Annotated in this window: 50 protein-coding genes and 1 other annotated feature (1 of these 51 running past the window's edge); of the genes, 34 read left to right on the top strand and 16 right to left on the bottom strand. The window is 42.7% G+C overall.

Going from position 1 to position 57671, the window contains the following annotated elements; translation table 11 throughout:
- The 9 genes from rimM to CXF82_RS10900 form a co-directional block, all read left to right on the top strand.
- On the top strand, positions 1 to 526 hold the 3' portion of the coding sequence (gene rimM, locus CXF82_RS10940) for a ribosome maturation factor RimM (protein WP_101090471.1). Its footprint begins 5 nt before the window's first position; only the last 526 of its 531 coding nucleotides appear in the window; the start codon falls outside the window, past its left edge; the stop codon is at positions 524 to 526.
- Between the two features lie 15 nt (positions 527 to 541).
- Positions 542 to 1288, top strand: coding sequence for a tRNA (guanosine(37)-N1)-methyltransferase TrmD (gene trmD, locus CXF82_RS10935; RefSeq protein WP_101090470.1), 747 nt, complete (start codon positions 542 to 544; stop codon positions 1286 to 1288).
- Positions 1289 to 1324: 36 nt separating this feature from the next.
- Positions 1325 to 1678: a 50S ribosomal protein L19 gene (gene rplS, locus CXF82_RS10930; RefSeq protein WP_101090469.1), complete on the top strand. Its 354-nt coding sequence runs from the start codon at positions 1325 to 1327 to the stop codon at positions 1676 to 1678.
- Positions 1679 to 2068: 390 nt separating this feature from the next.
- Positions 2069 to 3160, top strand: coding sequence for a 3-deoxy-7-phosphoheptulonate synthase (locus tag CXF82_RS10925; protein ID WP_101090468.1), 1092 nt, complete (start codon positions 2069 to 2071; stop codon positions 3158 to 3160).
- Positions 3161 to 3174: 14 nt separating this feature from the next.
- The gene (gene tyrA / locus CXF82_RS10920; RefSeq protein ID WP_101090467.1) at positions 3175 to 4314 is read left to right on the top strand and encodes a bifunctional chorismate mutase/prephenate dehydrogenase; all 1140 of its coding nucleotides are present in this window, start codon (positions 3175 to 3177) and stop codon (positions 4312 to 4314) included.
- Between the two features lie 293 nt (positions 4315 to 4607).
- Positions 4608 to 6272, top strand: coding sequence for a hydroxylamine reductase (gene hcp / locus CXF82_RS10915; protein ID WP_101090466.1), 1665 nt, complete (start codon positions 4608 to 4610; stop codon positions 6270 to 6272).
- 95 nt (positions 6273 to 6367) lie between these two features.
- Entirely contained in the window at positions 6368 to 7465 is a 1098-nt protein-coding gene (locus CXF82_RS10910; protein ID WP_101090465.1) for an FAD-binding oxidoreductase, read from the top strand.
- Between the two features lie 137 nt (positions 7466 to 7602).
- On the top strand, positions 7603 to 7941 hold the full coding sequence (locus CXF82_RS10905) for a hypothetical protein (RefSeq protein WP_101090464.1): 339 nt from the start codon (positions 7603 to 7605) through the stop codon (positions 7939 to 7941).
- 44 nt (positions 7942 to 7985) lie between these two features.
- Complete coding sequence (locus CXF82_RS10900; RefSeq protein ID WP_101090463.1) at positions 7986 to 9272, top strand: cation:proton antiporter; 1287 nt, start codon at positions 7986 to 7988, stop codon at positions 9270 to 9272.
- Positions 9273 to 9353: 81 nt separating this feature from the next.
- Here CXF82_RS10900 and pheA read toward each other — a convergent pair whose 3' ends face one another.
- Positions 9354 to 11330 carry a prephenate dehydratase gene (gene pheA, locus CXF82_RS10895; RefSeq protein ID WP_101090462.1) on the bottom strand — a complete coding sequence of 659 codons (1977 nt, stop codon included), beginning with the start codon at positions 11328 to 11330 and terminating at the stop codon, positions 9354 to 9356.
- A 33-nt stretch (positions 11331 to 11363) separates the two neighbouring features.
- Positions 11364 to 11484: a sequence feature (Phe leader region), on the bottom strand.
- A gap of 117 nt (positions 11485 to 11601) precedes the next feature.
- A complete protein-coding gene (gene hpf, locus CXF82_RS10885; protein WP_101090461.1) occupies positions 11602 to 11964 on the bottom strand; it encodes a ribosome hibernation-promoting factor, HPF/YfiA family in 363 nt (120 codons plus the stop codon).
- Positions 11965 to 12272: 308 nt separating this feature from the next.
- Between hpf and CXF82_RS10880 the strand changes: the two genes are divergently transcribed.
- Complete coding sequence (locus tag CXF82_RS10880; RefSeq protein WP_102044193.1) at positions 12273 to 12950, top strand: cytochrome b/b6 domain-containing protein; 678 nt, start codon at positions 12273 to 12275, stop codon at positions 12948 to 12950.
- Between the two features lie 71 nt (positions 12951 to 13021).
- Here the strand turns inward: CXF82_RS10880 and CXF82_RS10875 are convergent, their stop codons facing one another.
- Positions 13022 to 13465 carry a c-type cytochrome gene (locus CXF82_RS10875; protein ID WP_101090544.1) on the bottom strand — a complete coding sequence of 148 codons (444 nt, stop codon included), beginning with the start codon at positions 13463 to 13465 and terminating at the stop codon, positions 13022 to 13024.
- A gap of 233 nt (positions 13466 to 13698) precedes the next feature.
- Between CXF82_RS10875 and trpR the strand changes: the two genes are divergently transcribed.
- A complete protein-coding gene (gene trpR, locus CXF82_RS10870; RefSeq protein ID WP_101090459.1) occupies positions 13699 to 13974 on the top strand; it encodes a trp operon repressor in 276 nt (91 codons plus the stop codon).
- A gap of 292 nt (positions 13975 to 14266) precedes the next feature.
- Here trpR and slyD read toward each other — a convergent pair whose 3' ends face one another.
- Complete coding sequence (slyD, locus tag CXF82_RS10865; RefSeq protein ID WP_101090458.1) at positions 14267 to 14887, bottom strand: peptidylprolyl isomerase; 621 nt, start codon at positions 14885 to 14887, stop codon at positions 14267 to 14269.
- 712 nt (positions 14888 to 15599) lie between these two features.
- Here slyD and thrA point away from each other — a divergent pair.
- The 4 genes from thrA (at position 15600) to CXF82_RS10840 (ending at position 20907) form a co-directional block, all read left to right on the top strand.
- Positions 15600 to 18065 (top strand): bifunctional aspartate kinase/homoserine dehydrogenase I, encoded by a 2466-nt coding sequence (thrA, locus tag CXF82_RS10855; RefSeq protein ID WP_102044192.1) that lies wholly within the window; start codon positions 15600 to 15602, stop codon positions 18063 to 18065.
- The gene (thrB, locus tag CXF82_RS10850; RefSeq protein ID WP_102044191.1) at positions 18062 to 18994 is read left to right on the top strand and encodes a homoserine kinase; all 933 of its coding nucleotides are present in this window, start codon (positions 18062 to 18064) and stop codon (positions 18992 to 18994) included. The genes thrA and thrB overlap by 4 nt, the downstream gene beginning before the upstream one ends.
- Positions 18995 to 19072: 78 nt before the next feature.
- Complete coding sequence (gene thrC / locus CXF82_RS10845) at positions 19073 to 20359, top strand: threonine synthase (RefSeq protein ID WP_101090454.1); 1287 nt, start codon at positions 19073 to 19075, stop codon at positions 20357 to 20359.
- Positions 20360 to 20616: 257 nt separating this feature from the next.
- The gene (locus tag CXF82_RS10840) at positions 20617 to 20907 is read left to right on the top strand and encodes a hypothetical protein (protein WP_101090453.1); all 291 of its coding nucleotides are present in this window, start codon (positions 20617 to 20619) and stop codon (positions 20905 to 20907) included.
- Between the two features lie 21 nt (positions 20908 to 20928).
- Here the strand turns inward: CXF82_RS10840 and nfo are convergent, their stop codons facing one another.
- Positions 20929 to 21786 (bottom strand): deoxyribonuclease IV, encoded by an 858-nt coding sequence (nfo, locus tag CXF82_RS10835; protein WP_102044190.1) that lies wholly within the window; start codon positions 21784 to 21786, stop codon positions 20929 to 20931.
- Between the two features lie 221 nt (positions 21787 to 22007).
- Between nfo and CXF82_RS10830 the strand changes: the two genes are divergently transcribed.
- Positions 22008 to 22547, top strand: a complete 540-nt coding sequence (locus CXF82_RS10830; protein WP_180960998.1) for a hemerythrin domain-containing protein — start codon at positions 22008 to 22010, stop codon at positions 22545 to 22547.
- A 54-nt stretch (positions 22548 to 22601) separates the two neighbouring features.
- Here the strand turns inward: CXF82_RS10830 and CXF82_RS10825 are convergent, their stop codons facing one another.
- From CXF82_RS10825 to CXF82_RS10805, 5 genes are all read right to left on the bottom strand, one after another.
- Positions 22602 to 22790, bottom strand: coding sequence for a DUF3545 family protein (locus CXF82_RS10825; RefSeq protein WP_101090450.1), 189 nt, complete (start codon positions 22788 to 22790; stop codon positions 22602 to 22604).
- A gap of 234 nt (positions 22791 to 23024) precedes the next feature.
- Positions 23025 to 24662 (bottom strand): glucose-6-phosphate isomerase, encoded by a 1638-nt coding sequence (gene pgi / locus CXF82_RS10820; RefSeq protein WP_102044189.1) that lies wholly within the window; start codon positions 24660 to 24662, stop codon positions 23025 to 23027.
- Between the two features lie 18 nt (positions 24663 to 24680).
- A complete protein-coding gene (gene tal / locus CXF82_RS10815) occupies positions 24681 to 25637 on the bottom strand; it encodes a transaldolase (RefSeq protein ID WP_101090448.1) in 957 nt (318 codons plus the stop codon).
- 371 nt (positions 25638 to 26008) lie between these two features.
- Positions 26009 to 27106, bottom strand: a complete 1098-nt coding sequence (locus CXF82_RS10810; protein WP_102038305.1) for an OmpA family protein — start codon at positions 27104 to 27106, stop codon at positions 26009 to 26011.
- Positions 27107 to 27340: 234 nt separating this feature from the next.
- Positions 27341 to 29707 (bottom strand): phosphoketolase family protein, encoded by a 2367-nt coding sequence (locus CXF82_RS10805; protein WP_101090446.1) that lies wholly within the window; start codon positions 29705 to 29707, stop codon positions 27341 to 27343.
- A 425-nt stretch (positions 29708 to 30132) separates the two neighbouring features.
- Here CXF82_RS10805 and CXF82_RS10800 point away from each other — a divergent pair, with 425 nt between their 5' ends.
- Entirely contained in the window at positions 30133 to 31575 is a 1443-nt protein-coding gene (locus tag CXF82_RS10800) for an alanine/glycine:cation symporter family protein (RefSeq protein ID WP_101090445.1), read from the top strand.
- Between the two features lie 133 nt (positions 31576 to 31708).
- Positions 31709 to 32482: a peroxide stress protein YaaA gene (gene yaaA / locus CXF82_RS10795; protein WP_101090444.1), complete on the top strand. Its 774-nt coding sequence runs from the start codon at positions 31709 to 31711 to the stop codon at positions 32480 to 32482.
- 67 nt (positions 32483 to 32549) lie between these two features.
- Here yaaA and CXF82_RS10790 read toward each other — a convergent pair whose 3' ends face one another.
- Positions 32550 to 33950: a M28 family metallopeptidase gene (locus CXF82_RS10790; RefSeq protein WP_101090443.1), complete on the bottom strand. Its 1401-nt coding sequence runs from the start codon at positions 33948 to 33950 to the stop codon at positions 32550 to 32552.
- 135 nt (positions 33951 to 34085) lie between these two features.
- Here CXF82_RS10790 and CXF82_RS10785 point away from each other — a divergent pair, with 135 nt between their 5' ends.
- Positions 34086 to 34400: an ArsR/SmtB family transcription factor gene (locus CXF82_RS10785; RefSeq protein WP_101090442.1), complete on the top strand. Its 315-nt coding sequence runs from the start codon at positions 34086 to 34088 to the stop codon at positions 34398 to 34400.
- A 648-nt stretch (positions 34401 to 35048) separates the two neighbouring features.
- Here CXF82_RS10785 and rpsT read toward each other — a convergent pair.
- Complete coding sequence (gene rpsT, locus CXF82_RS10780) at positions 35049 to 35315, bottom strand: 30S ribosomal protein S20 (protein WP_101090441.1); 267 nt, start codon at positions 35313 to 35315, stop codon at positions 35049 to 35051.
- 257 nt (positions 35316 to 35572) lie between these two features.
- On the opposite strand from rpsT, the gene murJ reads away from it, so the two are divergent.
- The 12 genes from murJ to CXF82_RS10720 all read left to right on the top strand — a co-directional run bounded on the left by murJ (position 35573) and on the right by CXF82_RS10720 (position 49344).
- Positions 35573 to 37132, top strand: a complete 1560-nt coding sequence (gene murJ, locus CXF82_RS10775; protein ID WP_102038304.1) for a murein biosynthesis integral membrane protein MurJ — start codon at positions 35573 to 35575, stop codon at positions 37130 to 37132.
- Between the two features lie 65 nt (positions 37133 to 37197).
- Complete coding sequence (ribF, locus tag CXF82_RS10770) at positions 37198 to 38133, top strand: bifunctional riboflavin kinase/FAD synthetase (protein WP_101090439.1); 936 nt, start codon at positions 37198 to 37200, stop codon at positions 38131 to 38133.
- A gap of 30 nt (positions 38134 to 38163) precedes the next feature.
- The gene (gene ileS / locus CXF82_RS10765; RefSeq protein WP_101090438.1) at positions 38164 to 40986 is read left to right on the top strand and encodes an isoleucine--tRNA ligase; all 2823 of its coding nucleotides are present in this window, start codon (positions 38164 to 38166) and stop codon (positions 40984 to 40986) included.
- Positions 40987 to 40999: 13 nt separating this feature from the next.
- Positions 41000 to 41512, top strand: coding sequence for a signal peptidase II (gene lspA, locus CXF82_RS10760; protein WP_101090437.1), 513 nt, complete (start codon positions 41000 to 41002; stop codon positions 41510 to 41512).
- A gap of 14 nt (positions 41513 to 41526) precedes the next feature.
- Positions 41527 to 41940 carry an FKBP-type peptidyl-prolyl cis-trans isomerase gene (fkpB, locus tag CXF82_RS10755; protein ID WP_374702369.1) on the top strand — a complete coding sequence of 138 codons (414 nt, stop codon included), beginning with the start codon at positions 41527 to 41529 and terminating at the stop codon, positions 41938 to 41940.
- A gap of 2 nt (positions 41941 to 41942) precedes the next feature.
- Positions 41943 to 42872, top strand: coding sequence for a 4-hydroxy-3-methylbut-2-enyl diphosphate reductase (gene ispH / locus CXF82_RS10750; RefSeq protein WP_101090435.1), 930 nt, complete (start codon positions 41943 to 41945; stop codon positions 42870 to 42872).
- 229 nt (positions 42873 to 43101) lie between these two features.
- A complete protein-coding gene (gene pilV, locus CXF82_RS10745; RefSeq protein ID WP_102044188.1) occupies positions 43102 to 43623 on the top strand; it encodes a type IV pilus modification protein PilV in 522 nt (173 codons plus the stop codon).
- 10 nt (positions 43624 to 43633) lie between these two features.
- Complete coding sequence (locus CXF82_RS10740; protein ID WP_101090433.1) at positions 43634 to 44590, top strand: PilW family protein; 957 nt, start codon at positions 43634 to 43636, stop codon at positions 44588 to 44590.
- Between the two features lie 12 nt (positions 44591 to 44602).
- On the top strand, positions 44603 to 45037 hold the full coding sequence (locus CXF82_RS10735) for a PilX N-terminal domain-containing pilus assembly protein (RefSeq protein WP_101090543.1): 435 nt from the start codon (positions 44603 to 44605) through the stop codon (positions 45035 to 45037).
- A 71-nt stretch (positions 45038 to 45108) separates the two neighbouring features.
- On the top strand, positions 45109 to 48624 hold the full coding sequence (locus CXF82_RS10730) for a pilus assembly protein (protein WP_102044187.1): 3516 nt from the start codon (positions 45109 to 45111) through the stop codon (positions 48622 to 48624).
- Positions 48625 to 48628: 4 nt separating this feature from the next.
- Positions 48629 to 49042 (top strand): type IV pilin protein, encoded by a 414-nt coding sequence (locus tag CXF82_RS10725; protein WP_101090431.1) that lies wholly within the window; start codon positions 48629 to 48631, stop codon positions 49040 to 49042.
- Positions 49039 to 49344, top strand: a complete 306-nt coding sequence (locus tag CXF82_RS10720; RefSeq protein WP_101090430.1) for a TapY2 family type IVa secretion system protein — start codon at positions 49039 to 49041, stop codon at positions 49342 to 49344. The genes CXF82_RS10725 and CXF82_RS10720 overlap by 4 nt, the downstream gene beginning before the upstream one ends.
- Positions 49345 to 49351: 7 nt before the next feature.
- Here the strand turns inward: CXF82_RS10720 and CXF82_RS10715 are convergent, their stop codons facing one another.
- Positions 49352 to 49828 (bottom strand): GspH/FimT family pseudopilin, encoded by a 477-nt coding sequence (locus CXF82_RS10715; RefSeq protein WP_101090429.1) that lies wholly within the window; start codon positions 49826 to 49828, stop codon positions 49352 to 49354.
- A 130-nt stretch (positions 49829 to 49958) separates the two neighbouring features.
- Entirely contained in the window at positions 49959 to 50474 is a 516-nt protein-coding gene (locus CXF82_RS10710; RefSeq protein ID WP_101090428.1) for a GspH/FimT family pseudopilin, read from the bottom strand.
- Between the two features lie 245 nt (positions 50475 to 50719).
- Here CXF82_RS10710 and CXF82_RS10705 point away from each other — a divergent pair, with 245 nt between their 5' ends.
- Positions 50720 to 51058 (top strand): P-II family nitrogen regulator, encoded by a 339-nt coding sequence (locus tag CXF82_RS10705; RefSeq protein WP_101090427.1) that lies wholly within the window; start codon positions 50720 to 50722, stop codon positions 51056 to 51058.
- 56 nt (positions 51059 to 51114) lie between these two features.
- On the opposite strand, the gene CXF82_RS10700 is transcribed toward CXF82_RS10705, so the two are convergent.
- Positions 51115 to 52131, bottom strand: coding sequence for a LacI family DNA-binding transcriptional regulator (locus tag CXF82_RS10700; protein ID WP_102044186.1), 1017 nt, complete (start codon positions 52129 to 52131; stop codon positions 51115 to 51117).
- Between the two features lie 423 nt (positions 52132 to 52554).
- Here CXF82_RS10700 and CXF82_RS10695 point away from each other — a divergent pair, with 423 nt between their 5' ends.
- Both CXF82_RS10695 and CXF82_RS10690 read left to right on the top strand, forming a co-directional pair.
- The gene (locus CXF82_RS10695) at positions 52555 to 55179 is read left to right on the top strand and encodes a TonB-dependent receptor (protein ID WP_102038294.1); all 2625 of its coding nucleotides are present in this window, start codon (positions 52555 to 52557) and stop codon (positions 55177 to 55179) included.
- A gap of 162 nt (positions 55180 to 55341) precedes the next feature.
- Complete coding sequence (locus CXF82_RS10690; protein WP_102044185.1) at positions 55342 to 56868, top strand: tryptophan halogenase family protein; 1527 nt, start codon at positions 55342 to 55344, stop codon at positions 56866 to 56868.
- Positions 56869 to 56930: 62 nt separating this feature from the next.
- Here the strand turns inward: CXF82_RS10690 and CXF82_RS10685 are convergent, their stop codons facing one another.
- A complete protein-coding gene (locus CXF82_RS10685; protein WP_102038292.1) occupies positions 56931 to 57653 on the bottom strand; it encodes a SapC family protein in 723 nt (240 codons plus the stop codon).
- Between the last annotated feature and the right edge of the window lie 18 nt (positions 57654 to 57671).

Raw genomic sequence — 57671 nt, 5'->3', positions numbered from 1 at the left:
CAGTAAACAAGAACCCGTCGTACTTGGTAAATTAGGTTCAAGTCATGGCATTAAAGGTTGGTTGAAGATCACTACCTATACCGATTCTGTTGAAGGTATTTTTGATTATTCTCCTTGGTTGTTAAAAGAGCAAGGTGAATGGCGCGAGGTTAAAGTCCTCCAGTGGCGCATGCAAGGTAAAGCGGTTGTCGCTTGTCTTGAAGGCGTAGAAACACGGGATCAGGCTCAGGCACTTACAAATTGTGAGATTGCCGTACCCGCTGAACAGATGAACGTTTTGCCAGAAGATGAATTCTACTGGCGAGATCTTATCGGATGTGAAGTGGTTAATACCAAAGGCTATAACATGGGTAAAGTGCAGGAGATCGTGGAAACAGGATCAAATGACGTACTTCTTGTTAAGGCTAACGCGAAAGATGGCTTTGGCAAAGCGGAACGAATGGTTCCCTTTGTTACCGAACAGTTCATCCTAAAGGTGGATTTGACGGCAAAACAGATTTTAGTGGATTGGGATCCGGACTTTTAAGTCGAGGTACAGCAGATGTGGTTAGGGGTAGTAACCCTGTTTCCGGAGATGTTTCGTGCCGTAACAGACTTTGGCGTAACGGGTCGTGCAGTTAGCAAGGGTTTGCTAGAGATGCAAACGTGGAATCCTCGTGATTTCACCCATGATAAACATAATACAGTGGATGACCGCCCATACGGTGGTGGCCCTGGCATGTTAATGATGGTGCAACCTCTACGCGATGCCATCCATGCAGCAAAAGCTGCAGCTGGAAAAGAGGCAAAGGTGATCTACCTTTCTCCTCAAGGCCGTAAGCTTACACAGCAAGGCGTTGAAGAGTTAGCAAAGTCATCCAGTTTGATTTTAGTGTGTGGACGATACGAAGGTGTCGATGAACGCATTATTCAAACTGAAGTGGATGAAGAGTGGTCGATTGGAGATTACGTGCTTTCGGGCGGTGAAATACCAGCGATGACTTTGATTGATTCAGTATCGAGGCTGGTTCCTGGCGTGCTAGGAAAAAAGGCTTCGGCAGAGCAGGATTCCTTCTCTGACGGTTTACTGGATTGTCCCCACTATACGCGTCCTGAAAGTATGGATGGTCTGGATGTTCCAGCCGTATTGTTAAGTGGAAACCACGAACATATTAGACGCTGGCGTCTGCAACAAAGTCTCAGTAGAACTTTGTTAAGACGACCAGAATTACTTGAAAATCTAGCTCTGACTGGCGAACAAAAGCAGCTTTTAGCTGAATTTGTAGACAGCATCAAACAAGATGATTAGTCGAAGCGCAGTTATTACTAGAATGGAGTTTATTTAATGAATAACATCATCAAAATGCTCAACGAAGAGCAAATGAAAACCGACGTACCAGAATTTGGTGCCGGTGATACAGTAGTTGTTAAAGTACGTGTTGTAGAAGGCGGTAAAGAGCGTCTACAGGCGTTCGAAGGCGTTGTAATCGCTAAGCGTAATCGCGGCGTTCACTCTGCATTCACAGTACGTAAAATCTCTAATGGTGAAGGTGTTGAGCGTGCGTTCCAGACTCACAGCCCAATCATCTCTAGCATCGAAGTTAAGCGTCGCGGCCGTGTTCGTCGTGCTAAGCTTTACTATCTACGTGAACGTTCAGGTAAGTCTGCACGTATCCGTGAGAAGCTCGGAACTAAGTAATTTAGTCCCTAGTTATAAAAAAGATGCAGTGTTCGCACGAGAGACCGCCTATATGGCGGTTTTTTGTGAGCTGCGATTCAGTAAAAAGTCACTTTAGTTTACCTATTACACTTCATCTCCTACTCGCAAAAATCTCTCTTCATATACTTGCACCTAGATTCCTCAGCTAATCTGTTTAATTAATTGAGCTTAGTAAAACCGGCTGTAAGCACAAAATTATTCATTTACTGCACTTGCTACTTGATCTTAATCAGACGGACAGGCATAGTGCTCTCAAGGTGTAATGGTGTAGCATTACGCAATTACGTATAATTTAGTAAGATTAACTGTTAATTGAGGCGACAATGCCGCAAATTATTAGCCAGTTAACACTTAAATCAGGTGATAAGCATGCAGCAAGATACGATAAATAATATCCATATTAGTTCAGAGAAAGTGTTGGTGACTCCAGAGGAGTTAAAGCGCGATCTCCCCTTGTCTGCTCATGCTAGCCAATATGTCCTTAAGGCCCGTAAAACGGTATCTGACATCGTGCATAAGCGAGATAATCGAGTCTTGGTGATCTCCGGACCTTGCTCTATTCACGATATCGATGCTGCCAAAGAGTACGCACTTAAGCTGAAAAAGCTACATGATGCGTTAGGCGACCAATTCTATGTGTTGATGCGCGTTTACTTCGAAAAGCCGCGTACTACCGTGGGCTGGAAAGGCATGATTAACGACCCTGATATGAATGAGTCGTTTAACGTTGATAAAGGATTACGTAAGGCACGCGAATTGATGATTTGGCTGGCTGAGCTTGGACTTCCTGTCGCCACTGAAGCGCTTGATCCCATTAGTCCACAGTACATGTCGGAACTGATCACTTGGTCAGCGATTGGAGCTCGTACCACTGAATCGCAGACTCACCGCGAGATGGCATCAGGACTCTCTATGCCTGTCGGCTTTAAAAATGGTACTGACGGAAAACTTGGAGTAGCAATCAATGCGCTTGAATCTGCTGCGAGTAGCCATCGTTTTATGGGGATTAACCAAAAAGGTCAAGTTGCCTTACTGCAAACGGCTGGCAATCCAGACGGTCATGTGATTTTACGCGGGGGTAAAGCGCCAAATTACGATGCGGATAGCGTCGCTGAGTGTGAGAAGCAACTGCATGCCGCTAAATTGAACGCGCGCCTAATTGTGGATTGCAGTCATGGTAATTCATCAAAAGATCACAACAAGCAAGTTCCTGTGTGTGAAGATGTGTTCCGCCAAATCGTTAATGGTAACCAGTCTATTATTGGGGTGATGCTAGAGAGTCACCTTAATGCGGGTAAGCAAAGCAGCAACTTACCGTTAAACGAATTAGCTTATGGTGTCTCGGTGACAGATGCTTGTATCGATTGGCAATCAACAGAAGCATTATTACGCACTGGCGCTGCAGACTTAGCTTCAGTATTACCAACAAGGTTTGATATGCTGAACGTTGCGAACGGCTGATGGAAGAGAGAGTGATGAACGAGAAGACCACTGCAGAGCTTGAAAACCTGCGAGACTTAATTGATGGCGTTGACCAACAATTACTCCACCTGCTGAGAAAACGGTTAGATCTAGTGGCACAAGTGGGTGCTGTTAAGCACGGTGCTGGCCTCCCGATTTATGCTCCTCAACGTGAAGCGTCAATGCTGGCAAAGCGTCGCGGCGAAGCAAAAGCGATAAATGTAGAGCCACAGTTAATTGAAGATATTTTAAGGCGTCTAATGCGCGAGTCTTATCTTAACGAGAAGGACGTTGGATTTAAGCAGGTTAATCCTGATCTCGGCCATGTGGTGATTGTTGGCGGTGAAGGCAAGCTGGGCGGCTTATTTTCGCAAATGCTGACCCTGTCAGGATATGAAGTTAAATCTTTAGATAAAGATGATTGGGTTAATAGTCAGACGATTTTTGACGGAGCAGGGCTGGTTATTGTGACTGTGCCGATTAACATCACTTGTGAGTTGATTGCCAGCAAACTAACGCAATTACCAAGCCACTGTATTCTTGCTGACTTAACCTCGATTAAAACCGCACCTGTTGAAGCCATGTTAGCAGCGCACTCAGGCCCTGTTTTAGGCTTGCACCCGATGTTTGGGCCTGATGTGGGCAGTTTAGCAAAGCAGGTGGTCGTGGTGTGTCATGGCCGTGACCAATCTCAATACCAATGGTTGATCGAGCAGATTGAGATCTGGGGTGCGCGTATCGTTGAAGCCGAACCAGAGAAGCATGATAAAGCGATGCAACTCGTGCAGGCAATGCGACACTTCTCCTCTTTTGTTTACGGGCTTAACCTCTATAAAGAGGAGGCTGATATTGAATCTCTGCTGCAGTTTAGCTCACCAATATACCGTCTAGAGCTGGCTATGGTAGGGCGTTTATTTGCCCAGAGTCCTGAATTATATGCAGATATTATTTTTGCTCAAGAGGACAGTTTGGTGGCGATTAGCGATTACCTCGAAAACTACTCTCAAGCCTTGTCGGTATTAAAGTCAGGTAACCGAGAAGCGTTTGTTAAACAGTTCGAACAAGTGGCGCAGTGGTTTGGTGATTTTGCACCACAGTTCCAAAGAGAAAGTAGAGCGATGTTGCAATCGGTCAATGATATGAAAACCGATTAGTGTGATTTGAGCGGATGTCATATCAATATTAAAGGAGCTTAGGCTCCTTTTTTATGGTCAAAACCACCCCAAAAGCCAATGAGAATAAATAGCATTATCAGTGCGATTTTTAGCCCGTATCAATATCCTGCACATTTTGACCAATTAGTTAAAATTAGCGACAGCTTAAGGTGATCTCATTCATAGTTTTAACCATTAACCATAGAAAGTACTTTTGCAATTTCTTAATCGGCGTACACTAATTTCAAAAGATGCAATCTAAATGCATGTATTAGGTATTAGGAGTAAACGTCGTGTTTTGTATTCAATGTGAGCAAACAATTAGAACGCCTGCGGGCAATGGCTGTAGTTACACTCAAGGTATGTGTGGCAAGTCGTCAGATACATCTGATCTACAAGATCTTCTAATCTACATTCTTCAAGGCGTGTCAGCATATGCTGTACGTGCTCGTGAAGTCGGTGTTATCGATCACGAAATCGATACGTTTGTACCTAAGGCGTTTTTTGCAACGCTAACTAACGTTAACTTCGATGATGACCGTATTATTGGATACACCACGCAAGCAAACGCTTTCCGTAGCCGTTTACAAACAGCTTATGAAACTAAATGTGCTGAACTGAATATTGAAGCTAAAGCGCCAACGGCAACGATGCAGCTAGTATTAGGTGCTACTAAGCCAGAGATGCTATCTCAAGCTTCACAAGCTGCGCCTAACCGTGGAAAAGACGAAGTTCATGAAGACATCATGGGACTACGTTTACTTTGTTTATATGGCCTTAAAGGCGCTGCTGCATATATGGAGCATGCTCGAGTACTTGACCAAACCAACGATGAAGTTGCTGGTGAGTTCCACGAGATTATGGCATTCCTAGGTGAAGATTCTGTTGATGGTGACAAGCTGTTTGACACTGCAATGCAGATTGGTCAACTTAACTATCGCGTAATGGCGATGTTAGATGAAGGCGAAACTCACTCATTTGGTCATCCAGAGCCAACTCAAGTGAACACCAAATCTATAAAAGGTAAGGCTATCTTAGTGTCGGGTCATGACATGAAAGATCTAGAGCTTATCTTGCAACAAACTGAAGGTAAAGGCATTAACGTATTCACACACGGTGAAATGTTGCCTGCACTTGCTTACCCAGAACTTAAGAAATTCCCACACCTTGTCGGTAACTACGGCAGTGCATGGCAGAACCAGCAAAAAGAATTTTCAAACTTCCCTGGTGCTGTCGTAATGACGTCTAACTGCATAATCGATCCTAATGTGGGCGATTATTCAGACCGAATCTTCACCCGTAGCATTGTGGGTTGGCCTGGTGTTAGTCATATTGTTGGTGACGATTTTAGTGCTGTTATTGCTAAAGCTGAGTCTTTAGAAGGCTTCGCCTATGATGAGATCCCCCATCTAATCACTATAGGTTTCGCTCGTAACGCACTTATGGCTGCAGCGCCTACAGTGATTGAGAATGTTAAGAGTGGTGCTATTAAGCATTTCTTCTTAGTCGGCGGTTGTGACGGCGACAAAGAAGAGCGTGGATACTTTACTGATATCGCGACTCAAGCGCCGGCTGATTCAGTCATCCTGACGCTAGGTTGTGGTAAGTATAAGTTCAACAAACTTGAGTTTGGTGACATCAACGGTATCCCACGTCTATTGGACGTTGGCCAGTGTAACGATGCTTACTCGGCTATCCAACTTGCGATTGCGTTGTCTGAAGCATTTGAATGCGATATCAATGAATTGCCATTGACGCTAGTACTGTCTTGGTTTGAGCAAAAAGCGATTGTAGTGCTGCTTACTCTACTCTCACTGGGTGTAAAGGACATTTTGACTGGCCCTACAGCGCCAGCGTTCCTAACCGCAAACTTGGCTAATGTATTAGAAGAGAAGTTTGGACTGCGTACAACGACAACAGTTGAAGCGGATCTTAATCGCATTCTAAACGTAGCTTAAACGCCTGTTTAGTTGGTGATGAGTAAGTAATAATGGCCACTCATATGTGGCCATTTTTATGTCAGAAATATTTTTAACATCTAGGTTAGAGTGATATGGCTAATAATATAAATGTGCCGGCGACAGAGCAGTTTGAAGCTAAGCAGTGGCAAGCAGGCGAGCATCAGTTAGTGTGTGTTGAAAAGTGGAACGAGACTCACGATGTCGTTAGTTTTCGCTTTCAAGGTATCAAGCCGGTAAAGTTCCACTTTAAACCAGGACAATTTTTAACATTATTATTAGAGATTGATGGCGAGAAAATTGGTCGTAGCTATACGATAAGCTCATCACCTTCACGTCCATTTTCTGTGGTGCTGACGATCAAGCAGATCGATGGCGGCAAAGTGTCCAATTACTTGGCTAATAATTTAGACATTGGCCATGTTGTGCGTGCACTTGGGCCTGATGGCGCATTTAATCTTATTGATATCGAAGCTGAAAACTACCTGTTTTTAAGCGCAGGCTGCGGCATTACGCCGATGTACTCGATGTCTCGATGGTTAGCCGATACTCAAATTAGCCCTGATGTTTGTTTTTTACACAGCGCAAAATCAACTCAAGACCTTATTTTTAAAGATTCACTTGAGCAGATTGCCGAGCGCAGTCGTCAATTTAAGCTCAACTATATTTTAGAAAATGTTGACGCTGAGCCTTGTGCCCATGTTGACGCGCTGGCCGGCCGATTATCAGCCGATAACTTGCAACGCTTAGTGCCAGATTTTCAATCTAGAACCGTGTTTGTTTGTGGACCAGAGCAATACATGGCGGCGGTAAAAGCCTTGCTTGAATCACTTAATTTTAATATGGCGCAATTTCATCAAGAAAGTTTTGGTTCATTCAAAGGCGACTTAGGCGAGCTAGCAGCAGCAAAAGAGAGCACCTCGAGCGACGATGCGAGTGGCTTTATGCTGCGAGTTGGCGATAGAACACGCTCACTTACCAGCGGACAAACAATACTTGATGGCGTTGAAGCTGAGGGACTGCCTATCATTGCGGCTTGTCGCTCTGGTGTTTGCGGTGCTTGTAAATGTAAGGTCGTAGAAGGTGAAACTGAATCTTCTAGCCAAATGTCATTGACGTCAGATGAAATAGCACAAGGTTATGTTCTGGCTTGTTCAACGAAGTTGAAGTCAAATGTGACATTAGAGCTGTAGCTTTAGAGGCTATATTTTTTGTTAATAAATTTGAAATAAATCAGCGTGAAAGTTGCGTAACTCACCATGAGAAAGTAAGGTTAATGACAGGACGTGATGGAATTTGCGCCTGTCTTTTCTTTCTTGGCGGAGTGGCTATGACATCAACAACGCATTCTGAAGCTTTACCTCTAGAAGATAAAAGCCTTGCTCATATGCTGTATGGGCTTATGGCCTGCTTTCCTATTCTGTTACTCCCAGCTGCATTGAGTTTGTTTATTAACTTAAATCAGCGTCAAAACACCCTAAGTTCAGTCCTTGTGTCACATCTTAGATGGCAACGTTGGTCGATTATCTGCATGCTGCTGTTTATGTTAGTCGGCTACTTAAGCAATCAACCTTGGTTAAGTGCCACACTTTATGTCGCTGGTGCGGTTTGGTTTAGTGGTCGTATTTTTAAAGGCTGGCTAAGTTTAATCGAAGGTCGTTGTATTTAGTCCCCTCTTGAACCATTTTTCCGCTTACATTGACGAGTACTGCCGTGACTAGTTACGAAATCCTTTGCCTTTTATCTGCATTGTCATTAGTGGTATCGCTGATCTCTTCACGCTTACACCGCTGGCAAGATACCATCACTATTACAGCACTTGCGCTGCTTCTTAGCCTCCTAATATTGGCCGCAGGTAAGATTTTTGGAGTCTCTGTTTATTCGAGTTTAGTGACAGATCTTGAACAGTTGGACTTTAAAGCATTACTGTTAAACGGAATGTTAGGTTTTTTACTTTTTGCAGGCGCCTTACAAATTAAATTGAATGTGCTCAAACAGCAGAAATGGGAAATATTCATTCTGGCATTTATTGGTACCTTAATATCGACAGTGGTCATTGGCGGCGTGCTGTACATAGTCGCAGGCTTATTAGGTTTACCCCTTGCATTGAGTTATTGCTTATTATTTGGCGCGCTTATTTCTCCAACAGATCCAATCGCGGTATTAGCCATTATTAAGCAACTCGGCGCTCCAGAAGATATTGCTACCCAAGTTGAAGGTGAGTCATTATTTAATGATGGTATCGGTTTGGTTATCTTTGTTGCTATTTCACAAGTTGCCTTTTCTACTGAACCCTTAACGATGGCGGGTATTACAGGACTGTTTTTGCAGGAAGCGGTTGGTGGGGTACTGTATGGGACTTTGCTGGCGGGCGGATTACATTTAATGTTGAGCTTTGCGGAAGATCGCACGCAGTATTTATTGATGACACTGCTGATCCCTACTGCAGGGTATGTGGTTGCGGATATGATTGGTGTCTCAGGGCCTCTAGCGATGGTAACGGCTGGGATCATCGCGGGCAATATCAGCATACCTAAATTACTAAAAGAGTCCGAATGTGCAACGTTAGGGAGCTTTTGGGGGCTGATTGAATCTTTCTTCAACTCGCTATTATTCTTACTGTTGGGTCTGTTATTGCTGCTGATCAATTTTGACGCCGAACTTTGGTGGTTTATGTTGCTCTCAGTACCTATCGTATTATTAGGGCGTGCAGTCAGTATCTACTTACCCTATTTTGGCTTTCGTCATTTTAAGCGCTACAACTCTTATGCGGAGCGAGTTCTTATTTGGGGAGGGCTGCGGGGCGGTCTAGCCTTAGCGATGGCGATGAGCTTACCGACAGGGATAATGTTAGCCGATGGAAACGCTATCGATTTACGAGACTTATTAATGGTAATGACTTACGCGGTAGTGGTTTTTTCTATCTTGGTACAGGGAACGACAATCCCGAGCTTAATTGATAAGTGTAATGCTGAAGAGGCTGAGAAGGGGGCTGATTAATTAAAATAGCGTTTAATATAGAGTTTGATAACGACCGCCAATTGTTGCTGGCGGCCGCTCTATTAGGCTAATCGCTATAGATTATCGATATAAGTTGTTAAGGAGGTCATTAAGCAATGTTTGTTGCTCTTTACTCGTACCAACTTGTTCTATATTGGCAATATTAACGACGATACCATCACCACCCAATTGCTTAATGGCTTTGGTAAAACTGGGTAATTGTAGCGTATCAACTGCATAGCAAGGGTTGACTAACACTGGTAAATGACTGGCATTTTTTAGCTCAACCAAGGCGGCTAAATCGAGAGACGGCTTACCTGAATTGTTTAGTGTGCTGACACCCGACTCACACAATACCAGCTGCTGATTCCCTTGACTTAATACCACTTCTGCAGCATTAAGGAAGTCATCGACACTTGCCATGGTGTTACGCTCCAATATCACAGGCAGTAACAGTGAACCCAGTTGAGTTAATATGGCTTGGTTGTACATTTGTGTACCTGACAACATAATCACATCACCCAGCTGTGCAGCAATGGCTAAGTCAGTTTCATGTTCAACCATTAAGATACACACCAGCCCAAACTGATCCAATGTATGTTTGAACTTGTTGAGTGAGGTTAGTAAATCACTTTGCTGGCTCAATCCCTGGATCACAACGGCTTGAAAGCCAGATTCTTTGAGTGCTTTAGCACGCTGCTCAAATTGGCTGATTTCAAACGGCAATTGCAGTTGAGCAATCGCACCGGACTGATCATTGCCGATGCTAAGTTGACCGCAGATTATTTCGGTCGCCGTTGTTTTATAAGCTTTACTGTAACGCTTCTGTTTACTGCTTGCAGAGCTTGGTGTCGTGATTGATTTAGAGGTGATTGGTTCAATCATCAACTGGCTATTGCTTAACTGCGTTGGATTGACCGTTTCGCATGGATAGCAACCTAGCACTTTGATAAATCTTGTGGTTCTTTCTAACTCTTTCAATGCAGCTTGCATAGGTTCACTAGAAAGATTGGCGTCGATATCAAGGTAGAACATCTCCTCCCAAGGAGTACCTGGGATAGGGCGAGATTCAAGCTTACTCATATTCAGATTTCTGGCTTTTAAAACGAGTAGCGCTTCAACCAAGGCACCAGGCTTTTGCCCTGTGGCCATAATGAGTGTGCATTTTGCGGGTAGCTGTTCGGGCACATCAACTGCTTTTCGTGCGACCACAATAAAACGGCTTTGGTTAATTTTTTGATTGGCTAAACCGGTATCGATAGCTTCGAGTTGGTATAACGCGCCGCCTTCACTGCTGCCAATCGCCGCAACACTATTACTCTCTGCGTTGCACACCATCTGCATCGCTTCGGCACTGCTTGAGCAATACTCTAACTTGAAGTCACCATGTTGGCTTAGATATCGACTGCACTGGCTGATCGGTTGTGGGTGAGCATAAACCGTTTTAATATCATTGATATTACTGCCGCTATTAGCCAATAAACAGTGACCCACTTCGATTGTGGTTTCACCGACAATCGCGAGGCTTGTATGTTGCAGTACATCATAAACTTCGTTGATTGAGCCTGATGAGGTGTTTTCAATCGGTAAGAAACCATAATCAGCATGGCCTGATTCAACAGCTTGAACAATCTCATCAAAGCTTTGGCAACCCAAGTCTTGCATTTCGACCTGGCGTCTGTCGCAATAACGGCTGGCGGCTAGGTATGAATAAGAGCCCCGGGCGCCAAGGTAGGCGACACAATACTGCTGTTGCTGTGTTTCAGGGTTCGCACGGCCATGGAGGTAGGCTTGTTGGTTAAGTACAGAGTCTTCAATAATGCTTTGATATAACGAAATCACATAGTGTGCATCTAACCCCTGTTCTCTGCCTTGTTTAACGAGGCGTGCGAGCAGTTCTTTTTCACGGGTGGTATCACGTATAGGCCTTACATCCACTTCTTTACTGCGAGCAACATCTAAACTTAACTCTCGGCGTTTTGCCAATAAAGCCAAAAGGTCATTGTCGAGAGTCGTGATTTGCTCTCGAGTGTGGTTTAAAGGTTGTGGTTTGCTCATTTGGGCCTCTACATCTTATTTAGCGCGCTTAGAATTAAAAAAGCCTCCCATGTGGGAGGCTTTGGAATTTTTACTTTCGTTTTTACACCGAAATTCCGCCTCCGAGGGTGGGGGGCATAAAAAAGAAAGTAAAAAAGGCAGTCTGGATTTTTTTCATAGAATTAAACTAAAGCGGAGTCGGTTTTCTGTCAATCAAAACTTAGTCAATTTGAAAATTTTGTAATAAAAAGCGCACTCGAGGTGCGCTTTTGGACAAAAATTAATAATAATATCAAGCTGCGTATTCCTCCTCATGGCTGTAGTCAAAGCCGTCATCGATCGCATCATCTTCTCTTTTAAGTGTGGCGTGACGTTGGCTTTCTGGTTTATGTGTTAGGCGATTGAGCTGTTTCTCCAGCTTTTGTCCCATTGCAGTGATTGCTGCGTATAGGTCTTCATGTTTCGCCTGGGCAAATAACTTGGCATTTGGAATGCCGACGGTAGCTTCAATCTTAAAACCTTGTTTCTCCTGTATTATGATGACGTGTGGATTAATAAGCTGCACATCATGTCGTGCTAATTTCTCTAGTCTTGCCTCAATACGTTCGCGGATAGATTCAGTAACTTCAAAGTGCTTGCTAGTAATCTTTATCATATTTCGAACCTTTTGTTGTTTCCTTGAATTCAGACTAACAATCTGGCTAATGAAAGTTGTGATCTGAATCACGTTTTGTAGGGTCTCTGAATCTGTTCGCTTTTTATTTGATCACTTAGATAAATATAGTCAATAACTGCTAATATTTCCTTGAAAATACCAAAAAACAAGTTCATATTTGAATGGATAAGGGGCGACTGAATAGGCCCTTTTGTAAAAATCTTAGCGTTAATAACCCCATAGCTCTATCCACATTCCCAATATATAATGCTCACAAAAGACCAATTAATTAGTGAGAGTTATCATTCATGGCGCAAAACATTGTCAAAGTAAAAATATGGGACATTCCAACACGACTCTTTCATTGGGGAATGTTGTGTTTGCTTGGCGGTTTATGGTGGACGGCGGAATCGGGAGAAATGGAGTGGCATCAACTTCTGGCTTACTGCTTAATGATCTTGCTTGGAATGCGATTACTCTGGGGATTTATCGGTAGTGATACCGCTAAGTTTAGCCATTTTGTACACTCTCCTAAAACAGTCTTTAGCTATTTGAAGAAAACTAAGCAGCATGGCATATCAGCTTCAATAGGGCATAACCCCATCGGAGGCTATATGGTTGTGGCGCTAATATCTCTAATGTGTCTTCAGTTATTCACTGGATTGTTTGCGACGGATGAAATATTTACAGAGGGTCCTTTGTACTCAACTGTGAGTGGTGATACTAGTTTATGGCTGACGTGGTTACATAAGAAGAATTTTGATTTGATATTAGTCTTGGCTGCTATTCATGTGTTGGCTGTTGGGGTGCATATGTTGAAAGGTGACAAGATCCTTGCAGCGATGTTTAGTGGCTATAAGCGTTTACCAGGAGAGCAAGAGCAGACATTAGCGTTTGCTTCTGTGCTCAAGGCATTTGCTATCGTAATAGTCATTGGCGCGCTAGTGGTTAACTATTTGATGCTACCAATTATCCAGATGCTGTAAACGTCACTGATGGACGAAAGCTTGATGTAGAATAAAAGAGCCAGCGGCTATTAGCGCTGGCTCATTATTAACTAATCTTTTTTGTAAACGTCATGACAACCTTTACAGCTTTTCCCTGTATTCATAAAGGCTTTCTTTATCTCCTGCTTATCGCCTTTCTGTGCGACTAAAGCGAGCACTGCTGCATTTTCTTGGAAAGTCTTCATCTTGGCATCAAAATCTGCTTTGTCGCTCCAGACTTTTGCTAGGGCTTCAGTATCACCTTTGTCTGAACCAGCAATGAAACCTTCAAGAGGTAGCATAGAGAGTGCAGCAACATTGGTTGCTCGCGTCGCGAATACGCTAGCATCGTAATCTTTCTTGCCCTTTAGCATTGCGCCCATGTCACCAAAGTTATAGGCAATCATCCCAAAAGCAGATTGACGATAGTGAATAGCATCGTCAGCGTCTTCAAAATTATTAGCTTGCACGCTGGTTGCGATAGTAGCAGTCGCAGCTAGTGCGATTAGACTCATCTTTAATGATTTTTTCATGGTTATTCTCACGTTTTTATTATGTTATGCGACTAGATTCACGCTATTGTACCTACTTTTGGCTAGTGGACTCCATTCGTTTTTGGCCAAAATTACGCTTAGTTACAAATCAATTGATTTAACAGTGCTGTTTGCTCGTATCTAAAGTACGTGACTGGAAATGGTTTCCTGATAGACTGACTGTAATGATGCACTAGTACACCATTGAGGCTGAAATGCGAGCAGAGTGGGATTTAGTTTTAGATAAAGTGATGGCTCAAAACGATCATAGCGCTTTAGTGACGTTATTTGAATTACTGCTAACGGAGGAGGAACGCAGTGCAGTGGCAGGCCGATTAAAGGTTTTTCAAACTTTATTACGTAAAGAGATGAGCCAACGACAAATTGCACAAGAGTATCAAATTAGTATCGCGACAATAACGCGCTGCTCAAATTATCTAAAGCATATGTCAGTAGAGCAAAGAGAGCAGGTAAAGTTGCTAACGTTATAGCGTCTATATGCCGTAGGATTCATGTATCTTGCGTTTACCATAACCTATCCACTCACAATCGCCCCGGCTGCAAAGGATTATCCTGAATACGGGAACGACTTTTGTGTTTTGTTGGTATATACGTTAATGAAGCACAATGATGGGACATGTTGATATCGATAGCAGGCTCGGAAGCCTTTCATATCATATTTTTAAACGCCATATATCGATAGGCTGATTTAGCGCATAAAAAAACGCGTTTCATTTTAGTAAATGAAACGCGCTTTATTTCAGTCAAAAGAGTTAGATGAGCTTAGTGCTTACAACCACAGCCACCGTTGCCATCGCAACCTTCTTTTACTTCTTTCGTTTCATCGTCACTGCAGCATCCGCCTTCATGACTGTGCTCATGATCGCCACCACCACAGCATCCACCTTCATGTGAATGTTCGCCACCGCCACAGCTTCCGCCTGCATGGATATGACCGTGGGCAATCTCTTCTTCGGTTGCTGCACGAACTTCAAGCACTTCAACATTAAAGCTCAGTGTTTGACCGGCTAGTGGGTGATTACCGTCAACAATAACAACGTCATCTTTCACTTCAGTCACTTGAACAGGACGTTGTCCCATTTCAGTTTCAGCAATAAATCGCATACCAGGAACGATATCTTCGATATCGCCAAAAGATGCTATTGGCACTTCTTGGCACAAGCCATCATGATATGCGCCATAAGCTTGCTCAGCATCAACGGTGACGTCAAGAACGTTACCTTGCTCTTTACCTTCAAGAGCTGCTTCAAGGCCTGGGATCATATTTTCTGCGCCGTGCAAATACAGCATCGGCTTGCCTTCAAAAGAGCTTTCAACAAGCTGACCTTTTGCATCTGATAATCGGTAATGGATGCTTACAGCACATTTTTCGGTGATTTTCATATTGGCTCCAATCGGTAATTTGCGCGCATTCTAGCTTGCTTTTTGTCAATTTGCGACAGGTTGGATTCACTTATGTTACCTACACCACATCTTTATTTGAGCTGAGATAAATTCAACAAAGCTGACTTGGTTTTGCTTATAGCTAAACATCATAAGCAGTGCTTTTTTATTTGGTTTGTCGTTATAGCCAAGTTTAAAAGCCTAAACTCAGGTGTAAATTGTAAAGTTAGCCGTTGGGGTATACTGGCTAGCCAATCTATTGTTTGTCACTTTATCATCATAGTAAGAGATGGGGCTTAACAATTAATTGTTTATTAACAATTGGTTAGTTGTTAATTCTATATATGTTTACGTAAGAGTAACCTTTGGTGGTAGTCGCATTTACAGAGAGGTCTTCTCCTAAACCATGATTTATACCGCTTTTTGGCTGATTATTTAAGATGATGGTTATTAATGACAATAAACCCAATTTAGGGGTTGACACATCTTGGTTAAAAAGCAATTCTGTTAGCACACAAATTAATCCAATTGGATGAAACCTAATTTATATGTTTAGCCACGTTTTAATGATCACCACGATTATTACAACCACCACGATTACCATCGTGGGGGCGGGCTAAGCACAATCTGATATAAGTTAAATATCAAGCCCGCTCCCCACAAAGGAGCGGGCTTTTTTGTTTCTTTAGTGGCGCGGTACAAGGAGTTTTCGATGAAAGTAATGAAATTTGGTGGTACCTCGCTTGCAAATTGGCAGCGATTTAGAGCAGCGGCAGATATTGTTATCCAGTCGGCAAAGACAGAAAGTACAGCTGTTGTGCTGTCCGCACCCGCAACGGTCACCAATGGCTTAATTGAAATGGTTGAGGTTGCTGTTAATGGCGGTGACTATAAAGCCGTGTTAGCCAAAGTAGAGCAAGTGTTTAATGCTTTGTACGGTGACGCTGCTAGCACACTAACAGATGAACAAAATAAAAGACTCAGTGAACGTTTGCTGCAGCAAATGAAGTTTTGGGGCGATAAGCTGGCCGGAATGAGTTTGCTTAATGAGTGCCCTGAGAGTGTCGAAGCAGCGGTGTTAGTGGGGGGCGAAAAATTGTCTTCTGCATTGATGGTTGAGGTGATGAAAGCTGCTGATTACCCATCGGCAATATTGGACCCTGAATCATTGTTGGTGGGTTATGGCCCACGTTTAGAGTCAGCCGTTGATATTGAAGCGAGTAAGTTACGCTTTAACGCATTAAACTTAACAGATGCTCATGTTTGGGTGATGCCTGGTTTTACCGCAGGAGACAGTGAAGGAAAAATTGTTACATTAGGGCGCAATGGCTCCGACTATTCTGCGGCGGTGCTCTCAGCTTGCTTACAAGCGAGTTGCTGCGAGATCTGGACTGATGTTGATGGCGTTTATAATACCGACCCACGTGTGGTTGCTGACGCTAAACTGCTACCTCAAATGAGTTATCAAGAGGCTATGGAAGTTTCTTACTTTGGTGCAAAGGTGCTGCACCCAAAGACTGTGGCTCCTATCGCGCAATACCATATTCCTTGTTATATCCGTAATACGCTCAACCCTAAAGCTGTCGGGACGCTAGTATCCAACGCACCTGATGAAACAGGGCTGAATGTTAAAGCGATCTCCAACCTTGATGATCAAACGATGTTTGATGTTTCGGGGCCTGGAATGAAAGGCATGGTGGGCATGGCCAGTCGTACATTAGGCGCGATATCACGCTCGGGAGTTTCCGTTTCACTGATTACGCAAAGCTCGTCTGAATACAGTATTAGTTTCTGTGTCTCCACCGAAGACGCAGCTAAAGCCAAATATGCGCTAGAGCAAGAGTTTGAGCTCGAACTTAAAAGCGACCTGTTAGAGCCGATAGAGATGCGCCATCAGTTGGCGATAGTGTCACTGATTGGTGATGGCATGCGCACCCATAAAGGGGTTGCGGCAAAGTTTTTCCAAGCCCTTGCACAAGCAACCGTTAATATTGTCGCCATTGCCCAGGGCTCTTCAGAGCGTTCAATCTCTGCCGTTATTGAGCAGCGAAAAACCAAACATGCTATTTCGGCATGCCATCAATCTTTCTTTGATGTTCAGCACTATCTTGATGTTTTCCTTGTGGGCTGCGGCAATGTTGGCGCGGGGCTACTTGAACAGATAAAACAGCAACGCCAAATGCTTAAAGAGCAGCATATCGCCGTAAGGGTTTGCGGTATTGCGAATTCAAAGCAGATGTTACTCGATGCTCAAGGTATCGATTTATCGAGCTGGCAAAAGCTGTTAGCAGAGTCAAATCAAGCCGCGAGTATCGATGAGATGCTGGTATGGGCTAAAGAGCAGCAGTTACTAAACCCTGTGCTCGTTGACTGTACTTCGAGTGAATTTGTGTCTGATCAGTATTTAGCAGTGATGAATTCTGGCTTGCACGTGGTAACGCCAAATAAAAAGGCCAATACTCGTGATATGGATTACTACAAGGCATTGCGTCAAACAGCGCTAAAACAGCGTCGTCAGTTCTTGTATGAAACCACTGTTGGAGCGGGATTACCTGTTATTGATAACCTTAAAAAGTTGTTATTCGCGGGTGATAAACTGCTGCGTTTTAACGGTGTATTATCTGGCAGTCTTTCGTACATTTTTGGCATGTTAGATGAGGGGATGACTCTGTCTCAAGCCACCAGTATTGCAAGAGAAAAGTGTTTCACAGAGCCGGATCCTCGTGAGGACTTAAGCGGTATGGATGTTGCTCGTAAAGTGCTTATTTTGGCCCGAGAAGTCGGTATGGAGCTAGAGCTGTCGGATATCAATGTTGAGTCAGTGTTGCCTGAGTCATTTGATGCATCGGGTGACGTAGAAGCGTTTATGGCAAATTTGCCCTCAGCAGATAAAGCAATAGCACAGCGTGTTGAAACGGCTAAGGCTGAAGGCAAAGTACTGCGTTACGTCGGGCAAATTGATGACCAAGGCTGTAAAGTTAAGATTGCAGAGGTGGATGCAAATGATCCGCTATACAGTGTAAAAGGCGGAGAGAACGCATTAGCATTTTATAGTCGCTACTATCAGCCAATACCATTCGTGCTTAGGGGGTATGGCGCAGGAACCGATGTGACTGCAGCAGGAGCGTTCGCCGATATTTTAAGAACCCTTAATTGGACTCGTGAGGTTGGAATATGAGCGTAACCATTTATGCGCCCGCTTCAATGGGCAATGTGGGTGTCGGTTTTGACTTGCTCGGTGGGGCATTAGCCCCAATAGATGGTAGTTTACTTGGCGATAGAGTGACGGTTGAATCGGCTGAGCAGGGACTAACATTGAGCGTAATAGGGCATTGGGCCAACAAGCTACCCGCTAATCAGAGCGAGAATATTGTTTATCAGTGTGCAACGTTTTTCCTTGAGCATTTAGGCAAAGATGTCGGGCTTAAGCTCACGCTAGAGAAGAACTTACCCGTTGGCAGTGGTTTAGGCTCTAGTGCCAGTTCCGTTGTGGCAGCGCTAGTAGCACTCAATGAATATTTTGATAATCCTTTTTCTGAGCAGGAAGTGCTTCGGCTAATGGGAGATTTTGAAGGCAAAATTAGTGGTTCGGTACATTACGATAATGTCGCGCCATGCTTTCTTGGCGGTATGCAATTAATGCTTGATACGCCGCAGGTTATTTGTGAGCCGATACCCACGTTTAAACAGTGGTATTGGGTGGTAGCCTATCCTGGGATCTCGTTATCGACGGCACGAATGCGCCAGTTGATGCCAGAGCAGTATTCAAAGCAAACCACAATTGATTTTGGCCGTTACCTCAGTGCTTTTGTGCACGCTTGCTATAAGCAAGACGACGCATTGGCTATCTCGGTACTCAAAGATGTGCTTGCTGAGCCTTATCGCGCAACAGAGATCCCTCATTACCAACAAGCTAAGTCTGCCCTTGCGGAGATAGGTATGCTAACAACGGGGATATCTGGCAGTGGGCCTACCTTGTTCACTATTACTGATGATATAGAAACAGCAAGAGTTGCTAAGCAGTGGTTAGATGAAAATTATATTGATCAAGCATTAGGCTTTTCACATATTTGCCAAATTGATGATTTAGGGGCTCGTCGAGCCTAATTTATAAAGAACAAATGTGAAGTAAATAACGTGTAATAAAAACTATCAATACAGCATTGAGAATCAAAGGACGTCATCATGGAATTATATAATCTGAAGCACCCATCCCAGGTGGTAAGCTTTACCCAAGCGGTTAAACTTGGACTTGGAAAAGACCGTGGGCTTTTCTTTCCAAAAAATATTCCTACATTAGATGATATTGATGGCTTACTGGCACTGCCGTTTGTGGAGCGCAGTAAGAAGGTCATCGGCGCTTGGCTAGCTGAAGAGTTGGGCCAAGATACCGTTGACCGTTTAGTTGAGCGAGCCTTTAATTTTGAGCTGCCGCTGGTACAAGCAGACAAGGATTTGTATAGCTTAGAGTTATTCCATGGTCCGACGTTGGCCTTTAAAGATTTTGGCGCACGCTTTATGGCGCAGTGCTTAAATGCGTTGGCAAAAGACGAAAAAATCAATATTTTAACCGCGACTTCTGGCGATACTGGCGCTGCGGTAGCGGATGCATTTTACGGGCTGGATAATATCAACGTCGTCGTGCTCTATCCTAAAGGTAAGATCAGTGTACTGCAGGAAAAGATGTTTACGACGCTAGGTGACAATATTCACACTGTGGCTGTCAGTGCTGATTTTGATGCATGCCAAACCTTAGTGAAACAATCATTTGAAGACAGCGATATTCGTGATGGCTTACATCTAAACTCTGCTAACTCAATTAACATCAGCCGCTTATTGGCGCAGATTTGTTACTACTTTGAAGCCGTCGCGCAGTTTAAGAAAACGAATAACTCAGATCCTGTTATCGCAGTGCCAAGCGGTAACTTTGGTAATCTGACAGCAGGTCTATTTGCTAAAGCGATGGGATTGCCGATTAAGCGCTTTATTGCTGCAACCAATAGCAATGATACCGTGCCACGTTATCTCGACAAGGGGGAATGGTCCCCACAGCTGACCGTTGCGACTATGTCGAACGCGATGGATGTTGCTGAACCAAGCAACTGGCCTCGAGTTGAAGCCATTGTTAAGGCGATGAACTGGTCATTAGCCGATATTAAAGGTATTGGCGTGTCAGAGGCGGATACCGCCGATTCAGTTAAAGGGCTTCATGCAGTGGGTTATCTCTCTGAGCCACATGCCGGTATTGCGGCGTTTGCTTTAAAGCAAACGATGGTGACAGGTGAAAAAGGTATCTTCTTAGGGACTGCCCACCCCGCAAAATTTAACGAAGTGGTTGAGCAGATTTTGGACATTGAGTTGCCGCTGCCGCCCGCACTTGCGAATGTGGTACCTAAAACTATTTTGTCAGCCCATTTACCAGCAGACTTTGACGCATTAAAGCGGCACTTATTTAGTATCTTAGTAAAATAGCCGGAATTATAACGACTCACCATTAAAAAGAGCAGCTGTTATAGCTTCTCTTTTTTTGTGGTGAAAGTGTGGCTTATGTGCTTTTTTATCGACTTTGGAGTGAGGTTGCTGCTGCAATGTCATTGAGCTTCGTTGTGGCTGTTAACAAATGGGGCGGAATGTATTAGTTAGATCTACTTTAGCGTGACTTAGATCCCATTGTTTACTCAAGATATTTTATATTGTGCGGCGCAGTTTTTATAAAAGGTGTCGTATCTGTGTTACGTTTTGTCGTCAGTATATTGTTACTCAGTTTGTTAAGTGGTTGTGCCAGTGAAGAATTTCAGCTGTACCACAGGATAAATGAAGCATACGATTTTGAAGTCACCCACTGCGATAGCTTTGCAATGGTTAGAGGCATAGGACACGGAGAAAATGCGCTCGAAGATGCCAAACTAAGTGCTATAAAGCAGGGTGAAGAGCTCGAAGGAACACACATCGTTTGGTTACAAATCGACTTAGGCGAGCCAACTAAAGTGGTTGCGGTTATCTATAAATGCCTAATGTAATCATCTGTATTAGCCTCGTATTCATGGTGCTTTAGTTAAACTGCGTAGCCAATTAATCTCTTCAGGCCACAGCTCAGCACTGGTTGTTTCTAGAATGAGCGGAATACCCTTAACAGCGTCAAGTGTCATTAGCGTCGCAAACGCTTCTGCCCCTATTTCCCCCTTACCCAGAGATTCATGACGATCAACGCGGCTGTTAAGTCCTGTTTTACTGTCGTTTAAATGCATGGCTTTGAGATATTGATTACCAACAATTTCATCAAATTCATCGAAAACGGCCTTACAGCTTATCTGACTGCGAATATCATACCCTGCAGCAAACATATGGCAGGTGTCGATACAAACTCCGACGCGTGACTTGTCTTCAACGCCGTCAATTATCTGAGCGAGTTGCTCAAAACTATGACCCAGGTTTGAGCCTTGGCCTGCAGTATTTTCGATCACCGCAGTCACGGTACTTGAACGCGTCAGTGCTAAGTTTATCGACTCGCTTATTCGCGTGAGGCATTTATCGGTGTCAATTTGTCTTAGGTGGCTACCGGGGTGAAAATTAAGCAGGGTTAAACCTATTTGTTCACATCTGGCGATTTCATCATAAAAAGCTTCACGTGATTTAGTGAGTAGCTCATCATCTGGGTGCCCTAAGTTAATCAGATAGCTGTCATGGGGTAAAATAGCATCCATTGAAATGTTAGCTTTGTGACAGTTTTCTTTAAATAGCGTTATTTGCTTTTCATCTAGCGCCTTACTTGCCCAGCGGCGCTGATTTTTAGTAAATAACGCAAAAGCGTTAGCGCCGATAGCGGCAGCATTTGTGGGAGCATTTGCTATGCCGCCAGAGGCACTAACATGTGCGCCTATAAAGTAGTTCGGTTGCATTGTTTCTTCCTGTATTTTTGTTGATTAATTCAGCTGACGGCCTGACAACATTAGTTTCAACGGTACTAGTCTCTATATTGGGTAAATAAGTGGTTGTAAATTAGTCTGATTTTGTTGATCTCTGTCACGATGATACACATTCTCTTTTTGTTATAGTTGGCCGTTATTCGTACTGTTTACTAATATTGTATCTAGTGGGGCGAATTTGGGTGGAGAAAACTATGCTAGCCAGACTGATGCACGATCACAAGCATATTGGTATTTTGCTTAAGATTTTAAAGACAAAACACATTAAGCTAGCGGCAGGTGAGGGGATTAACTATAACTTAGTCCGCGATATTGTTGAATATATGCAAAGCTATGCTGAGCACAGCCATCACCCATTAGAGGAGGTGATCTCAGAGTTTTATTGGAACAAGTTAGGCAGAGCCCATATTAATGAAACATTAACTGCGGAGCATAGAAAGTTGGTTGATTCGTCGGCATCTTTAATGGCGACACTCAATTTAATTCTAAGTGATGTGGTGGTGTCTAAAGAGCAGCTCGTCAGCGACTTAGAAGGTTACGTTGAACTGCAGCTGTCGCATATGGAGTTTGAGGAGTCGACGGTATTTCCAAAATGGTCTGATGTGATTACTGAGGAGGACTGGAAAACGGTGGTGAAGATGTGTGATGCAAGGCTGATTGATGATCCGTTATTTAGTGAAAGTGACAATGTGCTGTTTGAGGAACTAAAAGAGTATATTGAAATAGCCGATTAACGATGTTGCTAGGATCAAAAAGAGCGCTATATGCGCTCTTTTTAGTTTACTTGTTTACATTAGGAGGCTGTCTAATTCACCGTCAAAGCCGTTGTCCATATCTTGCAGCTCTTTAAGCAAACGATATTTTTCTTTTAGCGCTTCAATTTCGCGCCACTTACGCTTTTTATTGGAGCTTTTTGAGCGGCTTGTAGGCTTCTCAACGATACTATCTAGCGCACTACCATAATCAAGTCTATTCATGGCAACCTCCTATAGTTTATTTTGTCTTCAAATAAATAGCATATTTTTCAAGCATAGTGCAACATAAATGTTTCATTTATGTTAACTGGAGGTGAAGTTTTAATGTTGGTTGAAATGATATATGGCTGATAAACATGAATCAAAATCATGTTTTTTGGTGTAGCTAGCTGTGAAAACTAAAAAAGCCAGTCGAAACTGGCTTTTATAAAGGAATGGTAATCGTGTACTGTTTGCTTATATTTTGTGCTGTTTGAATATATTAATTAACGCATTGCTCGATGTATCTAAATCGGTGGCGTCGGTATTGGCGGTTAGCCTGTCGAGAACATCGTTCCCCAATTGCTTACCTAGTTCAACTCCCCATTGATCAAAAGAGTTAATCTGCCATATCGCACCCTGAACAAAGGTTCTGTGCTCATATAACGCAATAAGGGCGCCTAATGTCGAAGGTGTTAGCTTATCCATTAACAAGGTATTGCTTGGCTTATTACCTGGCATCACTTTATGCTGAGCAATAAGTTGCTTGTCACTGTCTGATAGTGAACTACTGTTAAGTTCAGCTAATGCTTCATCAAAGGTTCTACCTTGCATTAATGCTTGGGTTTGCCCAAAACAGTTAGAGGCAAGTTGCACATGATGCTCACCGAGTGGATTATGACTGTTAAGTGGCATAATGAAATCGGCAGGGATAAGTGCGGTACCTTGATGTAAAAGCTGGTGGTAAGCATGTTGTCCATTGGTCCCTTCACCGCCCCAAATTACAGGTCCAGTGCTGTAGTCCACGTCAGTACCGTTGAGCGTGACTGATTTACCGTTACTCTCCATATCAAGCTGCTGGAAGTAAGCGGGTAACCCTCGCAAATAGTGATCATAGGTGAGCACAACATGAGATTGAGCATTAAAGAAGTTGCCGTACCATAAGGAGAATAGCCCCATAATGACGGGCATATTGTTCTCTAACGGTGTTTGCATAAAATGATTGTCCATTTCATGTGCACCGGCTAATAACTCACGGAAGTGGTCCATTCCGACTAATAGCGCGATAGGTAATCCAATCGCCGACCAAAGTGAGTAACGTCCGCCAACCCAATCCCACATCGGGAAGATATTACTTGCATCGATACCAAACTCAGTGGCTTTAGCAACATTAGAGCTAACAGCAACAAAGTGTTTAGCAACATCCGCTTGCGTTGCTCCTTGGGTCAAAAACCATTCTTTTGCACTAAGGGTGTTGGTCAACGTCTCTTGAGTGCTAAAAGACTTAGATGACATAACAAACAGCGTTGTCTGAGGATCTAGTCCCTTAAGCTTTTCAGTAATTGAGGTGCCATCAACATTTGCAACAAAATGACAATTTAACTGACCTGTCCAATAAGGACGCAGGGCTTGAGAGATTATCTTAGGACCTAAAAATGACCCACCAATTCCAATACTCACAACATCAGTAATAGTCTTGCCGGTGTAGCCTTTCCATTCACCAGTCGTTACCGAGCGAACAAAGCGTTCCATTTTGTCTAAGGTTTGCTGAACTTCAGCCACAATATTGACACCGTCAACATGAATAACCTTATCTTTTGGCGCTCGCAATGCGGTATGAAGCACCGCTCGTTGCTCGGTATTATTAATGATGTTGCCAGCAAACATTGCTTTGATTTTTTCTTCAAGCTTAGATTCTTTTGCCAATGCAAACAGCAGTGACAGAGTTTCTGTTGAAGCTCTATTTTTAGAGTAATCTAAAAGCAGTCCACATGCCTTGGTCGACATATCGTCAAATCGCTGTGGTTGTTGCTGGAACAGCTCTCGCATATGCGGCACTGTTGTACTGTGTTTTGCTAGCGCTTGCCAACTAGCAAGCTGAGTCAGTTCGGTCATTTTAGTAGTCCTACTTCATTAAGACGTTAGTTCTGCTTTTAGCATGACTTCGAGTTTACCTTGGTCAATTGCAAAGTTACGGATCCCTTCAGCTAGCTTCTCTACAGCCATAGGTTCTTCATTAAACGCCCAGCGGAATTGTGCTTCAGACATTGCTGGCTCTGCTGCAACCATTTCTGTTGCTGGAAGTAGTTTTTGAACAATCGGTGTATTGCTATTAGATAACTCTTCTAATAATGCAGGGCCAATGGTTAATCTATCACAGCCTGCTAGTTCAATGATTTCACCAGTGTTACGGAAGCTTGCACCCATAACGACGGTATTAAAACCATGACGTTTGTAGTAGTTGTAAATGTTAGTGACAGAAACAACACCCGGATCTTCACTTGCTGAATACTCAAGACCAGTATCTTTTTTGTACCAATCTAGAATGCGGCCAACAAAGGGCGAAATGAGATAAACACCCGCTTCAGCACATGCACGCGCTTGAGCAAAGCAAAAAAGTAGCGTTAGATTACAGTTGATGCCTTCTTGTTCGAGTTCTTTCGCTGCGCAAATACCTTCCCATGTAGAAGCTAACTTAATCAAAATACGTGATTTATCAATACCTGCTTCTTGATAAAGTTTGATGAGTTTATGGGCTTTTGCGATTGAGGCAGTTTTGTCAAAAGAGAGACGAGCGTCAACTTCTGTTGAAATACGACCCGGAACAATTTTTAGGATCTCTAGACCGATATTGACGGCTAGCTTGTCACCGGCATCTTCAATCTGTTGCGCAACATCATTGCTTTGGCTTTTTGCCCAAGCAATAGCATTTTCAATTAGGCTACTATATTCAGGAATTTGCGATGCTTTTAGGATTAAAGATGGGTTTGTAGTGGCATCTTCTGGCTGGTAACGTTTTATGGCTTCAATATCACCAGTATCCGCAACTATGGTTGTGATGGGTTTAAGTTGTTCTAAAGTGTTGGCCATGTGAATTACATCCTTCTCAATGAGCAGCATAAGTTTGATGGTTAATTAGCAGGTATTAAAAGCCATTTTTATGATCATTCCAACTAAATATGAAAAAAAATTACAGAAAAGTTGTAAAAAATCAGTAAATGCGCATTTTTTGGTAATATAGCTACTAATTCTAGCGTCTAATTCTTGCTGTTTTATTAAACATTAGCTTTAGACGTGAGTAATTGGCATAAATATTAAGTCATCGCCTTAAACATTAGTAGGCGGCTATAGTGACGGTCGCTGGTATTTGAACAAAAAAATGCTCACAACAGTAACCGTTGTGAGCAAAATTTGGCAATTTACTCAATAACTGACGTAAATAGCTACATAATGATATCGACTTATTTCAATACAGGAACCTTTTCGGTACCTGTAACATGCGCGTCAATACGGCGGTTAGCTTGATTGGCTTCTACAGAGCTGCCTTCAATTAAAGGTCGAGTAATGCCATAACCTTTAGATGACACTTTACCGGGGGCAACACCATACTCGTTGATCAACACATCAGCGACGGCAATAGCGCGGCGTTCAGACAAGTCCATATTGTAGTCAGCCTTCCCCATATTCGAGGCATGACCTGCAATGGTAACCTCGGCATTTGGATGCTTACTCATATACTCGGCTAAATCTTTAATATCCCCGTAAGATGCTTCTTTTACGGTCGCTGAATTATTATCGAATTTAGCTTCAATTTCGAATTTGTCTTCAGCTTCTTGGTAGATTGTACATCCGTTAGCATCAACCTTATGAGTAGATGGTGTATCGGGGCACTGATCCATATCGTCATTTACACCGTCATTATCTGAGTCGGCAATGATAACGGCAGCTACAGGAGCGATAGGTTTTGTTTTGCTACCAAAGCGATAACTGAGTTCAAGTCCCCAGTAGTTACTTTCCATCTCCAGTGTTTTCCACTTATCTTCGTCAAGGTTTTCATAACGACGATATTTAGCTTGGACTTTTAAATTATCAGTAATGTTATAACCAATACCCGCGCCAACGTATGGGGCGACGCCGCTGTCACTATAATACTCGCTACCGTAGTTCTTATTGTTAGACATAAGGTAGTTTAGGGCACCTGCTTCCGCTGATAAACTCCAGCGATTGGCGAAAGGCCAGAATGCTACGAGACCTAAATTCATTCCTTTAGCACCAACATCATTGAGTTTGTCTGAATAGTCGACCCATTCAGCACGGCCGAGATCGCGGTAACCCAACTCGACACCGAAGTAATCATTAAAAAGAAAACCTGCAAAAACATCCCAGGCATACGGATCATCTTTACCACAGGTTTTCATGGTTTTTTGATCGCAATTAGGCTCGTAGTTGTTAATACCGACACCGCCACCGACATACCATGGGCTCATGCCGTCTGCGGCGTTAGCGGCAAAAGGTAGCATTGAGGTGAGTAGAACTGCTTGTAAAGTTTTGTTCATCATTCGGAAATCCTTATGTTTTAATTATAAAACTCCCCGTCTACTCATTACTTAAGCAGTGCTAGCACTTATTACGGAGATCCTTTGGTTTTATAGCTAGCTATCACTATTATCAACCGCAAATGTGACATTTTCCACTTTATTGTTAATATAAATACTTAAGTTAAAAGAAAAAAGGGTGCTTTCGTTGGAAAGCACCCTTTTATTTAGTCTAAATACACTAACCTGATTAAGGTCTTATCGTGTCCACACCCAGTTTTCAATGCTTATAGGGTCTACACCGTTAGCCTTGATATAGTTTCTGTGGTCAACCAGACGTTGCAGCATATCTGTGGTTATAGCGATATGTTGGCTTTCGTCAATAACGCTTTGCTGGAACAGTTTGTACGCCATGTCGATAACGAGGTGGTAACGCGATGTACCATTACGAACACCCATATCAAATGGAGTCGTCGTTGAACCTTCCTCTTCATAGCCTTTAATTCTAAAGCGGTCACTACCTTTGTAATCGAATACAAGTTTCTTAATGGTATTCGGGTATCCGTGGTAGTTAAAGACAACACCTTTATCAGCAGTGAACACTTCGTCCATTAACCATGGCTTGCTTTGGAATTTTAAGCTACCCAAACCGCTGCTGGTTAGCTCGGTAACGCTGACGAAACGGATGCGTACACGAGGTAATAGTTCGCGGATCAGTACCAGTGAAGCCATTGCTTCTTGAGTAACGTAATCACCACAACCAACAAGCACCACATCTGGGTTCTCGTCTGAAGCAAAGTCCCACACCATGACACCGTCTTTAGCCTGACTGCGAGCTTCATCTAGTGTTAACCATTGTGGTAGATCTTTCTTACCAGCAACGATGATGTTGAGCTTGTCACGATCGGCATAAGCACGTTCGGTGTAAACCAAAGTACTGTTACCGTCAGCTGGTAAGTAAGCAGAGATGATCTTAGGATGCTTCTCCAACATTGCGCCCAAGAAAGATGGGTTCTGATGCGAGTAGCCATTATGATCTTGACGCTCTAGCAGCGAAGACAATACTACGTTACATGCCGGCACTGGTTTACGGAAATGTACACCTTGGCTTGCATAAACGTACTTACAATATTGGTCAGCCATTGATGAAATAACTTGCGAGAACGCTTCATAGGTTGGGAACATCGCGTGACGACCCGTTACCGTATAACCGTGGAGCATGCCGAAGAGTAAGTTTTCAGATAGCAACTCAATGACACGACCGTCGCGAGACATATCTTCGTCCCAGCTTTCGATAGGCCACTGCCATGCACGATCAGTTTCTTCAAACACTGCTTGCAGTTGGTTTGAATAGGTCTCATCAGGACAGAAAATACGCAGGTTACGTTGGTCACGGTTGAGTTTAAATGCATCACGCATCCATTCACCCATCTTGAACATTGACAGCCCGCGTTGACCACGTGGTGTTTCAGCGCCATAAGCGAGTTTTTCAAGATCTGGATTGGTTAAAGCGCGAACCACTTCACCACCGTAGCTTAAGTGTTGACGACCACAAGCTAACGCTTTTGGTGGCATTAATGACAGAATATCTTTGTCAAAAATCAGTTCGCCTTTTTCGTTGATGCTGTATAGCTCATCGAACTTATAGCTGCCTAACCAAGTGTTAAGCGCGTCAAGGTGGCCCTTATCTGTAGCACACTTGTTGACGATAACTTGGTGAGATTCACAGTTACCTTCTAATTTTTTACCGCCATATTCAGCAGTACCAGTCCAGCCTTTAGCGGTACGCATTAAAATGACAGGCCAGCGAGGCTTAACAACATCTTCGCCAGATCTTGCGCGAGTTTGAATGTCATTAATCATTTTATATGACAAGTCCATCGCTGCTAGCATCTGCTCGTAAACGTCTTCTTCAAGCTGATCATCAACAATAATCGGGTGGTAACCAAGACCACGGAACTCAAGGTCTAGTTCTTCATGGTCCATTCTTCCCATACGGGTAGGGCCAGAAATTTTATAGCCATTAATATGAACAATAGGTAAAACAGCACCATTGTTCTTTGGTGATACGAGACGGTTTGCATACCAAGATGCAGCAAGAGGACCTGTTTCTGATTCACCATCACCAATGAGGCAAGCTGCAATCAAATCTGGATTATCAAGCACTGCGCCCCAAGCGACGGACAGAGAATAGCCAAGTTCGCCACCTTCAAGAATTTGTCCCGGAGCTTCTGGGTTTGCGTGAGAAGGATAACCATATGCCGCAGAGAACTTTTGACAAATGTCCGTGATACCTTCCTCATTATAAGGAATAGTTTCAGGATAGAAGTGGCTTAACGAACCTTCCATAAACAGGTTAGCTTGTACTGCAGGAAAACCATGACCTGGACCAACAAGGTAAACGAATGAACGATTGTGCTTAGCAATTAATCTATTAACGTTAGCATAGACAAAGTTAATACCAGGGCAAGTTCCCCAGTGACCAAGTAATCTTGGTTTTATGTCTGTGTGCGCTAAAGCACGTTTATGTAGTACGTTTTGCTTTAGGTAAATTTGTGATGTCGCTAGAAAGTTTGTTGCTCTAACAAATTTCTTTAAGGAAACGATCTCTTGTTGATGTGACATAAACAACCCCGTTTGGTAATCATAAAGTTAAACAAATTCTATATGACATACTATATTTGTAACTTTATTACAAAAATGTGCCCTGTATCGTATTTATAGAAAGTTTTTTGCACTAATTAATGTAGTAAAGTTAGATGTGATTGCCATGTTAATTTAGTTAATTATATTGAGTATGCTTGGCGTTTTGTGTGATTCGGTTGTCAGCTAAATGATGAAATGTGACCTGTATCACTCAGGGTTGAACCAATGCTATGCTATTTTGCAGCGCGGAATGCGGCAGGCGTGGTGGTAATTTAATCACGTATAGGATAATTCGAAAAGAAAATCTGTTGTCATTTAAATACTTTAGGAAGGAAAAATACAAGCCAAACCTAATCCAGAGTGAAAGCGCTTGATTATGTTTGTCATGGGGATAAAGAATAATTATGTTTGAACCGTTAATTAATGCAGTTGAATCTGCCGTCAATGCTGTCAATGGCCTACTGTGGGGAAGCTTACTAATTTATGTATTAGTGGCAGCGGGTGTGCTATTTACTTTTCGTCTAGGTTTTATTCAGTTCAGATTATTTGGCCACGGTGTCAAATTAGTGATTAAAGGCCGTGAAAAAGTGAATGGTATCTCCTCTTTTCAGGTTTTTTGTACATCGATGGCTGCAAGAGTAGGCACCGGTAACATGGCGGGAGTCGCCGTTGCGATAACTGTTGGTGGTGCGGGTGCGATTTTTTGGATGTGGCTGATTGCGCTGCTCGGTATGGCGACTGCATTTATTGAGTCAACATTAGCACAAGTTTATAAAGTAAAAGACGATGAAGGTCAGTATCGTGGTGGACCTGCGTATTATATGGAGAAAGGCCTAGGTAAGAGATGGATGGGAACCTTGTTTTCTATTCTACTTATTATCGCTTTCGGTTTTGCCTTCAATGCCGCACAAGCTAATACCATGACCGACGCGCTGAACAACGCATTCGGTTTGGATAAAACCATTGTTGGTTTAGTGATTGTGATGGCATCTGCATATATTATTTGCGGTGGCTTGAAAAAAGTCGCTCGCGCATCTGAATTGATTGTGCCGGTAATGGCTGTTGCTTATTTAGCAGTAGCAATTGCGGTATTGGTATTGAATATCGAGCAGGTTCCAGCAGCGCTAACACTGATTGTTAAAAGTGCCTTTGGTTGGGAGGAAGCTGCTGGTGGCGCGATGGGCGCGATGATGGCCGGTGTTGCACGTGGCTTGTTCTCTAACGAAGCGGGTATGGGAAGCGCGGCAAATATTGCTGCATCAGCTACACCAAACCCTAATCACCCAGCATCACAGGGTTTTGTGCAAATGATCGGTGTATTTGTCGATACCATCGTCATCTGTACTGCTTCTGCTGCGATTATTTTGTTGTCAGGTGTGTTAGACAATCCTGGTGAGCACAAGGGGATTGGTCTATTGCAATTGGCACTAAGTAACGAGCTTGGTGGTTGGTCTGCTTACTTCATTGCATTCGCAATTATACTGTTTTGTTTCTCGTCAATTATTGCTAACTATAGCTATGCCGAAAACAACATTATGTTCCTGACTAAAAGTAAAAAGGTGCTGTATGTTTTCCGTGTCCTAGTATTGGCGATGGTGATGACAGGTTCAGTGGCCTCTTTGCAACTGGTGTGGAACTTTGCCGATGTATCAATGGGGTTAATGGCGCTGGTAAATATTTCTGCGATAGTGTTGCTTTCTAAGGTTGCCTTTGCGGTAGTGAAAGATTACGAACGTCAAATAAAAGCAGGTGTTTCTCCAACGTTTGATGCTAGTCAATTCCCAGAAATAAAGGGGATTGAAACGGGTGAATGGACTAATGATGAGCCTATTGCAAACAAATCTTAATATAGGATTAACCGCTCGGTGCGGTAAATTGAATTAACACAATCTAAAAAACCACGCTTTATAAGCGTGGTTTTTTTGTTTTTGATCAGTATGATTGTCTCAGTTTAAGAATATCTCTGTATAGGACATCATAATGTTAATCTTGGTTTCACCTGCAAAAACGTTAGATTTCGAAAACCCAGCGGGTACTGAACGTTATTCAATGCCGACGTTGTTGAGGCAAAGTGAATTGCTGATTGATGTCTGCCGTGAATTAACCCCGAGCGATATTGCATCGTTAATGAAGGTTAGCGATAAAATAGCAGGCTTAAATGTTGCTCGATTTGGTAGTTGGCAGCCTAATTTTACCCCGGAGAATGCTAAGCAAGCCATATTTGCTTTTCGTGGTGATGTTTATACCGGGCTTGATGCCGATACATTATCTGAGGCGAGTCTTCAAAAAGCGCAGCAACAGCTGCGGATCCTATCGGGTCTTTATGGCCTGTTGAAACCACTCGATTTGATGCAAGCCTATCGATTAGAGATGGGAACTCGTTTGGGTAACAGTAGAGGCACTAACTTGTATCAGTTTTGGGGAGATATCATCACCGATGAGCTCAACCAGACGACAGACGCCCAAAATGATGAGTTCATTATTAACTTAGCGTCAAATGAGTACTTTAAAGCCGTTAAGCATAAACAGTTAACTGCAACGCTTATAACTCCTGTTTTTAAAGATAAAAAGAATGGCCAATACAAGGTTATTAGCTTTTTTGCTAAGAAAGCCAGAGGTATGATGGTGCGTTACCTATTAGATAACAAAGTCGATACGTTAGATGCACTGATAAAATTTGATAGCGCTGGCTATTGTTACAGTGAAGCAGATTCAACAGTAAGTGCCCCGGTATTCTTGCGAGAAGAGCAGTAGTTGGCGGTAGTATATAGCCGATAAAAAAAGCAGCCTAATGGCTGCTTTTTTGTTGGGTTAATCGCGATTATTTGACAGTAATGGGGCGTAAAGTAATTTTTGACTGCGCCATTAAGTACGCGAACTGCGCATATGCGGCAACATTTTGCTGAAGCGCAGCGGGCTCAATTTTGTCTAAAGTATCGTTTGGAGTGTGATGATAGTCGAAGTAATCGCTCCCATCTTGCCTTAATGAGGCTACTGGCACCCCTTGTGAAGGTAACATCGAGACATCAGGGCCTCCTGATGCTCTGTTATTGCCTAAGGCAACACCATTATTAGTCATAGGTGTCGTAAGGGCTAATAACTCGGTATAAGCGGTTTCACTGGCTCTATAATCGATCTGATAGATCCTACCAGCACCAAAGTCTGACTCGGCGGCAATGTAGTGCTTATCTAACTCGGCCTTATGGGCTTTGGCATAAGCTTTGCCGCCAACTAAACCGAGTTCTTCAGCTGCATATAAAACGACTCTAATGGTCCGAGCAGGTTTTGTTGGTAAGTCTTGAATTAGCTTGCCCGCGGCCGTGACAATAGCCACACCAGCACCATCATCAATCGCGCCAGTACCTTCGTCCCAAGAATCTAAGTGAGCGCCAATAAGTACTATCTCGTCGGGCTTGCTAGAACCGGTGACTTCAGCAATGACATTGTATGAAGTGGCAAAACCTTGGTTTTGTGCCGTCAACATCAGGTTGATTGTGATATTTGCATCACGCTTAAGCATTGCATTAATAAGATCGGCATCAGGGTTCGACATTGCTGCAGCTGGAATTTTGGCAACGCCATCTTTATATTTCATCATGCCAGTATGTGCCATGCGGTCGTGATCCGTTCCAATAGAGCGGATCATAATGGCTAAAGCGCCTTTCTCTGCTGCTGCAATCGCGCCTTTTGAGCGTCCGCCGACACTTTTACCATAACCCTTACCAGTAATATGGCGCTCGGTGATCTGGTCGATAAATACAATCTTACCTGCGACATCGTTAGTTGAGGCGGCTTGCAGTGCGGCTAAACTATCAAAGCGGATGATATTGGCTTCAATGCCATTTTTTGGAGTTGATATACTACCGCCCAAAGCGGTGATGACTAATGGCTGAGGGAAAGGCGCTACAATCGATGCTTTTGCTTCGCCACGGTGCCATACCGGTACTTGTACTGGTTCTTTATAGACTTTATCAAAGCCAAGCGTCTTAAGTTTAGATTCAGCCCACTGCACCGCAATGAGGTCTTTTTCGCTACCGGCGAGTCGCGGTCCGACTTCGACGGTCAGTGATTCAACCAAATCGTAAGCAAGATCTGAGCTCAGTGCTCGTTGCTGAAGTTGCATTACAATGTGTTCGTCAGGGCTATTTATTTTGTTATTTTGACAACCAATTAAACTGGCCAAAAAGACCCCAGCCGTGAGTCTTAGATAGATGCTTTTCATGAGTTTCCTTTGTTTTTATTACACATGTCCCATTTTTGAAAACAATCTAGCAAAAAGTGTGCTTTATGTCCCGACTATATCTGCAGGGCAGCGCTATATTAGGCGGTCGGTTTGTTTTAGGAGAAATAGTTCGTAATGAATATGGAACTAATACAGCAACGAGCAGACCATGCCGTTGTGTTATTGAAGGCAATGGCGAATGAGCGCCGCCTATTTATCTTGTGCTATCTTCTTAACGAAGGGGAAATGTGCGTTGGCGAAATGAACAAGAAATTGGGATTAAGCCAATCTGCTCTTTCGCAGCACCTTGCGTGGTTACGTAAAGATAATTTGGTTGAAACGCGTAAAGAAGCTCAAACGGTATATTACTCGTTAAAGAGTGAAGAAGTTGCAGAGATCATTAAGCTACTTAATAATATTTATAGCGATAGCTTACAAACGGTAGCGTAATAGCACTAGGCTACAAGCAAGTGCTAATCTCATTTTCGCCGCTACAGTTTCAATCGTTGTTACAAATGGAGAGGCATGCCTCTCTATTTTTTTATCTAAAAATTGTGAATCCAGCCATTATACCCGTTGCATTAAAAGTTTGACCATTCAGCGTGAATTCAAAGCCCTGTAAGCGAGATGGGGATTGAAGCTAATAGTGATTCTCGGCTCTGGCATCCTCGGTAATTGCTCCATGCATGACTCTCGATAATTGCTCCTGCATTATTCTACCTTCGTCCATTCTTGGGCTCGTACCTCCTGCACTTGACCTCCATGAAGGAAGGCAATGGCATATTTTGTATGGGACAAAACAGACCATTTAGTCGTATATCTAAAGCTCACAACGAAGCTTAAAGGGCTTTGCCATTTGCTTTAAACGTTGTCCGCACTCGTTAAGCGACTCAGATTTCCCACTTCCGCTTTGCAGTGGCTTAAAAGGGATCAACCCTTTTCACCAATGCGCCTTGAATTGAAAAGTATGAGGTGCTCTGAATGGGTCAAATACTTAATGCAATTGGTATTAGAAGCATGGCTCCGGCATTAAACTCAAATTTTAGACATAAAAAAACCGGCCGAAGCCGGTTTTTACTTTTGCTTTAAAACTAAAACTTAAGCAGCAAGTGCTTTAATTTTAGTGTTTAAGCGTGACTTATAACGAGCAGCCTTATTCTTGTGAATAAGACCTTTAGTCGCCATACGGTCAACAAGTGGTTGTGCTGTTACGAAAGCGGCAGTAGCTGCTTCGTGGTCGCCTGCATTAATTGCAGCAATTACTTTTTTTACGTAAGTACGTAGCATTGAGCCACGGCTTGCGTTGTGCTGGCGACGCTTCTCAGACTGAAGTGCGCGCTTCTTTGCAGACTTGCTATTAGCCAAGGTGCAACTCCTAAAACTGTGTTTGGTATTTTTGAGGTCGAGGAATATGCCCTATTTATGTCATTTTGTCAATGACAATAGTCAAATCAGTTTGATTAACTCAAAATAATCTAACCAGCTTGGCTTTCTTCAACCTAACTCGTGTAATATAGTGCGCAATTCTAGCAGGTATTGCTACGAGACAATAGGGGGAGCGCTAATTAGTGCGTGGTATCGCCCAATTTTTTTAGCTCTATACACATGGGGCAGGGGGCGTTTTGAGTAGAAAGCTATTTAGGTCAGGCATGATAGTCAGTGCTATGACACTAATTTCACGTGTTTTAGGGTTAGTGAGAGACGTTGTTATCGCTAATATTATGGGCGCAGGCAGTAGCGCCGATGTTTTTTTCTTTGCTAATAAAATTCCTAATTTTTTAAGGCGTCTGTTTGCTGAAGGTGCTTTTGCACAGGCATTCGTCCCAGTTTTAACCGAATATCAAGAAAAAAACAGCGATGAAGAGATAAGAGACCTACTGGGTAAGGTCGCTGGTACGCTCGGTGTGTTAGTTAGCGTTGTAACCTTGGTAGGCGTCATAGCGTCACCCGTGTTGGCAGCATTGTTCGGTGGTGGTTGGTTTCTTGCTTGGTTGAATGATGCTCCAGGCGGAGAAAAATTTGAACTAGCCGCGTTAATGTTGAAGATAACCTTTCCCTATTTATGGTTTATCACTTTTACCGCATTGGCGGGATCTATTCTAAATACTCGCGGGCGTTTTGCGGTTTCTGCTTTCACCCCAGTGTTCCTCAATATAGCCATTATTGCCGCAGCTCTGTTTTTGGTTCCCAATGTTGAACAGCCTGAAATAGGATTAGCATGGGGAGTGTTTTTTGGTGGCTTGATTCAATTTTTGTTCCAAATCCCTTTTCTTATCAGAGAAAAAGCGATTGTTAAACCAAGCTGGGGATGGCGTCACCCTGGGGTGACTAAGATTCGAACTTTAATGATCCCAGCACTTTTCGGGGTGTCGGTGTCACAAATCAATCTGTTATTCGATACATTTATCGCTAGTTTCTTAATGACGGGTTCAATCAGTTGGTTGTATTACTCTGATAGATTACTTGAATTCCCATTAGGGCTGTTTGGTATCGCAATAGCGACGGTTATTTTGCCTGCATTATCTAAACGTCATGTTAACGCTGAGAGCGAAGGGTTTTCACAGACAATGGATTGGGGCGTTAAAGCGATTATCTTATTAGGTTTACCGGCCATGTGTGGCTTGATTATGCTTGCTAAACCCATGCTGATGGTGCTGTTTATGCGCGGTGCGTTTACCTATGATGATGTTGAAATGGCATCATACAGTTTGATGGCATACGGTAGTGGTCTACTGAGCTTTATGTTGATTAAAATTTTGGCACCGGGTTATTACTCTCGCCAAGATACTAAAACGCCAGTGCGTTACGGTATTATCGCCATGGTAAGTAATATGGTGTTTAACCTCATTTTCGCCATCCCGTTCGGCTATGTCGGTCTTGCTATTGCGACTTCTATGTCAGCGGCACTTAATGCTTGCCTGCTATACAGAGGGTTGCATAAAGCGAATGTATATCGGCTGAGTACCTCGACGATTATGTTTTCCGTTAAGACGCTGGTTGCGGCACTGATTATGTTAGCGGTTATTTACTATTTGCAGCCATCCATCGCTGCTTGGTTAGATTTTTCGTTGTCAGAACGTGGAATAGAGCTTGCTAAATTGATTGTAATTGCAGCAACCTCGTACTTTATTTGCCTAGTTTGCTTCGGAATTCGCCCTTGGAAGATGAAAGCTGCAGTTTGAGGGCTGATTATAAAGACTAGCTGGTATATAATCCGCCCATTTACTCTCATGTGTCGTGTAGGATAATGGAATTAATCCGCGGTATTTATAATATTTTGCCTAAGCATCATGGTTGCGTATTAACAATAGGCAACTTCGATGGTGTTCATCGTGGCCATGCGGAAGTGATTAATCGGCTTGTAGAAAAAGCGCAACACCTGGGCTTACCTGCAGTCGTAATGACATTTGAACCGCAACCACAAGAGTTTTTTCGATGCGAAAATGCACCTGCTCGTTTGAGCTTATTACGCGATAAGCTAATGTTGCTCGATGAGTTAGCGATTGACCGGGTGTTATGTGTGAACTTTAATAAGAAGTTTGCTGATTTTAGCGCAGAAGATTTTATTGAACAATTATTGGTTAAAGCACTCGGTATTAAGTACTTAGTGGTTGGCGATGACTTTTGTTTTGGTCGCCAGCGTCAGGGTGATTTTGACATGCTACGTAAAGCCGGTGAGAAACACGGTTTTGCAGTAGTGAGTACGCAAAGCTTTATTTTAGGTGACAAGCGCGTCAGTTCTACAGAGGTAAGGCAGCTACTCGCTAGCGGTAATATGGAACAAGCAAGACGTTTGCTTGGACATCCCTTTATCCTTAGTGGCAAGGTTGCGCATGGTCAAAAGATTGGGCGAACCATAGGTTTTCCCACGGCTAATATCGCGTTAAAGCGCAAAGTCTCGCCTGTTCGAGGTGTTTTTGCGGTTAAGCTTTATTGGGACAATAGCGATATATATGAAGGCGTAGCAAACGTCGGTTTTAGACCAACAGTGAATGGTCAAGTATGTCAGTTAGAAGTCCATTTATTTGATTTTGAAGGTGACCTTTATGGTAAAGCCGTTGAAGTTGAGTTGGTGGCAAAGATTAGAGACGAGCAGCCATTTGGATCACTAGATGCGCTGAAAAAACAAATTGAAAATGATGCCAACAGAGCGAAAGCCCTGCTTGGCAGCGATGCAGGCTAATAGCTTAGCTAACAAAATGGTAAAGGGTTAATGAGCGACTATAAATCTACTTTGAATTTGCCGGAAACTGAGTTTCCGATGCGTGGTAACTTGGCTAATCGTGAGCCAGAGATGTTAAAATCCTGGACCGAGAAAGGACTGTATCAACAGATCCGTGAGAGCCGTAAAGAGAGCAAGCCGTTTATTTTGCATGATGGTCCTCCATATGCAAACGGTGATATTCATATTGGTCACTCAGTTAATAAAATTCTTAAAGATATTATTATCAAGTCAAAGACCATGTCTGGTTTTGATGCGCCATACATTCCTGGATGGGATTGTCATGGTCTACCTATTGAGCTCAAAGTAGAGCAAAAAGTCGGTAAGCCTGGCCACAAAGTTACGGCGGCAGAGTTTCGTCAAAAATGCCGTGAATATGCGGCTAAGCAAGTTGATGGCCAACGTGATGATTTTATCCGTTTAGGTGTATTTGCTGATTGGCAAAACCCTTACCTAACTATGGATTTCGGCACTGAAGCAAACATTGTCCGCTCACTATCAAAAGTGATTGAGAGCGGACACTTGCACAAAGGTGTCAAGCCTGTGCATTGGTGTACTGATTGTGGTTCTGCTCTGGCTGAAGCTGAAGTTGAATATGAAGACAAGATGTCTCCGGCAATCGATGTGGCTTTTTCAGTTGTTGATAAGGGCGCTTTACTCACTAAGTTTGGTGTTACTGAATATCCACATAACATCTCTATGGTTATCTGGACGACAACGCCTTGGACTCTGCCTGCTAACCGCGCATTGGCTGTTGCTGGCAATATCGAATACTCTTTGGTTGAGATGGTAAAAGACGGCCAAACTCAAGCACTGGTATTAGCGGAAGACTTAGTTGAGTCATGTGTTGAACGATTTGGTGCTGAGTCGCATAAAGTGCTGGCGAACGTACTCGGTTCTGAACTTGAGCTATTACGCTTTAATCACCCATTTTATGCTTTTGATGTGCCAGTTATCTTAGCGGATCACGTTACTGTCGATTCAGGTACGGGTATTGTTCATACTGCACCAGGCCATGGCCAAGACGATTTCATTGTTGGCCAAAAGTATGGTTTAGAAGTTGCTAACCCAGTGGGTGACAATGGTGTTTATAAAGCTGACACCGAGATTTTTGCAGGACAACACGTCTTCAAAGCGAACAAGAGCGTCGTCACGTTATTGGAAGAGAAAGGCGCATTGCTTAATCATATTGCGATTAATCATAGCTACCCACATTGCTGGCGTCATAAAACACCGATTATCTTCCGCGCGACTCCGCAGTGGTTTATCTCAATGGATCAAAAAGGGCTGCGTCAACAAGCCTTGGGTGAAATCGAGAAAACACAGTGGATCCCTGATTGGGGCCAAAGCCGCATAGAGAAGATGGTCGAGAACCGTCCAGATTGGTGTATCTCACGCCAACGTACCTGGGGGGTACCAATTGCCTTATTCGTACACCGCGAAACAGATGAACTTCATCCTGATAGCGTCTCACTAATGGAAAGAGTGGCTAACCGTATCGAGCAAGAAGGTATTCAAGCTTGGTGGGATTTAGATGCTTCTGAACTTCTAGGTGATGAAGCTGACCAATACCGCAAAGTGACAGATACGTTAGACGTATGGTTTGACTCAGGCTCAACATTCTCATCTGTTGTAGCAGCGCGTCCAGAGTTTAATGGCCATGAAGTTGACCTTTATTTAGAAGGTAGCGACCAGCATCGTGGTTGGTTCATGTCATCATTAATGATCTCTACTGCGATGAATGGCAAAGCGCCTTATAAGCAAGTGCTGACTCATGGTTTTGCTGTTGATGGCAAAGGTCGTAAGATGTCTAAATCGGTTGGTAACGTGATTGCTCCACAGCATGTCACCAACAAGCTAGGCGCTGACATACTTCGTTTATGGATAGCTGCAACCGATTATAGCGGTGAAATGACCGTTTCTGACGAAATCCTCAAGCGCAGTGCTGATGCTTATCGTCGTATTCGTAACACTGCTCGTTTCCTATTGGCTAACATCAATGGCTTTAATCCAGAAAAAGATATGGTCGCCGTTGAAGACATGGTTGCTTTAGATCGTTGGGTTGTTCGCCGTGCCGCTGCATTACAACAGGAACTGATTGAAGCTTACGACGAATATAACTTCCATTCAGTGACTCAAAAGCTGATGCAGTTCTGCTCTGTTGAGCTAGGTAGCTTCTACCTTGATATTATTAAAGACAGACAGTACACGGCTAAAGATGACAGTAATGCTCGTCGCAGTTGTCAATCCGCACTGTACCTTATCTCTGAGGCTATGGTGCGCTGGATGGCACCTATCTTGAGCTTCACTGCTGATGAGATTTGGAAACTACTTCCAGGTGAACGTAGTGAATTCGTATTTACAGAAATGTGGTATGAAGGCCTGACGTCTGTGACGCTTGATTCCGATCTGAACGATGAATACTGGGACCAATTGCTAGCAGTTCGCGCTGAAGTGAATAAAGTGATTGAAAGCGCTCGTCGTGAAAAGTTAATTGGTGGATCGTTGGAAGCTGAAATTACGCTATACGCTGATGAAGCATTGTCTACCGTACTTAACACTTTGGGTGATGAATTACGCTTCGTGTTATTGACCTCTAAGACTGATGTAGTGGCACTTTCTCAAGCACCTGCGGATGCTATTGACACTGAGCTTGCGACTCTGAAGCTAGGGCTGAAAAAGTCTGAAGCTGAGAAGTGTGAGCGTTGCTGGCATCATAGAGAAGATGTTGGCCAAGTCGTTGAACATCCAACGCTTTGTACGCGTTGTGTGACCAATATCGAAGGTGAAGGCGAAACTCGCCAGTTTGCATAATAAAGGATCTGTAATGCCCACTTCTTGGAAAGACAGTGGCCTACGTTGGTATTGGATAGTTGTGTTAGTGTTACTTGCTGACCAACTGTCTAAACAGTGGGTTTTGTCCAGCTTTGAGCTGTATGAATCGGTAAAGTTATTACCGATATTTAACTTTACCTATGTGCGTAATTACGGCGCGGCATTTAGTTTTCTAAGTGATGCAGGGGGTTGGCAACGTTGGTTGTTCACTTTCGTCGCGGTTGGTTTTAGTGTGTTACTTTCTGTTTGGTTGCGTCAGCAACCAAGCAAAATGTGGCGTTTAAATCTGGCTTACACATTAGTGATCGGCGGAGCACTAGGTAATTTAATTGATCGGTTGCAACATGGTTTTGTGGTCGATTTCTTAGATTTCTATTGGAACAGTAGTCATTTTCCAGCATTTAATATTGCTGATTCTGCCATCTGCGTCGGTGCCGGACTCATCATTTTGGATTCTTTTGTTTCCGGTAAAGATGTCAAAAACTCAGCTGATATAAAGGGGTAATCTAAGTGTCAGATATGCATTCAATTTTGTGTCACATGAACATAGTACTTGAAGATGGATCGACAGCTGAAAGTACCAAGGCGGCAGGAAAACCTGCTCGCTTTAATATTGGTGATGAAAGCTTAAGCCCAGCGTTTGAAGCCGAAATTAGCAATTTATCAGTGGGTGATAGCCATAGCTTTACTTTGCAGCCAGCTGATACCTTCGGCGTGTCTAACCCTGATGCCGTACACCATATGGATAAGAGCCGTTTCCCTGCTGATATGAAGCTTGAAGCGGGTGTTATTGTGAGTTTTGGCGGCCCAGGTGGTAGCGAAATACCTGGCATGGTACGAGATGTTGTTGGTGACTCTGTCACTGTCGACTTGAATCATCCATTGGCGGGTCAAGTGCTAACATTTGAACTTGAAGTGGTACAGGTACTGTAATTATGAAAATTCTTTTAGCAAATCCTCGCGGTTTCTGCGCTGGTGTTGATCGTGCAATTAGTATTGTTGAACGGGCATTAGAGCTTTTTTCCCCACCTATCTATGTGCGACATGAAGTTGTTCATAACCGTTATGTGGTGCAAAACCTTAAAGATCGTGGTGCCGTGTTTGTTGAAGAGTTAGATCAAGTGCCGGATAACAGCATTGTTATCTTTAGCGCTCATGGCGTATCGCAAGCGGTTCGTGCTGAAGCCAAAACTCGTGGTCTTAAGGTGTTTGATGCGACGTGCCCACTGGTTACCAAGGTTCATTTGCAGGTGACTCGTGCGAGCCGTAAAGGCATTGAATGTATTCTTATTGGTCACGCTGGTCACCCAGAAGTCGAAGGCACTATGGGTCAATATGATAACCCAGAGGGCGGAGTTCATTTAGTTGAGTCTCCAGCAGATGTGGCTAAGCTTGAAGTCAAAAATCCTGATAACTTGTGCTTTGTGACTCAAACAACATTATCAGTGGATGATACTGCGGATGTGATAGCTTCTTTGCAGAAGAAGTACCCTGGGATAGAAGGCCCACGCAAAGATGATATTTGTTATGCAACGCAAAATCGTCAGGATGCTGTACGTAATGTTGCTGCAGAGGTCGAGCTGTTTATTGTGGTAGGTTCTAAAAACAGCTCTAACTCAAATCGTTTGCGTGAATTGGCGCAAAAGAAAGGGACTAACTCCTATTTAGTTGATAATGCAGATGATGTGGACCCCAATTGGTTTAATGGTGTTCAACGTGTTGCTGTAACCGCTGGAGCATCTGCACCAGAAGTGTTAGTTAAGCAAGTTGTTGATGCTATCGCGGATATGGCGCCAAGCGTTATTACCGAAGTCGAAGGCCGGTTGGAAGATACCGTATTTGCTGTCCCCGCCGAGTTACGCTAAAGCGAACATCGCACTGATTAAAAAGAGGCCTTAGGCCTCTTTTTTTATGCTTATAATTCAGACACATCAATGACCTTTACGTTTAAATTAACAACCAGACCAAAGCTAACATTCGACTAAACTACCATTAACCTGTATGCTGATTTACTCTTCCTAAGTTACAGATTTAAAACACTAAAAACATAAATTTAACGTCAATAATATGACTAAAGCAAAGGAATTGACAGTAATGAAAAACCAACAAAAGGGTCTTTCTTTAATTGAAGTGATGGTCTCTTTAGTTATTTTAGTTGTTGGTCTAATTGGTATTTTTAATCTCCACATTATTGCGAAACGCGGCAGTTTCGAATCTTTTCAGCAAACCCAAGCTACTTACCTTGCTAACGATATTATTAATAGAATGAAACTGAATAGGAGTCAGCTATCAAGTTATGCTGATACTTATACTGGGGCGAAGACTGCCGTTAAGTCGTGCCAAATCAATATTTGTACTACTGCAGAGACGCTCCTTTGGGATCAGTACCAATGGGATCAATCTTTAATCGGCGCTGCTGAGCAGGTAGGAGGGCAGAATGTGGGTGGATTAGATTCCCCTATAGCCTGTATTACCGAAAGTGCTGGGGTTGTTTCTGTCGTTATCGCATGGCGAGGGATCCGTGAAATGAGCGCATCGTCAATAGCGGAAACCGATTGTGGGTCCACCTTAGGGAAAAGACGCAGAGTATTTGCATTAAGTACAATGATTTTGTAAGGCGGTGAAGATGATGAATAGTAAAGGGATGTCGTTAGTTGAGTTGATGGTTGCCATGGTGATCGGGCTGTTTTTAACGGCAGGTCTATTTTCTATGTTTCTTATGTCAGCAACAAATGTCACCACGACCAGCCAATTTAATCAGTTACAAGAAAATGGCCGTATTGCCTTGACTTTGATGGGGCGAGATTTAAGCCAATTGGGGTTCATGGGCGATATTACCGGTACTGATTTCATTATAGGGACCAACACAACCATTGATGCAACAGCTGTTATTGGTACCAGCGGAGACTGCATTGGAGCTGGGCTGAATAATGCCACATTCCCCATTGATATAGCGGCGCATTTTAGACGGTTATGGGGTTATGAAAACGGCGTTGGTTCCGATAGCTTAGCGTGCTTGTCAAATGTAAATGACAAAACAGATGTGATTCAAATGAAGCGTTTATTGGGACCATCAGTCGCTGCCGGCACCACCGATGCCTTTTATATCGAAGCCAATGCTAATCAAGCTATTTTTTTTAAGGCGGCAACCGCTGAAACACTAGATAACAGCCGTATTTGGGAGTACCAACATCATATTTACTATATTGGTGACGATGCCGATGGTGTTCCTATTTTGCGCAGAAAGAGCTTATCTTCAACGGGGATGGGCAATGATGAACAGCTTGTTGAGGGCATCGAAAATATGCGAGTGATGTATGGCTTTGATAGTAATGGCGACAGCACTGCTGATAGGTATCTTGCCGCCAAAGATGTGACCTCTTTGATGTGGGATAACGAGCTTTTTCAACGGTTAGTTGCACTTAGAGTCCATCTTCTTGTTAGATCCACGGAAGCTGACAATAGTTACACTAACGAGACGACTTATACATTAGGCGATAAAACGATTGGTCCGCTAAATGATCACTTTAGACGAAAAGTGTTATCGACAACGATTGTTCTTGAAAACCCTGTACTGATTTAGTGAGGCCTGATGATGAAAAAACAAAATGGAATGGTGCTTTTTCTGTCTCTGATAATACTCCTTATTATGACCGTTATTGGTGTGGCTTTGGCGAGCAACTCAAATATGTCGATGAAAATGGCTGGTGCAGGTTCAGAAAGAATAGAGGCAAACATTATTGCTAATGGCGCCCTAGATAAGGTCATTGATGATAATAAAGGAACTAACTTCGCTAATATGGTTGCCGAAACTCCCAGCAATGTGATGGGGGAATCTCAATCAATGTTGCCGTTACCTGATAACGGCACCGTTCAGGATGTGAGCTGTCAGCGCAGTGGTAATGCTAGCTCGGCTAACTTAATCAGTTGCCGCAGAATTGAAATATCAAGTAGCGCCAGTTTCGGCAAGAATGATATCGGCAATCTGACCGTAGTTGCGGGTGTAGAGCAAGAAGTGTTAAAGATTTAATAAGAAGTAGTGTCGCCAAAATATAATGGCGAGAAACGAAACTACAAATTAAGTATATCTGGGAGCTCATTATGATATTCAAACGTGCCGCTTTTTCGGCGTTGTTCGCGATGGTTACTTTCTCAGGGGCGTCTTATGGCGATGATACTGAGCTTTATGTAACCGATTACTCTATTGGTAACGGTAATACAGCGAAGGTTTTGATTATCTTTGATAACTCAGGAAGTATGAAAACAATAGAAGAGGATGCGCCTGGCGCCTATGACTCTGAAACTACTTATGAGGCGATAAGCTCTGCTCACTCCTATCAAGATGACATGGTCTATTTTACTAAAGGGGTCGGCATTGATAATGCGGGTATTGATATACCGCTGAGCCCTTCGGATTCTCGTCGCTTTATAGAAGAGATCAATGGCTGTAATCAAAGTAAACCTTTATTAAAAGAGTATGGGCGTTTCACTGGCTTTGTTGGCGAGTATCTAGTTAAAGGGCAGACTGGGACTTGGGGAGATCTTAGAGATAATAGTGGCGCTAATTATGACACCATTGATTGTTATGAAGATATTATTGAAAGTGACACCGCTAACGGATTAAATAAAGATGGAAATAGCCATCCAACTGGTTATCCAATTGACGGTGTTAAAAATGGTAAAATACCCGTTCCTTATACCTCAAATAAAGACTCAAGTGCGACACAACTGGGTAAAGGTGAAGTTGTTACCTTATACACCGCCAATTACCTTAGATGGCACGCTGCGGCTGTTGCTGGGGTGCTTCCTACCACTCCACAATCCAGATTAGACATTGCTAAAGATGCGATAGAAAATGTTATTAACACCACTTCATCTGTCGATTTTGGATTGGCACTTTTTAACATGAACTATCCATCTGAGGGTTATAGAGATGGTGGGCGTATAGTCTCCGGCATACAAACCATGACACCTTCTGCAAAGAAAGACCTACTGGATACCATCGGTGGCACCAATGCTGAAACCAATACACCATTGTGCGAGACTTTATTTGAAGCCTACAATTACTTTGCGGGAAACAAAGTTGATTTTGGCAAAAAAGATAACGACTACAGCAATTGGTATGATGGCAATAAACCGCCTCGCGATAAAACGATAGAGACAGGTGACAACTATGAATCACCTTTTAAAGTTTGTCCTGATGTTGCTTACGTTATCTACATTACCGATGGTGTACCAAGTCAAGATAGTTATGCAAATGATGATGTGATTGCATTAGGACGAAGTGGTGTTAAGGAGCAAGCTGAAGACAAAACAGTTGCACCAGACTACAGTTCATTTTCTGAAAACTTATCAAGCAGGAGTTATCTCCCAGCCCTAGCCAGCTATCTTTATCATAATGATTTGGTTATATCGCCAGAAACCTTGGCTGATGGCAGCAAGACTGAGCATATGCAAACGGTCAGAACCTTTACTATCGGCTTTAGTAAAGGGGCTGAGGACGCAGCCCCATTGTTGGCTGAAACAGCGAAAAGAGGCGGCGGTGACTATTTTGCTGCTACCAGCGGTTTGTCGTTGCAAAAAGCACTCAGCGATGCGCTATTAACGATTATGAAAACCAATGCAAGTTTTACCTCGCCTAGTATCGCCAGTAATAACTTTGATAGAACACAAACGTTCGACTCTGCATATTACGCGATGTTTTTACCTGGCACAGGCCCACGCTGGACTGGCAACTTAAAAAAGCTGAAAGTGACTTCTCAAGGGGTGCTTGTTGATAAAAATGGCGACGTTGCTATTGGCGAACAAGGCAATATTAAGGATACCTCTTGTACTTTCTGGAGTGCATGCTCAGGGAAAACAGATGGTAATAGTGTTACTGAAGGCGGAGTTTTGGAAAAGCTGAAGGCTATGACACCATCAAATGGTGTTAGCTTACGGACTATTTACACCAACACGGCTAGCCCGTTTGCTCAGTTAAAAGATGTTGCCGCTTCGACACTTTCACCGCTAATGAATATTGATGATGTTGATGTACCTAAAACGGTAAAGTGGTTATACGGCTATGATGTCGATCTTGATAATGGCGGCTCAGAAAATGATTATCGTGCAGATATTATGGGTGACCCGCTGCACTCAAAACCACTAGCATTAAACTTTGGTGATAAAAATAGTCCCGATGTACGGATTATGTTAGGGACGAATCAGGGGTTAGTGCATATGTTTAAGGACTATGACAGTAATGGCTCAAATGAGGTTACAGAGTCTTGGGCATTTATGCCTAAAGCACTGCTTTCAAACGTAGGTACACTTCAGAAGAACGTCTCAGGAGCTCATACTGTTTATGGAATGGATGCATCTCCGGTCGCCTACACTGAGCTTGATTCTACGGGCAAAGTAGAAAAAGCCTATGTTTATATGGGAATGAGAAGGGGCGGAAGTTCTTACTATGCTTTGAATGTGAGTAAGCCTGACTCACCTAGTTTAATGTGGACAATTACATCCAGCACTTCAGGTTTTTCTGAACTAGGTCAGAGCTGGTCTGATCCTGTTGTGACAACTATCCCAGGCCACGAAGGTCCAGTACTTATTATCGGCGGTGGTTACGACACTCGTTATGATACAGACGTTATTCCGTCAGATCCTCAAGGTAAAGCGATATATATTGTCAATGCAGTGAGCGGAGCGTTGATTCATTCGTTTAGTAACAGTGGGACAAATGGAACCGAGGTATCTGGTTTCTCTGATAGTTTCCCCAACTCTGTCGCAATTTTAGATAGTAATAATGATGGTAAAACAGATAGAATTTATGCCACAGATGTGGGCGGAAATGTATGGCGACTAGACTTAGCTGGCACCGATAAAACTAAATGGTCCGCTTTTAAATTTGCAAACCTCGGTGGTACGGGAACAAACGATAGACGCTTCTTCGCTGAAGTGGCTGTTGCTCAAACCGTGTTTAGTAATATCGCTCAGGTTACTGCTAATGGCACCGTTTCGACCAGTTATCAAAATATTCCCTATGATGCCGTTGTTGTCGGTAGTGGCAAGCGACCAAGCCCAACCAGCAAAGACGTAACTGATATGTTTTTTGTCCTACAAGACCGAAATGTGGTGACAAAGAGCTTTGCATCTACTGATACACCAGCGGCGATAACACTTGCCAGCTTATACGATGTAACAACAGCTGCACCAGTAACCGAATCAGATAATATTAGTTTTGGTAAAAAAATAGGCTGGATGTATAACTTTACTGGAGTTGGAGAGAAGAGTTTAACGGCAGCCTTGATCATTGATGGCAAAGTTTACTTTACCTCCTTTGTGCCAGCTATCAACTCTGTCTCTGAATTAGTTTGTACTGCATCAGGACAAGGGCGTTTGTATGTATTCGACCTGCACAAAGGAACTCGAACATACTCAAACACCTACTATGAGTTAGGTGAGAGGGTTCCTGATACTCCACAAATAGTAATACCCGTACCAGAATCTGGTGAAGACCCATATATCTACATTATCGGTATAGGTAAAGGAGAAAAAGTGGGTGATGATTATTCTGGGACGATCAATGTAGGCTCTGGTCTTGGCGTAAATAAAATCTATTACCACATAAATGAGTAACAGAATGAATGATTTAAGAAAGCTAGACCAACACGTAATCCATGGGTTTACTCTAATAGAACTCATGATTGTTGTCGCAATTATTGGTATTTTAGCGGCGATAGCGTATCCGTCTTATACCGATTATGTGACTAAAGCAGGCCGTTCTGACGGCGTGACGGCAGTATTGAATATCTCTAATTTACAGGAGCAGTACTACTTAGATAATAGGGCCTACACCACAGATTTAACTAAGTTGGGTCTCTCTGCTTCATATGTGACGGAAAATGGACACTACAGCGTGGCTTCAACGGGTGGTGATAGTTTTACGATTACAGCATCTGCTGAAGGGGCACAGAAAAGCAGAGATTCAACTTGTCAGACAATTACTTTGACCGATATAGGGGTTAAAGGACCAAGTGCGGAGTGTTGGAAATGAAGATCATTAACTTATGCTTACTGGCGATACTATTGCCTAGTTTTTCATGGGCGGCAACATTGCCAAGAACTGAAAAAATGGACTATAAGTGCTTTATTAAATCATCAGCGGGTAACAAAGTTTTATTTTATAACTGGCCGATAAAAGAGTTTGAATTGAAGATGGCCAGTTTGCCGAGTAAACAATATTCAGACAAAAAAGGACGTAAAGTCTTTATCCAAGATGTAGAAGAGTGCGTCGCGATAAACGATGCTTTTGCGTCTAAAAAGGCGCAAAAACAAGATGAATTAACAGTCCGGTAAATATTGATTAGTCGGGAATATTAACTCTGCCAGATACAGCTAGTATTAATGACTTACAATTTGAACTTGTTGCCCCACCGGGACAGTAAGTCATGGTGCCTGACGTGGAAGCTAATCCATCGGGACTAAAAACAATAGAGTTTGACGCAAAGGTTAACGTGTCTTGAGAGTTAAACTCATTAATGACTTTGAGTGATTCATTTGAGCCCGCATTATCATATAGGACTGTAATGCCCTTTATCCATTTAGTGCCGCAAGTATTCAAGTCGGTGCCCAGTGGGCAAACAGTAACATCTAAACCGTAACTAATTGCCTGATTTCTAGCAAAAGCGAATGTTTGTTGCAGTTTTCGAACTTCACTGTCACTGCGCATAGCTTCATACATAGAGGTTAATGAGGGCATTGCGATTGTAATTAGTATTGCCGCGATGGCGATGGTAACCATTAGCTCTACCAGTGTGAATCCTTTTATCTTTGTTACCATGACTATTTCCTGTCAAATCTTCAGGTTCAGTATAAGTAACTTTACACTAATTTTTAGCAAATTAGCGCTTAATATAATCGCCATTTTTTTGGCTATTATTGATTTTTTGGCATCTAAGGAAAAGACTCATTTACTGCGAACAATCGATATCATTACGTGAAGAAAAGCGGGCTCTACCTGAACGGTTTATAACGATGGCTTTTGCGTATGAGCTTCGTGTGGAATCGGGGCAATATTTTAAAGTGCCATTAGAACCCGCAGCAAGTCCATCGGGTTGAAATTTAATTGATACTCTGTTGAAAACGATCGTGTCTCGTGGGTTAAACGGGCCCAGTAAGTAAACTAATCTATCATTACCATCGATAATGTTAGATTGGCCTGTATCGGTAAATATACTAATGTTTTCATGCCAATTAGCTGAGCAGCGTTGATGCTCTATTGGGCAAACGGTTACCCTTATCCCGTATGTAATAGCGTGGTTCCTTGCAAGTTGAATAGATTGTTGAATCTTTCGAATATTAGTATCTGCTCTAATGTAAGCATATAGAGCGGTAAATGACGGTACCGCAATGGCTATTAAAGTAGCACTGACGGCTAATGTGACCATAAGCTCGATTAACGTAAAGCCATGCTTCTTTTTAATCATGTTGTATCTTCCCTGAACAAGCTATATCGCATCCTGCGACTAGATAGCTTTTGAATAACTTTAGGCAGTATAGTGATCGTGTTAGCTCAACCTAGGTTGATTTTTTAGATTGTTCCGTTATAAGAAGACAGCATTCATTTTTAAAGTCGGCACAAAATCACTTTAGACTACAGAGTTTTGTGGCTGCATGTTAAGCTAGATAGTTACTAAATTAGTTAATTCAGCAGGTTGTTAGGAGTTTTACGATGAAAAAGGTCGAAGCTATTATTAAACCATTTAAGTTAGATGATGTACGTGAGTCACTTGCTGAGATTGGAATTAATGGAATGACGGTGTCTGAGGTTAAAGGCTTTGGACGTCAAAAAGGTCATACTGAGCTGTATCGCGGCGCGGAGTATATGGTCGATTTTTTACCTAAAGTAAAAATTGAACTGGTTATTCAAGATGAACAACTCGATCAAGCGATTGACGTTATTGTTGATACTGCTCGTACGGGAAAAATCGGTGATGGTAAGATTTTTGTGACTGATGTTGAAAGAGTCATTCGTATACGTACAGGCGAAGAAAACGAAGAAGCGGTATAACAATATTACTGTCCTTTCACATGATTTAGCGAGCAAGTCATGCGAAAAGACGGCGATTACTTTTTAGGCGAGGTTGAAGAATCTCTAATCACTGGCTCTGGCACAAATACTCTCGATTGATCTGACGCTTGAGCGCGACGCTTGGCGATTAATAACTCAGTAGCGATATGTGCAATTTTTTCGTTGGGCTGATGCACTGTGGTCAGTTTAGGCCAGGTTTGACGTGAAAAAGGACTATCCTCAAAGCCGACAATCGAAATGTCTGCTGGTATATCAACTCCCTCAAGTCGTGCTGCAAACAATGCCCCTGCGGCAATTTCATCGTTACAAGCGACGATAGCGGTAGGTCTTTTTGACTGCCTTAATAGCTTTTTAGCGCCTTCGACCCCCGATTCAAACGAATATTGTCCATCAATGATGAAGTTATTATTAATCGCAATATTATTGTTGCTTAGTGCTTGCTTAAAACCGGCTAAACGCTCTTTAGTCGATTCATGTTGTTCATCACCACTTAAGAATGCGATCTGTTTATGACCGAGATCGATTAAATGTTGTGTGATAGATATCGCGCCAGATTTATCATCCACCAGCACTGCTAGGCCATTATTATCTTCAAGCTTTTCACCTGCAATGATGCGTACATAACTGGCATCTATTTTATCAAGTGCGGCCAATATTACCGGATCCTCTGATAAAGGAGGAGTGAGGACTAAACCCGATAACCTATTGTGCTTAACCAGCTTTATTAGTTCATCGCAAATATCTGCAGACTTTGAGTCACAAGGGTGGATCAACAGCTCATAGCCAAGATCTTTACATGCAGACAAAATACCATTTTGCATATCAATAATATAGTAGGCGTTAGGATTGTCATAAACAAAACCAATAACGTAAGAGCTTGTTCCTGCTAGGCTTCTTGCCGCAAGGTTGGGTTGATAATTTAATGCTTGAATGGCTTCATTAACTTTATCTATCGTTGCTTGCTTTACCGAAGGCTCGTTATTGGTGACACGAGAGACGGTTTTTATCGATACGCCAGCGTGTTTAGCGACATCATTAATAGTGACTTTCATAAAGCTGATTTCTCGTTAATAAGAGAGCATGGCAATCATATCTTGTAGATAACATACCGCTAACATTTGAAGGTGTGGCGACAATATTTGTTATCGAATTTAGCCGTATAGTGCGAACTTTTGAAGTAATTAGCAATCATCAGCGACTATTTTTTGCATCTATTACCCATATATAAAAAAACATCACAGCTAAAATTGAATCTCGCACCCAGTATAACTGATTGTATTTAAAGATTAATGATGTTTTGCATTCTACTCACATGTTGTTTTTTATAAATATAATCGACGCGATGGTTATTTTGTTGTGGCGTCGCTGTTAAATATTGTGTAATGTTTGCTCTAGTCATGACAGCGTTGTCATTCCGGTTGGGGAATGGTTATGGATATAAAAATAAATATAATAAGTTATGGAAGGGAAACGAGATGCGACCATCTACTTTTAAGAAAAATGTACTAGCTACAAACATTGCGCTACTCCTCGGAAGCGCAGTATCTATGTCTGCCATGGCAGCTGATGCTGATGCAACTGTCGCAGCAGATGAAAATATCGAAAAAATTGAAGTACGTGGTATGCGTGCATCAATGAAAGCGTCAATTAACGCAAAAAGATTTTCAGATTCAGTTGTTGATGCGGTAACTGCTGAAGATATCGGTAAGTTCCCAGACGGTGATGTTGGTGAGTCACTGGCTCGTATTCCTGGTGTTGCTGTAAACCGTCAGTTTGGACAAGGCCAGCAAGTTTCAATTCGTGGCGCTTCTAGCCAGTTGACACGCACATTGCTTAACGGACATTCAGTTGCCTCTACGGGTTGGTATGACCAACAAGCTATTGACCGTAGTTTCAACTATTCACTTCTACCACCAGAAATGGTCGGTGCAATTGAAGTATACAAGTCTTCTCAAGCTGATATCGCAGAAGGCGGTATCGGTGGTACGGTAATTGTTAAAACCCGTAAGCCGTTAGATCTTGATTCCAATTCAATTTTCATCAGCGCTAAAGCCGACTACGGCACTATTTCTGAAGAGACAGATCCAGAACTTTCTGGCTTATATAGCTGGAAAAATGAAAATGAGAGCTTTGGTTTCTTAGTCTCTGCAGCAGCGTCAGAAACATCTTATCAGCGCAATGGTATCGAATCTCTCGTCGGTTGGGGTGATATTGTTCCAACAACTTTTGAGCAAGATAGAGAACGTACAGCTATCAATGGTGCATTCCAATACCGCCCAACAGACAATTTGGAGTTTGGCTTAAATATCATGACGCTTGATATGAAAGCGAATAATGCAAATACATCGTTGTTTACTATGTTCCCTAGCATCGTAGATGGCGATAATCGTAAAGATGAAATTTGTGAGCAGAAAAATTCATCAGGCACCTGTACCTTCTACCGTCGTGATGGTTTGGCCGCGAATCCTGGTTGGGCGCAGACTTGGGCCCGTAAAGCGAGCATGGATTCAAACACATATGATTTGGATTTCAAGTACGATGCTGACAGCTATACGTTAGAAGGCCGTGTCGGTAACACCAAGTCTGAAGGTGGTACTGAGATGACATCAAATTATGGTGGTTGGATTGGTGACGTATCTGATTTTGTTGGTACATACGATGCTACTGGCGATGTGATTAATATTGATATCGCAAATAAATCATTTGGCGCTGAAGACTTTAAAGGCCAACTGGCACCAGCGGGTTGGTCTTTAAAGAAACAGCCTAATTCAGATGAAGAAACATACGCACAATTTGATGTTACTGTTCCTGTAGACCTTGGTGCTATTACTTCATTCAAGACGGGTGTGCGGTGGACTGACCACGATGTAAAGCAGGAAACATTCCCTGGGATAGTGAATGCTGATGTTGCAGCAAAAGATGCATCTGAGTATTACTCAGGTACCGTGTCATCAGGTGCCGGTTTTACACTGCCTAAGCCAAATTTAGATGCAATGCTTAAAGATGCGAATGCGGCAATCTCTGGATTTGATAAAGACAACACCGTTTATAAGTCAGGTTACGGTACGATTAGCGAAGAGAACTTAGCATTATACTTAATGGCTAATTTTGAAGCTGACGGGATCCGCGGTAACTTTGGTCTACGTTATATCTCTACTGATGCAACCTCTGATTACTATAACCTCCAATCAGACGGTTCTTACGCAGATGGTTTAAGCACTCTGGAATCAAGTTATAGCGATGTACTTCCAAGTGTTAACGTCGCATTTGACGTTGCACCAGATGTAATTATTCGTACCTCTGCTTCACAGGTTATTTCTCGTCCTAACTATGGTGATATGTTTGCCTCATCCGCTTTAGCTGGTTATAAAGACGGCACTGCGGGCAACGAAGTTGTGAACACAGGTAATATAGCACTAGAACCTTTTAAAGCGACTCAAGCCGACTTAGGTGTCGAGTGGTACTTCAGCCCAGACGGTATTGTTGCGGCAACTTACTTTATTAAAGATATCAGTTCATTCGTCACCTCAAACCAAATTCTTAACCAGAGCATTGGTATTGTTGACCCAGATTCTGGTGTAGATAGCTGGACCAAGTCAACCAAGAAAAACGGTACTGGTGGCCAAATCCAAGGTGTTGAACTTCAGCTTCAAGATTCATTTGAAAATGGTTTAGGCTATTCAGCTAACTATACGTTTGCAGATTCTGATGCTCCGGCTGACAATTACCCTGATCAAGTGAGTGTCTTCTCTGACTCTTCTAAGCACACCGTAAACTTAGTGGGTTATTATGAGATGGAAGACTTCTCTGCTCGAGTTGCTTATAACTGGCGTAGTGAATACATGATCCGTGAGCTACCAGGTTTCTACGGCAACCGTGAACACCAAGATTATGGAACCGTCGATTTGAGTGCTAACTACAATATTACTGATTACTTATCAGTGACGTTTGAAGTGGTTAACTTGCTTGAAGAAGACAGTGTTCAACTTGGTGTCGCACCAGATGCTGCTGAAGTTAAACCAGAGCTTAAAAACGGTTACCCAGCATGGAGCTTTGAAGGCGAAGCTCGTTATAAGGTTGGTGTAGCGCTACGTTTCTAAATATAAATTACATTTAATAAAAGCCCAGCATTAGCTGGGTTTTTTGTTAGAGAATATGCATGATGAATAGAAGCGAATTCATCCCAATAATCTGTGTTATTTGAAAGTCAGATTGCAGACATTATTGTTTGATTTAGCCGCTAATTAATATGGAGACATCTTATGGATATTAAAACAATCGCCATTGTTGGCGGCGGAACGGCAGGCTGGCTTGCTGCAAATCATTTAGGCAAAGCAGCACTTAGTAATGAACATCTCTCAGTTACGCTTATCGAGTCGCCCGATATTCCTACCATAGGGGTCGGAGAGGGCACTGTTCCTGCTATACGCCAGTCATTACAGAGTTTTGGGATCAGTGAAACGGAGTTTATTCGTTGTTGTGATGTGACGTTTAAGCAATCAATAAAATTCGCTAATTGGCAGGATAAAGTAAAACATCCTGAGAATAACTTTTATCATCATCTATTCGATATGCCAGGTCCTGTTACTGAAGGTTTAACCCGTTTATGGTTGTCAAGAAAGACCGGAACATACGCAGAGGCTGTTTCTCCACAACATGCTGTCTGTGAAGCCTATAAAAGCCCTAAGACAATCAGTGATGCAGAATATAAAGGGCACTTAGGTTACGCTTATCATTTAAACGCAGCTAAGTTTGCTAAGTTACTTGGCGTTAATGCAAAAGCCAATTTTAATGTCAAACATATCAGTGCAAATGTAAACGATGTGATTATGGGGACTGAGGGAGAAATTAAATCACTAGTGACCGATACCGCGGGCACTCTCGAATTTGATTTTTATATCGACTGTAGTGGTTTTGCCTCTCTGTTGATTGATAAAGCATTGCATGTGCCGTTTATCAGTAAAGCAGATCAGCTATTTGTCGATAAGGCTATCGCGGTTCAAGTGCCCACTGATGCTGACTCTGTTATTCCACCTTTTACCGTTGCAACCGCTCATCAAGCCGGATGGATCTGGGACATAGCTTTAAGTCACCGAAGGGGCGTGGGCTTTGTCTACTCGACAAAGTACATGGATGATGCCACGGCACTTGTAAAGCTAGATAAGTATCTAGGTGGCAAGCTCGCAGAATATCAACATCGCACCTTGCCAATGACCGTGGGCTATAGAGAGCGCTCTTGGGAAAAAAATTGCGTTGCTCTTGGTTTAGCACAAGGTTTTCTAGAACCCTTAGAGGCCACCTCTATTCTATTAACTGATTTTGCAGCGGGTTTTTTAGCGAATAGATTTCCTGCATCAGCAACCCAGTTGACGGCAGTGAGAGACCGGTTTAATCATGTGATGGGGTATGCATGGGAACGCGTCGTTGATTTTATTAAGCTGCATTATTGTTTGTCCGATCGCAGCGACTCGCAATTTTGGATCGATAATCGTGATCCAAAAACCATGTCTGTAGAACTAATCAAACGTCTATCACTATGGCAAGATTTTGCTCCCAATCGTGAAGATTTCTTTAGTAAGTTCGAAGTTTTTGATTTAGAAAACTATTTATATGTTTTGTTCGGAATGAATAAAACACCCGACTGCAAGATTTCGCTACCTGATGAATTAGCTCATATTGAGAAGCAGGGCCAAAGATTAGAGGAAGTAACTAGGCAATTGGTTAAAGAGCTACCCAATCACAGAGAACTACTTGAGAAAATTAAACAATACGGATTGCAGAAGCTTTAGCTTTTAAGCCGCGAGTCGCAGTGAATGTTAAGCTTTCACTGCGACAGAGACGCGATATAAAATTATTGACTCTTATCGTACTGGTTTTGTTTTTCTATTAGTCTAGGAAGCTGTTGCAAAGAGATGATATGAGCATAGATGAGTGATAGAAGCCCTTTGTTTTTCAAAACTAAAAACTCTTCATCGCTTAAATTATTAAGCAGTTTCTCATCAACGATATAAACACCATCAATATTAATGACTTGCTCATTTTTTAATAATTTAACGCTAAGTTGCTTAGGTGTGAGTAGCGCTTTCGACGCTAAAAACTGGCAAATATTGGCCGTTTGTTGGCTATATGATGCTATATCTAAAAGGGCTTGAGTTCGGGATTTTAGATATTCAGATTGCTCTTTATTGTCATTGAAAAGTCTATGACCACTATTGTCCACAATCAGCTTGTTATCTTCATCAATACAAACCATCACATCTTCACTTTGTTCATTGGTTTTTACCAATGACAAAGGGGCATTATTAAAACCTAATGGTCGTATAACAGGCAGCCAATTATCTTGCTGACAATACAAGTTAACACCGTTTTTAATCCCCATTAGTGCGACTGGAATAAACTGCCCAGTTTCAGTATTTTTTACAAAAACTAGCGGAAACTCTGATGCTAAATGATGAAACTCATGGAATACCACTGGAATAAGGTGTTGATCTGCAAATCTTCGGTAATCTGTTGATTCGGTAATCTTAATCTGAAGGTGTTTGTCTGAGTTTAATGGGGCAATACTTTTACTCATTGTTTATTAATCCTTTTC

This window comes from Shewanella sp. GutDb-MelDb (assembly GCF_002836075.1).
Classification (GTDB): Bacteria; Pseudomonadota; Gammaproteobacteria; order Enterobacterales; family Shewanellaceae; genus Shewanella.
Note: the sequence above shows the minus strand (reverse complement) of the source record. Positions and strands in the feature narration are given on the sequence as shown.

What these genes read in the sequence shown, in the direction of transcription:
- trmD (WP_101090470.1), top strand. Translation starts at nt 542, where the DNA reads ATGTGGTTAGGGGTAGTAACCCTGTTTCCGGAGATGTTTCGTGCCGTA.
- rplS (WP_101090469.1), top strand. Translation starts at nt 1,325, where the DNA reads ATGAATAACATCATCAAAATGCTCAACGAAGAGCAAATGAAAACCGAC.
- CXF82_RS10925 (WP_101090468.1), top strand. Translation starts at nt 2,069, where the DNA reads ATGCAGCAAGATACGATAAATAATATCCATATTAGTTCAGAGAAAGTG.
- tyrA (WP_101090467.1), top strand. Translation starts at nt 3,175, where the DNA reads ATGAACGAGAAGACCACTGCAGAGCTTGAAAACCTGCGAGACTTAATT.
- CXF82_RS10910 (WP_101090465.1), top strand. Translation starts at nt 6,368, where the DNA reads ATGGCTAATAATATAAATGTGCCGGCGACAGAGCAGTTTGAAGCTAAG.
- CXF82_RS10905 (WP_101090464.1), top strand. Translation starts at nt 7,603, where the DNA reads ATGACATCAACAACGCATTCTGAAGCTTTACCTCTAGAAGATAAAAGC.
- pheA (WP_101090462.1), bottom strand. Translation starts at nt 11,330, where the DNA reads ATGAGCAAACCACAACCTTTAAACCACACTCGAGAGCAAATCACGACT.
- hpf (WP_101090461.1), bottom strand. Translation starts at nt 11,964, where the DNA reads ATGATAAAGATTACTAGCAAGCACTTTGAAGTTACTGAATCTATCCGC.
- CXF82_RS10880 (WP_102044193.1), top strand. Translation starts at nt 12,273, where the DNA reads ATGGCGCAAAACATTGTCAAAGTAAAAATATGGGACATTCCAACACGA.
- CXF82_RS10875 (WP_101090544.1), bottom strand. Translation starts at nt 13,465, where the DNA reads ATGAGTCTAATCGCACTAGCTGCGACTGCTACTATCGCAACCAGCGTG.
- trpR (WP_101090459.1), top strand. Translation starts at nt 13,699, where the DNA reads ATGCGAGCAGAGTGGGATTTAGTTTTAGATAAAGTGATGGCTCAAAAC.
- slyD (WP_101090458.1), bottom strand. Translation starts at nt 14,887, where the DNA reads ATGAAAATCACCGAAAAATGTGCTGTAAGCATCCATTACCGATTATCA.
- thrA (WP_102044192.1), top strand. Translation starts at nt 15,600, where the DNA reads ATGAAAGTAATGAAATTTGGTGGTACCTCGCTTGCAAATTGGCAGCGA.
- thrB (WP_102044191.1), top strand. Translation starts at nt 18,062, where the DNA reads ATGAGCGTAACCATTTATGCGCCCGCTTCAATGGGCAATGTGGGTGTC.
- thrC (WP_101090454.1), top strand. Translation starts at nt 19,073, where the DNA reads ATGGAATTATATAATCTGAAGCACCCATCCCAGGTGGTAAGCTTTACC.
- nfo (WP_102044190.1), bottom strand. Translation starts at nt 21,786, where the DNA reads ATGCAACCGAACTACTTTATAGGCGCACATGTTAGTGCCTCTGGCGGC.
- CXF82_RS10830 (WP_180960998.1), top strand. Translation starts at nt 22,008, where the DNA reads ATGCTAGCCAGACTGATGCACGATCACAAGCATATTGGTATTTTGCTT.
- CXF82_RS10825 (WP_101090450.1), bottom strand. Translation starts at nt 22,790, where the DNA reads ATGAATAGACTTGATTATGGTAGTGCGCTAGATAGTATCGTTGAGAAG.
- pgi (WP_102044189.1), bottom strand. Translation starts at nt 24,662, where the DNA reads ATGACCGAACTGACTCAGCTTGCTAGTTGGCAAGCGCTAGCAAAACAC.
- tal (WP_101090448.1), bottom strand. Translation starts at nt 25,637, where the DNA reads ATGGCCAACACTTTAGAACAACTTAAACCCATCACAACCATAGTTGCG.
- CXF82_RS10810 (WP_102038305.1), bottom strand. Translation starts at nt 27,106, where the DNA reads ATGATGAACAAAACTTTACAAGCAGTTCTACTCACCTCAATGCTACCT.
- CXF82_RS10805 (WP_101090446.1), bottom strand. Translation starts at nt 29,707, where the DNA reads ATGTCACATCAACAAGAGATCGTTTCCTTAAAGAAATTTGTTAGAGCA.
- CXF82_RS10800 (WP_101090445.1), top strand. Translation starts at nt 30,133, where the DNA reads ATGTTTGAACCGTTAATTAATGCAGTTGAATCTGCCGTCAATGCTGTC.
- yaaA (WP_101090444.1), top strand. Translation starts at nt 31,709, where the DNA reads ATGTTAATCTTGGTTTCACCTGCAAAAACGTTAGATTTCGAAAACCCA.
- CXF82_RS10790 (WP_101090443.1), bottom strand. Translation starts at nt 33,950, where the DNA reads ATGAAAAGCATCTATCTAAGACTCACGGCTGGGGTCTTTTTGGCCAGT.
- CXF82_RS10785 (WP_101090442.1), top strand. Translation starts at nt 34,086, where the DNA reads ATGAATATGGAACTAATACAGCAACGAGCAGACCATGCCGTTGTGTTA.
- ribF (WP_101090439.1), top strand. Translation starts at nt 37,198, where the DNA reads ATGGAATTAATCCGCGGTATTTATAATATTTTGCCTAAGCATCATGGT.
- ileS (WP_101090438.1), top strand. Translation starts at nt 38,164, where the DNA reads ATGAGCGACTATAAATCTACTTTGAATTTGCCGGAAACTGAGTTTCCG.
- lspA (WP_101090437.1), top strand. Translation starts at nt 41,000, where the DNA reads ATGCCCACTTCTTGGAAAGACAGTGGCCTACGTTGGTATTGGATAGTT.
- fkpB (WP_374702369.1), top strand. Translation starts at nt 41,527, where the DNA reads ATGCATTCAATTTTGTGTCACATGAACATAGTACTTGAAGATGGATCG.
- ispH (WP_101090435.1), top strand. Translation starts at nt 41,943, where the DNA reads ATGAAAATTCTTTTAGCAAATCCTCGCGGTTTCTGCGCTGGTGTTGAT.
- pilV (WP_102044188.1), top strand. Translation starts at nt 43,102, where the DNA reads ATGAAAAACCAACAAAAGGGTCTTTCTTTAATTGAAGTGATGGTCTCT.
- CXF82_RS10740 (WP_101090433.1), top strand. Translation starts at nt 43,634, where the DNA reads ATGATGAATAGTAAAGGGATGTCGTTAGTTGAGTTGATGGTTGCCATG.
- CXF82_RS10735 (WP_101090543.1), top strand. Translation starts at nt 44,603, where the DNA reads ATGAAAAAACAAAATGGAATGGTGCTTTTTCTGTCTCTGATAATACTC.
- CXF82_RS10730 (WP_102044187.1), top strand. Translation starts at nt 45,109, where the DNA reads ATGATATTCAAACGTGCCGCTTTTTCGGCGTTGTTCGCGATGGTTACT.
- CXF82_RS10725 (WP_101090431.1), top strand. Translation starts at nt 48,629, where the DNA reads ATGAATGATTTAAGAAAGCTAGACCAACACGTAATCCATGGGTTTACT.
- CXF82_RS10720 (WP_101090430.1), top strand. Translation starts at nt 49,039, where the DNA reads ATGAAGATCATTAACTTATGCTTACTGGCGATACTATTGCCTAGTTTT.
- CXF82_RS10715 (WP_101090429.1), bottom strand. Translation starts at nt 49,828, where the DNA reads ATGGTAACAAAGATAAAAGGATTCACACTGGTAGAGCTAATGGTTACC.
- CXF82_RS10710 (WP_101090428.1), bottom strand. Translation starts at nt 50,474, where the DNA reads ATGATTAAAAAGAAGCATGGCTTTACGTTAATCGAGCTTATGGTCACA.
- CXF82_RS10705 (WP_101090427.1), top strand. Translation starts at nt 50,720, where the DNA reads ATGAAAAAGGTCGAAGCTATTATTAAACCATTTAAGTTAGATGATGTA.
- CXF82_RS10700 (WP_102044186.1), bottom strand. Translation starts at nt 52,131, where the DNA reads ATGAAAGTCACTATTAATGATGTCGCTAAACACGCTGGCGTATCGATA.
- CXF82_RS10695 (WP_102038294.1), top strand. Translation starts at nt 52,555, where the DNA reads ATGCGACCATCTACTTTTAAGAAAAATGTACTAGCTACAAACATTGCG.
- CXF82_RS10690 (WP_102044185.1), top strand. Translation starts at nt 55,342, where the DNA reads ATGGATATTAAAACAATCGCCATTGTTGGCGGCGGAACGGCAGGCTGG.
- CXF82_RS10685 (WP_102038292.1), bottom strand. Translation starts at nt 57,653, where the DNA reads ATGAGTAAAAGTATTGCCCCATTAAACTCAGACAAACACCTTCAGATT.